At 69.5% G+C, this 54,276-nt stretch carries 54 protein-coding genes and 10 pseudogenes; 28 read left to right on the plus strand and 36 right to left on the minus strand.

Features of this window, described 5'->3' with window-relative positions:
* The 6 genes and pseudogenes from AC3EUJ_RS22620 to arfA form a co-directional block, all read right to left on the minus strand.
* Positions 1-393: pseudogene (locus tag AC3EUJ_RS22620) on the minus strand (TOMM precursor leader peptide-binding protein); the annotation flags it as partial.
* A 1,000-nt stretch (positions 394-1,393) separates the two neighbouring features.
* Entirely contained in the window at positions 1,394-2,359 is a 966-nt protein-coding gene (locus AC3EUJ_RS22625; protein WP_431964124.1) for a hypothetical protein, read from the minus strand.
* Between the two features lie 199 nt (positions 2,360-2,558).
* The gene (locus AC3EUJ_RS22630; protein WP_431964126.1) at positions 2,559-3,467 is read right to left on the minus strand and encodes a carbohydrate ABC transporter permease; all 909 of its coding nucleotides are present in this window, start codon (positions 3,465-3,467) and stop codon (positions 2,559-2,561) included.
* Positions 3,464-4,318, minus strand: a complete 855-nt coding sequence (locus tag AC3EUJ_RS22635; protein WP_431964128.1) for a carbohydrate ABC transporter permease — start codon at positions 4,316-4,318, stop codon at positions 3,464-3,466. The genes AC3EUJ_RS22630 and AC3EUJ_RS22635 overlap by 4 nt, the downstream gene beginning before the upstream one ends.
* 121 nt (positions 4,319-4,439) lie before the next feature.
* Positions 4,440-5,795: an ABC transporter substrate-binding protein gene (locus tag AC3EUJ_RS22640; protein ID WP_431964130.1), complete on the minus strand. Its 1,356-nt coding sequence runs from the start codon at positions 5,793-5,795 to the stop codon at positions 4,440-4,442.
* Between the two features lie 59 nt (positions 5,796-5,854).
* Positions 5,855-7,360, minus strand: coding sequence for an arabinosylfuranosidase ArfA (gene arfA / locus AC3EUJ_RS22645; RefSeq protein ID WP_431964132.1), 1,506 nt, complete (start codon positions 7,358-7,360; stop codon positions 5,855-5,857).
* A 288-nt stretch (positions 7,361-7,648) separates the two neighbouring features.
* Between arfA and AC3EUJ_RS22650 the strand changes: the two genes are divergently transcribed.
* Positions 7,649-8,704, plus strand: coding sequence for a LacI family DNA-binding transcriptional regulator (locus tag AC3EUJ_RS22650; protein ID WP_431964134.1), 1,056 nt, complete (start codon positions 7,649-7,651; stop codon positions 8,702-8,704).
* Positions 8,705-8,753: 49 nt separating this feature from the next.
* Here AC3EUJ_RS22650 and AC3EUJ_RS22655 read toward each other — a convergent pair whose 3' ends face one another.
* On the minus strand, positions 8,754-9,053 hold the full coding sequence (locus tag AC3EUJ_RS22655) for a replication-relaxation family protein (RefSeq protein ID WP_431964136.1): 300 nt from the start codon (positions 9,051-9,053) through the stop codon (positions 8,754-8,756).
* Positions 9,054-9,364: 311 nt separating this feature from the next.
* Between AC3EUJ_RS22655 and AC3EUJ_RS22660 the strand changes: the two genes are divergently transcribed.
* Positions 9,365-10,048, plus strand: coding sequence for a Fic family protein (locus AC3EUJ_RS22660; protein WP_431964138.1), 684 nt, complete (start codon positions 9,365-9,367; stop codon positions 10,046-10,048).
* An 83-nt stretch (positions 10,049-10,131) separates the two neighbouring features.
* Here the strand turns inward: AC3EUJ_RS22660 and AC3EUJ_RS22665 are convergent, their stop codons facing one another.
* Entirely contained in the window at positions 10,132-10,290 is a 159-nt protein-coding gene (locus AC3EUJ_RS22665) for a hypothetical protein (protein WP_431964140.1), read from the minus strand.
* 154 nt (positions 10,291-10,444) lie between these two features.
* Here AC3EUJ_RS22665 and AC3EUJ_RS22670 point away from each other — a divergent pair.
* The 7 genes and pseudogenes from AC3EUJ_RS22670 to AC3EUJ_RS22700 all read left to right on the plus strand — a co-directional run.
* A pseudogene (locus tag AC3EUJ_RS22670) lies at positions 10,445-10,768 on the plus strand (transposase); the annotation flags it as partial.
* A 168-nt stretch (positions 10,769-10,936) separates the two neighbouring features.
* Positions 10,937-11,734, plus strand: coding sequence for a maleylpyruvate isomerase family mycothiol-dependent enzyme (locus AC3EUJ_RS22675; protein ID WP_431964142.1), 798 nt, complete (start codon positions 10,937-10,939; stop codon positions 11,732-11,734).
* Positions 11,735-12,197: 463 nt separating this feature from the next.
* Positions 12,198-12,491 (plus strand): annotated as a pseudogene (locus AC3EUJ_RS22680) (hypothetical protein); the annotation flags it as partial.
* 195 nt (positions 12,492-12,686) lie between these two features.
* Positions 12,687-13,931 carry a DUF418 domain-containing protein gene (locus AC3EUJ_RS22685; protein ID WP_431964290.1) on the plus strand — a complete coding sequence of 415 codons (1,245 nt, stop codon included), beginning with the start codon at positions 12,687-12,689 and terminating at the stop codon, positions 13,929-13,931.
* Positions 13,932-14,364: 433 nt separating this feature from the next.
* Positions 14,365-14,532, plus strand: coding sequence for a PadR family transcriptional regulator (locus AC3EUJ_RS22690; protein WP_431964144.1), 168 nt, complete (start codon positions 14,365-14,367; stop codon positions 14,530-14,532).
* A 181-nt stretch (positions 14,533-14,713) separates the two neighbouring features.
* A complete protein-coding gene (locus AC3EUJ_RS22695; RefSeq protein WP_431964146.1) occupies positions 14,714-16,351 on the plus strand; it encodes a multicopper oxidase family protein in 1,638 nt (545 codons plus the stop codon).
* Between the two features lie 452 nt (positions 16,352-16,803).
* The gene (locus AC3EUJ_RS22700) at positions 16,804-17,157 is read left to right on the plus strand and encodes a multicopper oxidase domain-containing protein (RefSeq protein ID WP_431964148.1); all 354 of its coding nucleotides are present in this window, start codon (positions 16,804-16,806) and stop codon (positions 17,155-17,157) included.
* A 107-nt stretch (positions 17,158-17,264) separates the two neighbouring features.
* On the opposite strand, the gene AC3EUJ_RS22705 is transcribed toward AC3EUJ_RS22700, so the two are convergent.
* Positions 17,265-18,146 carry an AraC family transcriptional regulator gene (locus tag AC3EUJ_RS22705; protein ID WP_431964150.1) on the minus strand — a complete coding sequence of 294 codons (882 nt, stop codon included), beginning with the start codon at positions 18,144-18,146 and terminating at the stop codon, positions 17,265-17,267.
* A 289-nt stretch (positions 18,147-18,435) separates the two neighbouring features.
* Here AC3EUJ_RS22705 and AC3EUJ_RS22710 point away from each other — a divergent pair, with 289 nt between their 5' ends.
* A complete protein-coding gene (locus tag AC3EUJ_RS22710; RefSeq protein WP_431964152.1) occupies positions 18,436-19,551 on the plus strand; it encodes a serine hydrolase domain-containing protein in 1,116 nt (371 codons plus the stop codon).
* 340 nt (positions 19,552-19,891) lie between these two features.
* Here the strand turns inward: AC3EUJ_RS22710 and AC3EUJ_RS22715 are convergent, their stop codons facing one another.
* From AC3EUJ_RS22715 to AC3EUJ_RS22755, 9 genes are all read right to left on the minus strand, one after another.
* Positions 19,892-20,170, minus strand: coding sequence for a gas vesicle protein K (locus tag AC3EUJ_RS22715; RefSeq protein WP_431964154.1), 279 nt, complete (start codon positions 20,168-20,170; stop codon positions 19,892-19,894).
* Positions 20,167-20,397 (minus strand): gas vesicle protein, encoded by a 231-nt coding sequence (locus AC3EUJ_RS22720; protein ID WP_431964156.1) that lies wholly within the window; start codon positions 20,395-20,397, stop codon positions 20,167-20,169. The genes AC3EUJ_RS22715 and AC3EUJ_RS22720 overlap by 4 nt, the downstream gene beginning before the upstream one ends.
* Positions 20,384-21,205: a GvpL/GvpF family gas vesicle protein gene (locus tag AC3EUJ_RS22725; RefSeq protein WP_431964158.1), complete on the minus strand. Its 822-nt coding sequence runs from the start codon at positions 21,203-21,205 to the stop codon at positions 20,384-20,386. Before AC3EUJ_RS22725 ends, AC3EUJ_RS22720 begins: the two co-directional genes overlap by 14 nt.
* Positions 21,202-21,621: a gas vesicle protein gene (locus AC3EUJ_RS22730; protein ID WP_431964160.1), complete on the minus strand. Its 420-nt coding sequence runs from the start codon at positions 21,619-21,621 to the stop codon at positions 21,202-21,204. Before AC3EUJ_RS22730 ends, AC3EUJ_RS22725 begins: the two co-directional genes overlap by 4 nt.
* Positions 21,618-21,863 carry a gas vesicle protein GvpG gene (locus AC3EUJ_RS22735; protein ID WP_431964162.1) on the minus strand — a complete coding sequence of 82 codons (246 nt, stop codon included), beginning with the start codon at positions 21,861-21,863 and terminating at the stop codon, positions 21,618-21,620. Before AC3EUJ_RS22735 ends, AC3EUJ_RS22730 begins: the two co-directional genes overlap by 4 nt.
* A gap of 1 nt (position 21,864) precedes the next feature.
* Entirely contained in the window at positions 21,865-22,599 is a 735-nt protein-coding gene (locus tag AC3EUJ_RS22740) for a GvpL/GvpF family gas vesicle protein (protein ID WP_431964164.1), read from the minus strand.
* 17 nt (positions 22,600-22,616) lie between these two features.
* A complete protein-coding gene (locus tag AC3EUJ_RS22745) occupies positions 22,617-23,075 on the minus strand; it encodes a gas vesicle structural protein GvpA (RefSeq protein WP_431964166.1) in 459 nt (152 codons plus the stop codon).
* A gap of 49 nt (positions 23,076-23,124) precedes the next feature.
* Positions 23,125-23,472, minus strand: a complete 348-nt coding sequence (locus AC3EUJ_RS22750; RefSeq protein ID WP_431964168.1) for a gas vesicle protein GvpO — start codon at positions 23,470-23,472, stop codon at positions 23,125-23,127.
* 1,588 nt (positions 23,473-25,060) lie between these two features.
* Positions 25,061-25,327, minus strand: a complete 267-nt coding sequence (locus AC3EUJ_RS22755; protein ID WP_431964170.1) for a metal-sensitive transcriptional regulator — start codon at positions 25,325-25,327, stop codon at positions 25,061-25,063.
* Between the two features lie 188 nt (positions 25,328-25,515).
* On the opposite strand from AC3EUJ_RS22755, the gene AC3EUJ_RS22760 reads away from it, so the two are divergent.
* From AC3EUJ_RS22760 to AC3EUJ_RS22790, 7 genes and pseudogenes are all read left to right on the plus strand, one after another.
* Positions 25,516-26,889: an MBL fold metallo-hydrolase gene (locus AC3EUJ_RS22760; protein WP_431964172.1), complete on the plus strand. Its 1,374-nt coding sequence runs from the start codon at positions 25,516-25,518 to the stop codon at positions 26,887-26,889.
* Between the two features lie 46 nt (positions 26,890-26,935).
* Complete coding sequence (locus tag AC3EUJ_RS22765; protein WP_431964174.1) at positions 26,936-27,301, plus strand: rhodanese-like domain-containing protein; 366 nt, start codon at positions 26,936-26,938, stop codon at positions 27,299-27,301.
* Positions 27,298-28,044, plus strand: coding sequence for a sulfite exporter TauE/SafE family protein (locus AC3EUJ_RS22770; protein WP_431964176.1), 747 nt, complete (start codon positions 27,298-27,300; stop codon positions 28,042-28,044). The genes AC3EUJ_RS22765 and AC3EUJ_RS22770 overlap by 4 nt, the downstream gene beginning before the upstream one ends.
* Before the next feature lie 41 nt (positions 28,045-28,085).
* The gene (locus AC3EUJ_RS22775) at positions 28,086-28,655 is read left to right on the plus strand and encodes a rhodanese-like domain-containing protein (protein ID WP_431964178.1); all 570 of its coding nucleotides are present in this window, start codon (positions 28,086-28,088) and stop codon (positions 28,653-28,655) included.
* 604 nt (positions 28,656-29,259) lie between these two features.
* Positions 29,260-29,313: pseudogene (locus AC3EUJ_RS22780) on the plus strand (hypothetical protein); the annotation flags it as partial.
* Between the two features lie 71 nt (positions 29,314-29,384).
* Positions 29,385-29,567, plus strand: a complete 183-nt coding sequence (locus tag AC3EUJ_RS22785) for a hypothetical protein (protein ID WP_431964294.1) — start codon at positions 29,385-29,387, stop codon at positions 29,565-29,567.
* Between the two features lie 218 nt (positions 29,568-29,785).
* Positions 29,786-30,526, plus strand: coding sequence for an SDR family NAD(P)-dependent oxidoreductase (locus tag AC3EUJ_RS22790; protein WP_431964180.1), 741 nt, complete (start codon positions 29,786-29,788; stop codon positions 30,524-30,526).
* A gap of 136 nt (positions 30,527-30,662) precedes the next feature.
* Here AC3EUJ_RS22790 and AC3EUJ_RS22795 read toward each other — a convergent pair.
* Positions 30,663-30,886, minus strand: a pseudogene (locus AC3EUJ_RS22795) (helix-turn-helix domain-containing protein); the annotation flags it as partial.
* Between the two features lie 220 nt (positions 30,887-31,106).
* Between AC3EUJ_RS22795 and AC3EUJ_RS22800 the strand changes: the two are divergent.
* The 4 genes and pseudogenes from AC3EUJ_RS22800 (at position 31,107) to AC3EUJ_RS22815 (ending at position 34,418) form a co-directional block, all read left to right on the plus strand.
* Entirely contained in the window at positions 31,107-32,507 is a 1,401-nt protein-coding gene (locus tag AC3EUJ_RS22800; protein WP_431964182.1) for an NAD(P)-binding domain-containing protein, read from the plus strand.
* Between the two features lie 73 nt (positions 32,508-32,580).
* A complete protein-coding gene (locus AC3EUJ_RS22805; protein WP_431964184.1) occupies positions 32,581-33,039 on the plus strand; it encodes an ArsI/CadI family heavy metal resistance metalloenzyme in 459 nt (152 codons plus the stop codon).
* Between the two features lie 5 nt (positions 33,040-33,044).
* Positions 33,045-33,796, plus strand: a pseudogene (locus tag AC3EUJ_RS22810) (MFS transporter); the annotation flags it as partial.
* A gap of 256 nt (positions 33,797-34,052) precedes the next feature.
* Complete coding sequence (locus tag AC3EUJ_RS22815) at positions 34,053-34,418, plus strand: ArsR/SmtB family transcription factor (RefSeq protein WP_431964186.1); 366 nt, start codon at positions 34,053-34,055, stop codon at positions 34,416-34,418.
* 214 nt (positions 34,419-34,632) lie between these two features.
* Here the strand turns inward: AC3EUJ_RS22815 and AC3EUJ_RS22820 are convergent.
* The 3 genes and pseudogenes from AC3EUJ_RS22820 to AC3EUJ_RS22830 form a co-directional block, all read right to left on the minus strand.
* A pseudogene (locus AC3EUJ_RS22820) lies at positions 34,633-34,932 on the minus strand (FAD-dependent oxidoreductase); the annotation flags it as partial.
* Complete coding sequence (locus AC3EUJ_RS22825; RefSeq protein ID WP_431964188.1) at positions 34,929-35,678, minus strand: aquaporin; 750 nt, start codon at positions 35,676-35,678, stop codon at positions 34,929-34,931. The pseudogene AC3EUJ_RS22820 and the gene AC3EUJ_RS22825, both read right to left, overlap by 4 nt.
* 35 nt (positions 35,679-35,713) lie before the next feature.
* Positions 35,714-36,028 carry an ArsR/SmtB family transcription factor gene (locus tag AC3EUJ_RS22830; protein ID WP_431964190.1) on the minus strand — a complete coding sequence of 105 codons (315 nt, stop codon included), beginning with the start codon at positions 36,026-36,028 and terminating at the stop codon, positions 35,714-35,716.
* A gap of 71 nt (positions 36,029-36,099) precedes the next feature.
* Between AC3EUJ_RS22830 and AC3EUJ_RS22835 the strand changes: the two genes are divergently transcribed.
* The 3 genes and pseudogenes from AC3EUJ_RS22835 (at position 36,100) to AC3EUJ_RS22845 (ending at position 37,075) form a co-directional block, all read left to right on the plus strand.
* The gene (locus AC3EUJ_RS22835) at positions 36,100-36,513 is read left to right on the plus strand and encodes an arsenate reductase ArsC (RefSeq protein WP_431964192.1); all 414 of its coding nucleotides are present in this window, start codon (positions 36,100-36,102) and stop codon (positions 36,511-36,513) included.
* Between the two features lie 20 nt (positions 36,514-36,533).
* Positions 36,534-36,703 (plus strand): annotated as a pseudogene (locus AC3EUJ_RS22840) (thioredoxin-disulfide reductase); the annotation flags it as partial.
* 195 nt (positions 36,704-36,898) lie between these two features.
* A complete protein-coding gene (locus tag AC3EUJ_RS22845) occupies positions 36,899-37,075 on the plus strand; it encodes a hypothetical protein (protein ID WP_431964194.1) in 177 nt (58 codons plus the stop codon).
* A gap of 171 nt (positions 37,076-37,246) precedes the next feature.
* Here the strand turns inward: AC3EUJ_RS22845 and AC3EUJ_RS22850 are convergent, their stop codons facing one another.
* The 3 genes from AC3EUJ_RS22850 to AC3EUJ_RS22860 all read right to left on the minus strand — a co-directional run bounded on the left by AC3EUJ_RS22850 (position 37,247) and on the right by AC3EUJ_RS22860 (position 42,324).
* Entirely contained in the window at positions 37,247-37,567 is a 321-nt protein-coding gene (locus AC3EUJ_RS22850) for a hypothetical protein (protein ID WP_431964196.1), read from the minus strand.
* Positions 37,568-38,012: 445 nt separating this feature from the next.
* Complete coding sequence (locus AC3EUJ_RS22855) at positions 38,013-39,476, minus strand: multicopper oxidase family protein (RefSeq protein ID WP_431964198.1); 1,464 nt, start codon at positions 39,474-39,476, stop codon at positions 38,013-38,015.
* 298 nt (positions 39,477-39,774) lie between these two features.
* A complete protein-coding gene (locus AC3EUJ_RS22860) occupies positions 39,775-42,324 on the minus strand; it encodes a heavy metal translocating P-type ATPase (RefSeq protein WP_431964200.1) in 2,550 nt (849 codons plus the stop codon).
* 189 nt (positions 42,325-42,513) lie between these two features.
* Here AC3EUJ_RS22860 and AC3EUJ_RS22865 point away from each other — a divergent pair, with 189 nt between their 5' ends.
* Complete coding sequence (locus AC3EUJ_RS22865; RefSeq protein WP_431964202.1) at positions 42,514-42,783, plus strand: SHOCT domain-containing protein; 270 nt, start codon at positions 42,514-42,516, stop codon at positions 42,781-42,783.
* Positions 42,784-43,391: 608 nt separating this feature from the next.
* Here the strand turns inward: AC3EUJ_RS22865 and AC3EUJ_RS22870 are convergent.
* From AC3EUJ_RS22870 to AC3EUJ_RS22890, 5 genes and pseudogenes are all read right to left on the minus strand, one after another.
* On the minus strand, positions 43,392-44,030 hold the full coding sequence (locus AC3EUJ_RS22870) for a DUF305 domain-containing protein (RefSeq protein ID WP_431964204.1): 639 nt from the start codon (positions 44,028-44,030) through the stop codon (positions 43,392-43,394).
* An 89-nt stretch (positions 44,031-44,119) separates the two neighbouring features.
* On the minus strand, positions 44,120-44,521 hold the full coding sequence (locus AC3EUJ_RS22875; protein ID WP_431964206.1) for a DUF6153 family protein: 402 nt from the start codon (positions 44,519-44,521) through the stop codon (positions 44,120-44,122).
* Positions 44,518-44,823, minus strand: a pseudogene (locus tag AC3EUJ_RS22880) (MmyB family transcriptional regulator); the annotation flags it as partial. The pseudogene AC3EUJ_RS22880 and the gene AC3EUJ_RS22875, both read right to left, overlap by 4 nt.
* A 20-nt stretch (positions 44,824-44,843) precedes the next feature.
* A pseudogene (locus AC3EUJ_RS22885) lies at positions 44,844-45,071 on the minus strand (aldehyde dehydrogenase family protein); the annotation flags it as partial.
* A gap of 278 nt (positions 45,072-45,349) precedes the next feature.
* Positions 45,350-46,213 (minus strand): SDR family oxidoreductase, encoded by an 864-nt coding sequence (locus AC3EUJ_RS22890; RefSeq protein WP_431964208.1) that lies wholly within the window; start codon positions 46,211-46,213, stop codon positions 45,350-45,352.
* A 187-nt stretch (positions 46,214-46,400) separates the two neighbouring features.
* Here AC3EUJ_RS22890 and AC3EUJ_RS22895 point away from each other — a divergent pair, with 187 nt between their 5' ends.
* Positions 46,401-47,291, plus strand: a complete 891-nt coding sequence (locus tag AC3EUJ_RS22895) for a helix-turn-helix transcriptional regulator (RefSeq protein ID WP_431964210.1) — start codon at positions 46,401-46,403, stop codon at positions 47,289-47,291.
* A gap of 253 nt (positions 47,292-47,544) precedes the next feature.
* On the opposite strand, the gene AC3EUJ_RS22900 is transcribed toward AC3EUJ_RS22895, so the two are convergent.
* Positions 47,545-48,618, minus strand: coding sequence for an alkene reductase (locus AC3EUJ_RS22900; protein WP_431964212.1), 1,074 nt, complete (start codon positions 48,616-48,618; stop codon positions 47,545-47,547).
* Positions 48,619-48,735: 117 nt separating this feature from the next.
* Here AC3EUJ_RS22900 and AC3EUJ_RS22905 point away from each other — a divergent pair, with 117 nt between their 5' ends.
* Positions 48,736-49,113 (plus strand): MerR family transcriptional regulator, encoded by a 378-nt coding sequence (locus AC3EUJ_RS22905; RefSeq protein ID WP_431964214.1) that lies wholly within the window; start codon positions 48,736-48,738, stop codon positions 49,111-49,113.
* 410 nt (positions 49,114-49,523) lie between these two features.
* On the opposite strand, the gene AC3EUJ_RS22910 is transcribed toward AC3EUJ_RS22905, so the two are convergent.
* Both AC3EUJ_RS22910 and AC3EUJ_RS22915 read right to left on the minus strand, forming a co-directional pair.
* Entirely contained in the window at positions 49,524-50,192 is a 669-nt protein-coding gene (locus AC3EUJ_RS22910; protein WP_431964216.1) for a hemerythrin domain-containing protein, read from the minus strand.
* 208 nt (positions 50,193-50,400) lie between these two features.
* Positions 50,401-50,874 carry a nuclear transport factor 2 family protein gene (locus AC3EUJ_RS22915; RefSeq protein ID WP_431964218.1) on the minus strand — a complete coding sequence of 158 codons (474 nt, stop codon included), beginning with the start codon at positions 50,872-50,874 and terminating at the stop codon, positions 50,401-50,403.
* A gap of 217 nt (positions 50,875-51,091) precedes the next feature.
* Between AC3EUJ_RS22915 and AC3EUJ_RS22920 the strand changes: the two genes are divergently transcribed.
* Positions 51,092-51,568 carry an RrF2 family transcriptional regulator gene (locus tag AC3EUJ_RS22920; RefSeq protein WP_431964220.1) on the plus strand — a complete coding sequence of 159 codons (477 nt, stop codon included), beginning with the start codon at positions 51,092-51,094 and terminating at the stop codon, positions 51,566-51,568.
* A gap of 51 nt (positions 51,569-51,619) precedes the next feature.
* Here the strand turns inward: AC3EUJ_RS22920 and AC3EUJ_RS22925 are convergent, their stop codons facing one another.
* Genes AC3EUJ_RS22925 through AC3EUJ_RS22935 form a run of 3 tightly spaced genes read right to left on the minus strand, consistent with a single transcriptional unit; the run spans position 51,620 to position 54,059 of the window.
* Entirely contained in the window at positions 51,620-52,732 is a 1,113-nt protein-coding gene (locus AC3EUJ_RS22925; protein WP_431964222.1) for a DNA alkylation repair protein, read from the minus strand.
* Positions 52,733-52,764: 32 nt separating this feature from the next.
* Positions 52,765-53,193 carry a hypothetical protein gene (locus tag AC3EUJ_RS22930; RefSeq protein ID WP_431964224.1) on the minus strand — a complete coding sequence of 143 codons (429 nt, stop codon included), beginning with the start codon at positions 53,191-53,193 and terminating at the stop codon, positions 52,765-52,767.
* A gap of 38 nt (positions 53,194-53,231) precedes the next feature.
* Positions 53,232-54,059 (minus strand): helix-turn-helix transcriptional regulator, encoded by an 828-nt coding sequence (locus tag AC3EUJ_RS22935; protein ID WP_431964225.1) that lies wholly within the window; start codon positions 54,057-54,059, stop codon positions 53,232-53,234.
* Positions 54,060-54,276: the final 217 nt, after the last annotated feature.

Consider the following 54,276-nt stretch of genomic DNA (forward strand, 5'->3'; position numbering starts at 1 on the left):
CCCCCCCCCCACGACCACGTCGAACGCGGCCAGGTCCGCGGGTGGCAGGGGCAGGACGACGACCTTGGCCGGGGTGCCGGCATCGGCGAGACGGGCGATCTCGCCGTCGAACTCGCGCCCCCAGGAGGCGTCGTCCACGAAGACCTCGGCCAGGCCGTTGCGCAGCAGGCCGCGGACGGCCGCCGCAAGGACGTCCCCGGGCGGGCCGCTGACCAGGACGCGTGAGGAGCGGAACCGGGCGAACAGCTCCTGCGGTGTCCGCTGGTCCGCGTGCATGAAGTGCTCGATGAAATTGACCTGCGGCGCGAACATTTCCGCTGCCCCGGAATCCAGGACCTTGTCGTCGGGTTGCGGGACGTCGCGGGCGAATCCCTTGTCGAGAAGGGCCTTCATCAATGCGACAGCAGTTCTGCGCCGACTTTCGTCCAGGCCCTCACATAACTCGGCGACACTGGACGCGCCGTTCATCCGGGGGCCGAGGGCCGACATCCATTCATATGCGCCTGCGCCCTTGAGGACGCATGAAGTATCGGAACTGCGTAAGTAGATCCCGGTGTCGACGCGGAGGAAGACAACATCGTTCCGCAGCCGGGGTCTTATGTCGAGGAGACGCGTTTCGCCAACCGTTCGCATGCCGCCCCCGTAGGGTGTGCACCTTCGGACCATGGTGTGCGCCTTCGGGACACGGGGACAGTTCTACCCGCGTCCACGTGGGGAAGTGTGGAGCATTCCTGGATGGGACGTCAATGGCCTCGACCCGGGTCCTCGCACCATGGCAGCCGCCGGGCGCCCCGCCACCGGGGGTCGTCCCGACGTTGACCTGTGGAATCCCTGTGGCGTGTCCGTGCCCGGGCAGCCGAAACTTCTTCGCGTGGCGACCACTCGCCGATACTCCGGGAACGGCGGCACACGCCAGGAGACGAGGAGGCTCGCGAACTGCCCAGTGCGCATCTGGCTGAGTACACCAAGGCGCCGTCAACGACATTCCGCACTTTCTCCGCTCCGGCGGTCCGCTTTCCCGAACGGTGAGCGACAAGGCCCGGGAGCGGCACAAGAAACCCGCCGCTTCCCGGTATTTCGCCGCGATTTCAGTCGCCCGTCAGGGCAGAGGTACACGAGCCGGGACGAAGCGGTCTTGCGCAGCGGTCGCATCCCGGTGACGCACCCTTACCGGAACGAGGCATCGCGCCCTCGGACGGCTCCGTCAAGTCCCGCACGGGATGGTCATGGCTGGACCGGCCTCACGCGCTGGTTGAGTCGGTCACCATGGGCCGGGCCTACGTGCGTGCGGCGGATACCGACTACGTGCCGGTCGGCGGCCCCGCCGAGTGCGACCGGGTCACCAACGGCCGTGCCGGCCAGGCAACTTCTGACCGGCGGAACCGATTCCGCCTCAGGCCGCGCCCTGCAGGCACCACAGATGCAGGGACGTGCGGTCCTTGGCGACCGTGTACCAGACGCCCTGCCCGGCCGATCCGGGCGATCCGGGCGATCCGGAGACGGGGAACGGGTAGGCGACCGGGCCGCGCAAGGCCTTCGTGCGGGGGTCGACAAGCCAGTGGCGCGGCACGTCGGTGTGGTACTCGGTGCCGACCACGGCGGTGTCGTCGTACGGGAACGCCGCCTCGTAGTCCCAGCACACGCGGTCGTCGCCCTCGCCCGAGGGAAGTGGCACGGCTCCGTCGGCGTCAAGACGCCACAATTCGCCGCCGTCCTGCGCCCGGTGCAGGTAGAGGGACCACTGTCCCGCATCCGTGGTCAGGAAGTGGTCGCCGGACGGGCTCACGGCGAGGAGGACCTCCTCGTCGAACCGCTGGAAGGCGAGCTCCGCCCCGTTCCAGTGGCCCCACAGCACGCACGAGTCCTCCTCACCCCCAAGGACGGTGAGCCCCATGTACGCCGGATTCGTATGGGAGAAGTGGACAGAGCCCGATGCCACGGTCATCGTCTCCGACCGGGCCAGCACTCTGCCCTCGACAGGGTCGAGGACCAGCCACTCCTCCGTGCCGTCGTGGCCCTCGAGGGAGCGGACGTGGGCCCAGAGCAGTGTGCCGTCGCTGGAGAAGGCCGCCGAACCGCCGTCCGCATGGCGGTGGTGGTGGTCGTCGGCGTACTCCGGGAACGATGCATGGGCCCGAGTGCACACGGCTGCGGACCAGCAACCATGCCGGATCTCCCACAGCGTGGCGCCCGTCGCGTCGACGGCCCGCACCGTGTGCACTCCGGCGAACACGGCGACGTCGCCCGTGGGAGAGACCGCCACCGAGCCGAACCGACGAGGCCAGGGCGCGGGGAAGCGCACCTCCGACCCCTGCAGGTCCAGGTCGCGGACGGCAAGCTCGAAGTCCCCGCGCTGCACCAACAGCCTTCGTCCCGGCCAGTGCAAGATTTGCGGAGCGTCCGCCGACACGGGGCCGAAGGGAGCGGCGACGGTGGCGACAAGACGAGCGGTGACGGTCACGAACTCCGACCCTCCGACACACAAGGCACGCGATGCAGAAGCCTGACGCCCTGCACCATACGGTTCAGGGCCCAGCGCGCAGGGACCGGGGCCGTAGCTATCCCTTGAGGCCGGAGCGGGAGACGCCCTCGATGACCCAGCGTTGCGCAACGATGTAGAGCAGCAGGACGGGGACGCTCGCTATCACCCCTCCCGCCATCAGCACGTCGTAATGGATGCTGTTCGCGCTCTGGAAGTTGGCGAGCCCGGCGGGCAGTGTGAGCGACTCGGGGCTGAGCAGCACGTACAAGGGCCAGAGGAAGTCGTTCCAGTTGGCGAGGAAGGCGAGCATGCCCAGGGTGGTGAGGGCCGGCTTGGACAGGGGAAGAACCACCTTGACGAAGATCTGCCAGCGGTTGCAGCCGTCGAGTTCGGCCGCCTCTTCCAGCTCCAAAGGCACGGTGAGGAAGAACTGGCGGAGGAAGAACACGCCGAACGCGCTTGCTGCGCCTGGCACGATAACTGCGGGGAGGCTGTCCACCCAGGCGAGCTCGTTGACGATGAGGAAGTTCGGGATGAGCAGGACCATGGGCGGAACGAAGAGGGTGGCGACGATCGAGGTGAAGATCACCCCTCGGCCTTTGAACCGCAGCCGGGCGAGTGCGTAGGCGGCGGGGGTCGCCGTGACCAGGACCAGGGCGGCGTGTGCTGTGGCGGCGAGGACGCTGTTGAAAAGCCATCGAAGGACGGGGCTGTCGGTGGCGCCCAGGACTTCCTTGTACGCCTGGACGGTGAAGGGGGAGGGGATCCACTGGGGATCCGTGGACCCGGCGGCTTCGCCGGTCTTGAACGAGGTGACCAGCATGTACAGGAGTGGACTCAGGTACAGGGCCGCCACGATCGCCAGGACGAGGTGGAGCAGGGAGCGGCGCATGCGCCGGGCCGTGGGAGACATTGTCGCGGAGGGCCGCTCTGCGCGGTACTCGATGTCCGCCGCCCGCCGCGTTGCTGTCTGACTGGTGGTCATCGGTCCTCCTGGCGTTCCCGGAAGACGCGGAAGACGACGGCGCTGGCGGCCATCAGAGCCAGGGCCAGGATGAAGCTCATGGCGGAGGCCGACCCCATCTCGAAGCGGCGCAGTCCGGTCTCCGCGATGAGGAAGATGGCTGTCTTGGTCTCGTCCGCCGGTGCGCCGCCGGTGATGATGTATGACTGGCCGAACATGTTGGCCGAGGCCAGCAAGGTGGAGTTCACGACGAACAGGGCCACCGGTCGCAGGCCGGGCAGCGTGACGTGCCGGAAGCGTTGCCAGGCGTTGGCCCCGTCGACCCTCGCGGACTCGTACAACTCCGCGGGGATGTCCTGCAGACCGGCGAGGTAGATGACGGAGTTGAGTCCGAGGGTCCACCACACGGTCACGAGCACCAGCCCCCACCAGGCGGCCGGCGTGTCGGTAGTCCACTGGATGTCGTCCGGCAGCCCGAGCACGCCCAGGTAGTGGTTGACCAGGCCGATGTTGCCGTCCAGCAGGAACCGCCACAGCAGTCCGACGACGGCCACGCCGAGCACGTACGGCGCGAAGTAGACGGCCCGGTAGAGGTTGCGTCCGCGGAACCTGCCGTTCATGAGCATGGCGGTGAAGAGCGGCACGATGAGCAGCAAGGGAGTCGACAGCAGTGTGAAGATACCGGTGGCGCGCATGGCCTGCCAGAACCGGGGGGCGTCGACGCCCTCGGGGTCGAACAGCTCCCGGTAGTTGTCCAGCCCCACGAAGGGCTTGGCCGGCAGGTTGATGTCCCAGGCGTGAAGGCTGATCCACAGTCCGAAGCCGATGGGGGCCACCACGAAGGTGAGGAAGAGCACCAGGTACGGTGCCATGAACACATAGGGCGTCCACCACTGGTAGGACCGTGAGACGGCCCGGACCGCGGCGCGGTCCGGGACTCGCGGTTCACTCGTGCTGGACGGCAGGGATTTCAGCCGTCGCACCCGGATCGCCTCACTTCGCGTACTTCTGCTTGTTCTCGGCCAGGATCTTGTTGGCCGTCTTCACTCCGTCGGCGAGCGCGTCGGCAGGCGACTGATGCCCCAGGACGGCCTTCTGGACGGCCAGTTCGAGGGCCTTGCTCTGCACGTCACCGAGGCCGGGAAGCGCCGGGAGGAAGCGGAAGACGTCGACATTGCCGGCAAGCGGTGTCTGGGGGAGCCGGGCCACCTCCGCCTGGGCGCGCACGCTGTTGCGCGCGGGGATCATGCCGGCCTGCGCCCACTCCGTGGAGCGCTCGCTCATATAGTCGATGAAGAACTTGGCGGCCTGAACCTTGTTGTCGTCCCGGCCGGCCTGGGACGTCAGCACGAAGTTGTGGCTGGCCGTCCACACCGCGGGAGTCGAACCGATCGTGGGGATCGCCGACATGTCCCACTTGATCTTCGAAGCGGTGGACTTGAGGTCATTGATCTGCCAGATACCGTCCCACGTGAAGCTGACCTTGTTGTTCTTGAAGGCGTTGTACTGGGAGTCCTGCGCGACCTGGGCCGGGCTGTAGCCCTTTCGGATCTGTTCCACCATCCAGCCCAGCGCCTCCTCGCCCGCTTCCGAGCCCCACAAAGCGGAAGTGCCGTCCTGGTTGTACAGCTCGCCTCCGAACTGCCAGAGCAGGCTCATGAACATCAGGTGGGCCGGCCACTTGTTCGGCATCCAGAACGGATGGTCGACCCCTGCGGACTTCAGTTCCTTCAGCGCCCCCTCGTAGCCGGCCCGGTCACCGGGGGCCTTCTCGAGTCCCGCGCGGGTCAGGTGCGAACTGTTCCAGTAGTCGGCAAGGCAGTGCACGTCGAGCGGGACGCTGTAGCGCTTGCCGTCGAAGACACCGGCCTGCCAGACCGCCGGTATGAAGTCCGACTCGGTCAGTTCCAGGGCCGACACCACGTCGTCGAGCGGCATGAGGGTGCCGCGTACCGCGAAGGTCGCGATCTGGTCGTTGTGGATGACGGCTACGTCCGGGCCCTTGCCTGCGCTGATGGCCGTGGGCAGGGCGGGGTACAGGTCCTCCCAGCGCCGGGTGGTGTTCTTGACGGTGATGCGGCCCTCGTACTTCTTGTTGAACGCGGCCAGCATGGCCTGCATGTGCGGGCCGTCCCCGCCGGTGAAGCCGTTCCAGTACTCCAGCGTGACCTTGGGCCCCTTGTATTCGCCGCCGCTGAACGTCGGGGCGTTGCCGGCCTTGTTCTGGCCGGCGCCGACCTTCGTTCCGCCGCCGCACGCCGTAAGGAGGCCGGTGGCCGCCACCCCGGCGGCCGTGCCGAGGAAACCTCTGCGTGCGAACGCAGAAGTGGACGAGGTTGTACTGCGCATTGTCTGCTCCTTGGATTCGGGCCCGCCGTTGGACCCGTGGACGGCAGTGTCGGTTTCGCTCAGATGGCGGTCAGGCGGATCATGGTCCAGCTCACGGGGGGCAAGTCGGCGCTGAGCCTGCCGTCGTCGATCTTGGTGCCGTGCACGTCGCGCGGCCGCACACGGTCGGGAGCGGCCTCGGTGTTCTTCGCCGAAGGATCGGCGTCGTGCAGGAGCACGTGCTCAGCGACGCGGTGCCGCGGGAAGGCCCGCAGATCGACGGCGAGGGTCAGGTCCTCGTGCCGGCTGCGGTTCACGGCGAAGAGCACGACCTCGCCGCTCTCCTCGTCGTGGGTGGCGGTGGCCCACAGGGCGGGCACGGCCCCGTACTTCGCCGTGTCCACGATCGGGGACTGGGGCTCCACGCGCAGCACCGTGCCCCGGGCGTGCCGCGCGGTGCGGGCGAAGGGGTGGAAGATCGTCTGCCGCCAGGCCGGCCCCTGGGCGCGCGTCATGATCGGGGCAATGACGTTCGCGAGCTGCGCCTGGCAGGCGGCTCCCACGCGATCGGCGTGCCTGAGCAGAGTGATCAGCAGACTTCCCACCACGACCGCGTCGGTCACGTCGTAGACGTCCTCGATCAGTTCGGGCGCCTCTCGCCACGGAAGGGAGGACTCCCCGGCGAAACGGCTCTGATACCAGACGTTCCACTCGTCGAAGGAGAGCTTGATCTTCTTGTCGCTGCGGACCTTTGCCCCGACGTGGTCGGCGGTAGCCGTGATCGAGGAGATCATGCGGTCCATCTCCTCGCCGCTGGCCAGGAACGAGTCGAGGTCGCCGTCCTCGGGCTGGTAGTAGGCGTGCAGAGAGATGTAGTCGACGAACTCGTAGGTGTGCTCGAGCACCGTTGCCTCCCAGGAGGCGAACGTGTCGATGTAGGCGTTGGAGCTGCCGCAGGCGACGAGCTGGAGTGCGGGATCGAAGCGCTTCATCGCGCGGGCGGTCTCCGCCGCCACCCGCCCGTACTCGTGGGCCGTCTTGTGGCCCATCTGCCATGGCCCGTCGAGTTCATTGCCCAGGCACCACATGCGTACGTCGTGCGGCTCGGCCACACCGTGGGAGCGGCGCAGGTCGGACAGCGCGGTGCCCGCCGGGTAGTTGCTGTACTCCAGCAGGTCCAGCGCCTCTGCCACCCCGCGAGTGCCCAGGTTGAGTGCCATCATCGGTTCCACCCCGGCCTTCGCGGCCCACGCCATGAACTCGTTGAGGCCGAAGGCATTGCTCTCCAGGCTGCGCCAGGCGAGGTCCAGCCGCCGGGGCCGTTCGGACACGGGTCCCACCCCGTCCTCCCAGCGGTAGTTGGAGACGAAGTTGCCGCCCGGATAGCGCACGGCGGTTACGCCGAGCTCACGTACCAGCTCGAGGACGTCGCTGCGGAATCCCTGCTCGTCTGCGGCAGGGTGTCCGGGCTCGAAGATGCCGGTGTAGACGCATCTGCCCATGTGTTCCACGAAGGAGCCGAACAGCCGGCGATCGATGCCGCCGACCTTGAAGGCCGGGTCGAGGGTGAGACGGGCAGTGACCATGCGGGAAGCTCCTGGGATCTGACGACAGCCGAAGCCACCGGCGCCGGCCGCGCCTTGACGGCGCGGGCCGAGCGACGGGGGCGACGGCAACAGCGACACAGGGGCGACCGCTGTTGGCAGTAGGATTACATCGTTGAAACAGCGTCGTAAAGTGTTCGGTGGATACGTTTCCGCATCGTGGCGAACCACAAGCCAGGGTGGGTGGTTCTTGCTCCGAGGCGCCCATGTGGAAGTGTGGGCCTCGCCGCCCCAGCGAGAGCGCCTTCACGGCGCAGTGGAGGTGATCTGGTGGGAGCCAGTCTCAAGGACGTCGCGGCCCTGGCCGGAGTCTCGGTCAAAACCGTGTCGAACGTGGTGAGCGGCTCCACGTACGTCGCGCCGCCGACGCGGGAGAAGGTCGAGCAAGCGCTGGCTGAACTGGACTACCGCCCCAACCTCTCCGCCCGGAACCTGCGACAGGGCCGCACCGGCGTCATCGCTCTCGCCCTGCCGGAACTGGACGCACCGTACTTCGCGGAACTGACGCGTTTCGTCATCGACGCGGCGACCGAGCGGGGATGGACCACCATCATCGAACAGACCGACGGGCAACCGGAACGCGAACGCCAAGCTCTCCAAGGCATCCGCGAACAGCGCATCGACGGTCTCATCTTCAGCCCCATCACTGTGGGAGCCGACGAACTGGCCGAACGTACCGACACCACCGCACTTGTACTCCTCGGCGAACGCGTCATCGACGGCCCCACCCACCACGTCGCCATCGACAACCAGCGAGCCGCTCGAGAGGTGACCGAGCACCTGATCTCCTTGGGGCACACCCGCATCGCCGCGATCGGACGCCAGACCAACCCCAGCGCGAACACCGCTCACCTGCGGCTCGCCGGATACAAGGAAGCGCTGATGGCAGCCGGCCTGCCCTACGACGACACCCTCGCTCCGCCGACCGATTCCTACCACCGCTCCGACGGTGCTGAGATCATGGCGCAACTGCTCGCCATGGACACACCGCCGCAGGCGGTCTTCTGCTTCAACGACCTTCTGGCCCTGGGCGCCCAGCGAACCGCACACACGCACGGCCTGCGCATCCCCCAGGATGTGGCCATCGCCGGCTTCGACGACATCGAGGATGGCCGGTACAGCACCCCGACGCTCACCACCGTTGCACCCGACAAGGCACAGATCGCCCGAGTCTCCGTGCAGATGCTGGAGCAGCAGATCCACGGCCGACGCGGAATACGGCGCCCGGATGTGCGCGAAGTGACGGCCGGACACCGGCTTATCATCCGGGAGAGCACCAGCTCGAAACCCTCTGCACCGCGACCGCCGGCGCCGTCCTCGGCCTGATGTGTGCTGTCCGGCGTGTCTGCGAAGCGCATGGCTTGTCCCGGCGGGTTCAGCCGCGCAGCCAGCCGAACAGTCCATTGGCACGCCGCTCGCAGCCGCCGCGGCCGGAGTCGTCCCACCGTGTCGACCACAGCGGGACCTGGTCATCTACGCGGTGGCCGTTCCTGGTGCGCTGGAAGAAGCGGTGATAGTGGGCGATCTCGTCGGCCAGCACGGCGGCCGGTTCGGTGTGGTTGTCGACCTCCACGAACCGTACCGGCACCGGGCCCTGCGGCGCGCTCAGTACCAAGTCGGCCCGCAGGCTGCCCCTGCCGGGCGCGGTGAAGGTTCCGGTGACCGGGAGGATCACTTCCGCCGTCCAGCCGCGCAGCGTGCCCGGGCCGCGAGGCCGGGCAGGCAGCCGTCGTGGCCCCGGCCGGACCGTCGGGGCGGGCCCGGTGCCGGAGGCAGGCCCGGCGCGTTCGGCGGCGCCGCCGGCAGAGGCTGGTCCGGTGCCGGCTACGGGCCTGGATTCCTCAGCGAGGCGAGGGCTGCGGCGGGAGACGGGGTGGGTGGGCTGCGGAGGTGACTGGGAGAACGCGTCGATGGTGGCGGTCACTTTCAGCGCGTGCGCGGCCCCGGCTTTCGCCGCCTCCCGGGCGGTGCCCCCCATCCCCTTCGGTGGACCGCCGAGTTCGCTGGCGGCCGCTGCAGGAACTGGTCGACTGGCTCAACACCGACGACGCCACCCACTCCCTGGTCCGGGCCGCCATGGCGCACCTGCATCTGGTGTCCATCCACCCATGGGCCGACGGCAACGGCCGGATGTCCCGCTCGCTGCAAACCCTGGTGATCGCGCGGGAAGGCGTCCTGGCTCCGGAGTTCTCGTCCATCGAGGCATGGCTCGGGCGGCCGGGCAATACCTGGGAGTACCACCGGGAACTCGCCCGCCGCGGCACCCAGTACCTGCCCGACCAGGACGTCGCCGGCTGGATCCGCTTCAACCTGACCGCCTATCACCAGCAGGCCCAGACCGTGCAGGGCCGGCTGACCCGGGCCGGAAAAGTCTGGGAAGCACTCGTCGGCTTCGCCCGGCACGCCGGCCTCGACGAGCGCACCATCATCGCCCTCCACGACGTCGCCATGTCCGGACGAGTTCGCCGCTCCCGCTACGAAAGCGCCGAAGGCCTCAGCCTGCAACAGGCCCAGCGCGACCTTCGCGACCTGGTCACCGCCCAGGTCCTCACCCCCGTCGGCCGCACCCGAGCCCGCTACTACACCGCCGGCGACCGATTCCCACGACAGGCACTGGACATCTCCGCCACCCCCATGACCCTCACCGACCCCTACACCACCACCGGCTGAACCGCCGGGAACCCGCCCCACCGATCACTTCCCTACCTGTTGATGCGTGGAAGCTCCCGGCGAAGCCGCCGCGCAGTGGTGGGCTACTGCAGCCGTGGCGCACGGATCAGGCGCTGGGCAGGTTCATCCGCCGAGCGCGCGACTGGAGCGGGACCGGGAGGCAGGTGGTGCACGGCCAGCGCCACAGCCTCCTTGGCCGTGGTGAGGGCACCGAGGTCCTGGCTGATGACGCTCCTGCCCACTCCGTACGAGCCACCGCCGTTGGCGCCCAGGCACGGTCCGACAGCAGCTGCCCCGACGGATCACCGAAAAAACGATCACGCTGACACCGCGCGGCGGGGTTCACAACCGGAGACGAACGGTTCGCGAAAAGACCGCACCCGCCACCTCGCCACACTTCACCTGCTGAGGAACAGTTTCCGTTACGCGGCTGGCCAGGACTGGGACAAAATCGCCAAGGCGCTCAAGCCGGTCTACACCGCACCGAACGCGGACGCGAACGCGAACGCGAGCGAGAGCGTGACCGCGCGGATCGCCAAGGCCGTCCGCGCCCGCGGGCACTTCCCGAACGGGGCCGCCGCGATGAAGTGCGTCTGCATGGCCCTGATGTCGCTGGACCCGGCCGGCAAGGGCCGCAAGTGGTGAACCATACGCTGGAAGGCACCATGGAACGCCTTGCAGATCGAGTTCGAAAGCCGACTCACCCCGGGCGGTCGCTGACAACCTCAACAACCAAGATCAGCCGTTGATCTTGACACACCCCCTCATGCCACCCACGGCCTTGGCAAGGTGCGTAACGCCCCCGGAGAGCCGGGATAGACTGGACGTTTCGGCGGCGACTGTGTGAATCGCTCTACGATCACCGGAGCACGGTGATAGATATCAGGCGTGATAACGAATCTCGAGTTCCCTGACCTGCTGCGACTGATCGATGAACGGTCGACCGCCTTCCGCACCGCGGTCGCCGCCGCGCCCAGTCTGGACGCACAGGTGCCGACCTGCCCCGGGTGGACGCTGTTCGATTTGGTGAAGCACCTGGGTGGGGGAGACCGTTACTGGGCCGCCATCGTCGGCGCGGGGCCTGCCGGCGCTCCCCCGGCCGAGGCCACCGCCGCGCGCGCCGCTCTGGAAGTGCCGCGGGAGCGTGAGGCCCTGCTGGCCTGGCTGGCCGCGTCGACGCAGCTTTTGCTGAGCGCCCTGCGCGAGGCAGGACCGGACGCCGGCTGCTGGGCGTGGTGGAGTGCCCTGCAGACGCCGCGGTCCTCTGGCGGAGTTGCCCGGCACCGGGTCCAGGAGAGCGCGGTGCACACCTACGACGCCCAACTCGCCGCGGGCGCCCCGCAGCCGCTGTCGGCCGAGGTCGCACTCGACGGTGTCGAGGAGTTCCTGTTCACCTGCGTCGCGACGCCCAGCGCCTGGCCGCACAAGCCCACGGCCTTCGACTTCCACACCGCCGAGGGCCGCTCCTGGCGCCTCACGGTCGACGGCGACGGCGCACGCTCCACCCGCATCCCCGCGCCCACTGCCGCGACTGGCGAGGACTCGGACGCAGCCGGCGCTTCCATCCATGGCACGGCGAGTGAGTTGGTCCTCTACTTGTATGACCGTATCCCCGCCGATTCCTTGCACGTCGACGGAGACGCAGGGCTGCTCGACCTGCTCCGCGCTTGGGAGCCGGAGGAGTAGGACGTAGCGGGGACGGTTGGCCGCGCCTCGAGCCGGCAGGACACGACTCTTCGCCAGGATGCCGCTGATCGACGCGCTGCCGCCCACTCGCATCGTGCAGCGCGTTCTTCACCACCACGCCGAAGTCACGCGCATGGTCGCGGCCGGCCACCCGCGACATCGCCCGCCGCCTCGGCCTCGACCGAAAGACGGTTCGCCGATACCGCGGCACCAGTCTCGAACACCTCCTCGACAGCGCCCAAGAACCTCGCCCCGAGCAGCTGGACGCCTTCAAGCCGTACCTGCAGCAGCAGTACGCAGCAGGCATCACCAGCGGCCGGGCCCTCTTCCAGCAGATCCGCGAGCGCGGATTTCGCGGAGGCTACTCGACACTCACCGCCTGCCTTCGAACCCCCTGCAAGCCGGCACGGCCCCGGCCCCAACAGCGGAAATCCCGAGCCCGCGCCGGATCACCGCATGGATCATGCGCAACCACGACCGCCTCAGCACCAGAGAGATCGAGCAACTCGACCAAGCTCGCCTCGCTTGCCCGGACATCGCGCGGGCATGCGACCTCGCCCGGGCCTTCACGGACCTGGCCCGCAAGCGCCGAGGCCGGCTGCCGCCCGCCTGGATCCGCCCGGCTGAACAATCCGACGTTGCCCCGGTCGCCAAGTTCGCCGGGTTCCTCCGCCAGGACCTGGACGCGGTGACCGCGGGCCTCACCCTCGAATCGAGCTCCGGCAGTCTCGAGGGCCAGGTCGACACAGTCAAGACGGTCAAGCGAGCCATGCGTCGTCACGGCCTGTTCCTCACCATCGGACGGTTGTCCGACGTGTACCGCGCCGGGGTGCCCTGCCAGACACCTGGCGCCGAGTTGGGGCAGGTCATGGGGGTGCGGGCCAGTCGGCGGGCGCGGTCCGGACACTTGTCGGATGGATCGTCCCGGGCTGGTTCCGGGAGCCTTGAGTACATGGTCAACGTAACGCCGGCGCGAGCGTCGGTACCGGCACCGGCACCGGCACGCACAGTGGCGGGGCGCTTCCCCTTCGTGCGGCCCGTGCCGGTGGGCCGGCTGGTGGGTCTGGACCTGGCCCGCGGCCTGGCGATGCTGGGCATGTATGCGGTGCACGTCGGCCCCGACCCGACGGTGGGCGAGCCGCTGGGCGGAGTGCTGGAGTTGGCGCGGGGCCGCTCGGCCGCGTTGTTCGCGCTGCTGGCCGGGTTCACACTGATCATCCTCACCGGCCGGCCCGAGCCGCGGACCGGGCGCGCGGGACGGCAGGCGGTAGGGCGGGTGCTGGTCCGGGCCGCTGCCTTGATCGCCCTGGGGTACGCCCTGACCGCTGTGGACACCTCGGTCGATGTGATCTTGTCGTTCTATGGGCTGATGTTCGTTCTCGCCCTGCCGCTGTACCGGCTGCGGGCCCGCACGCTGGCGTTCATCGCTGCGGCGGCCGCGGTTGTGATGCCCGTGGTCTTGTATGTGCTCCGCGCCTCGGCTGAGTACGGAAGCTGGGCCGATGCTGTCATCGCACGCGATCCGCTGGCCCGGCTCACCGGCACGGACGGCCTGGTGGAGTTGTTCGTCACCGGCGAATACCCGGTGCTGACCTGGCTGCCGTTCATCATCGCCGGCATGGCCGTGGCCCGGCTCGACCTGAACCGACCCCGTGTGCGTTCCCGGCTCGCTCTGGCCGGTGGTGGCCTGGCCGTGGCCGGGTACGGTGGATCGTGGCTGGCCCTGCATCTGGTCCCGAGGGCACTTGCGATGGTGGGGGCGGCCGCCGATGGCGGGTCGTCCGCCTCCGCGTGGTGGTCCGACACGGTCGGCGAACCCGAGACGACAACCGGGTACTGGCTGCTGGTGGCCGCCCCGCACAGCCAGACGACGTTCTCCATCCTGGGCAACACCGGCGTCGCCCTCTTGGTCGTAGCCGCCTGCCTGGCCGCCACGGACCGCTCCAGGCGCCTGCGGTGGGTGGTCACGCCGCTCATCGCGGTCGGGTCGATCTCCCTGACCGCCTACGTCGGCCACATCCTCGCCATCAAGGCCCTCAGCCTCGACGAACTGCCCGATTCCGCTGCCCTTCCGGCGCTGCTCGGCCTCGCTGCGGCCGCCATGCTGCTGGCTTGGGCTTGGACACGGGTCTTCCGGCGCGGGCCATTGGAATATCTCCTGCATGCCGCGACCACCTTGGCGCGCTGCATCAGATAGCCGACTGCAGCGGTGCTCCTGACCGGCCGGTGGTTCGACGCGCCGCGACCGCTATCAGCACGCATCCTCCCATCGCCAGGACTCCACCAGCGAGGACTCCAGCCATAGCCACCACCGAAGTGGCCCCGGTCAGGCTCGGAATCGCGTTGAGGGGAGCAACGGCTCGATGGCCAGGACCGCCCAGCCTCGGGGCGGACGGGCGCCAATCGGCCGCGCAGCCGGGCCTGTGCTCGCTGTCCATGACAGGCTCGCGCTCAGATACCGGTATCCGACATCCCCTCACGACATCTGCGCATCGGACGAAAGTCCGGTGTGGGCGTAGGATCGCGGGTTCGTCACTATCGGAGGCGGGCTGCAGTGCGGGAGTTCCAGCGGGGCGCGGTGCGGCTGCACATCCTGCACCACGCGGCCGAGGGGGAGATCGTATCCGACGTTGCACCGGCTGGAGGCGGATGGACTGCTGGTCTCCGAGCGGCAAGTAGCCGACGGCCGCGCGCGGCGGGTGTACCGGGCGACCGAGGCCGGCTGGCAGGCCCTCGCGGAAGACCGGGCAGCGCTCAAGGAGCCGGCCCGTGAAGTCCTCGGCGATGACGCACTCTGAACGCTGGTGGCTTTGGGGGCGGTGGGTGTGACGCCGTCACGGCTACTCCCGCCTGTGGCGCTGCCTCCGGGTCATCACCGCCGCGGGTGGAGTGGTCCGGTCGGGTGCCGAACGAATTTCCTGAGCGGGCATGCCGTAGCGGTTACCGGCACATAGCGGCATAAAAGGGTGTTATTCGGCCATGGCTGAATATGCGCGTCGAACTGTGCTCGGTGCCTCGATCGCGGCTCTCGGCTCGGGTGTCTGGCCCGCCGGGCTCGGCGACCCGTTCGGGGTCACGGCAGGTTCGGGTTCCCGTGCGGACTCCCGTGGGCCGACTGCCGTCTCCTTCGCTCCGCGGGGGCCTGCCGGGTATGTCAACCCGTCCGATCCCGAGGTCATCGCTGCCGAGAGGAAACGCGGGGCGGGCCGGGTGCGGCAGGTGAGGCTGGTCGCCGGCGCGACGAGCCTGGATCTGGGTGGCCCGGCCGTCAGGTCCTGGGCATACGGCGATACCTTGCCCGGCAAGGCGGTCCGGGTCATCGCGGGCGAGATCCTGGACCTCACCCTGGCCAACCGCCTGCCCGAGGCGACGACGCTGCACTCGCACGGCATTCGGCTGCGCTGCGACATGGACGGCGTGCCGGGCCTGACCCAGCGCGCGATCGAGCCGGGGGCGGACTTCAGGTACCGGTTCACTGTCGCGGACCCGGGCACGTACTGGATTCATTCCCACTCGGGCATGCAGCTGGACCGGGGCCTGTATGCCCCGCTGATCGTGGAGGACCCAAGGGAGCCCCTCGCCTACGACAGGGAGTGGATCATCGTCCTGGACGACTGGGTCGACGGGGTCGAGGGCTCCACCCCGGACAGCGTGCTGAGGGAACTGGGCGGTGGCATGGATATGCCCTTGGGAGCGGGCCGGGGGGCAGGCTCCGACACCTTCGGCCACGGCATGTCGCCCGACGGGCTGCACGTTTCAGCCCTGGGGAGGTTCCAAGGTCCCTCCCGTGTCCTGAGGGAGGCGGACAGCCCCCTGCTGGGTGGTCACGGCGGCAATGTCGCCTACCCCTACTACCTGGTCAACGGGCGTATCCCGCAGGCGCCGTCGGTGTTCCGGGCGCGCCGCGGGGACCGTATCCGGCTGCGGATCATCAACGCCGGCAGCGACACCGCCTTCCGGGTGGCGCTCGGAGGCCACCAGATGACCGTGACCCACACTGACGGCTACCCGGTGAGGCACACGAAGACCGATGCGCTGCTGGTCGGGATGGCCGAGCGGTATGACGTACTGGTGACCGCCGGGGACGGGGTGTTCCCGCTCGTCGCGCTCGCCGAGGGCAAGAAGGCCACGGCGCTGGCCGTTTTGCGCACCGGCAGCGGGAAAGCGCCGAACGCCGCCGTGCGCCCGCCGGAGCTGGACGGGCGGGTGATCCTGGCCGGCCGTCTGCAGCCCGCTGATTCCGTGGCCCTGTCCCGGCGCGAACCGGACCGCGAGCTGCGGATCCTGGTGACCGGGAACATGCGCAGGTTCAACTGGGCCTTCGACAACCAGCCCTACTCCGTCGAACAACGCCATCCGGTCCACTGGCGCGAACGGGTCCGGCTGACCCTGGTCAACAGGACGAACATGTGGCATCCCCTGCACCTGCACGGGCACACCTTCGCCCTCGCCGGCACCGCCGGCGTCGGGGCTCGCAAGGACACGGCGCCCCTGCTGCCCCACCGCGAGCTGGTGGTCGACTTCGACGCCGACAACCCCGGCCTGTGGATGCTCCACTGCCACAACCAGTACCACTCGGAATCCGGCATGATGACGATCCTCGGCTACCGGAAGTAGGGGCAGCAGAAGCCACGTCACCGACGGCGACTGACGCGTCGTGCGGAACTCGACGACACCCCACCCCTTCATGGCGACCATCCGGCTGATCGTGCCGGGCAGTTCCTGATCGAGTCCTCGCCATGCCCTTCGTGTTGCCTCGCGTTGGCGAGGGCGAGCGCCGAGTGCCTTTCTCGACGGGGACGGTTCGCCGCCGTCCTCCCTCGTCTACGGCTGCCTGTCGATGTGGGGCGCCGCCTGCCGACGATGCAGATCGGCAACTCCGTCACCCTCGCCCACGATCTTCGCGCAGGCCTCGATCAGGCGCACGCACCCCATGGCTGATCACGGAGATCCGCCGGATTCGCAGCAATCTCCAGTGCTGATGACGTCGGCGTGCCGTCCATCTGCGCCGATGCGGGCTGTCAGTCCGGGCCCGGTTCGGTCCCGCCGGTGGAGAGGATGGCGCGGCGGTGCAGGTGGGCATCGAGGGAGTAGGCGCCCGCGCCGACGATCAGCAGGAAGAGACTGCCGCACAGCTGTGCGAGGTGCAGTTTCCCGGCCCGTTGCTGCGGTTCACCAAGGGCCACCCGGTCACGATCGACGTCCACAACGACACGGGCACGCCCGAGCAGTTGCACTGGCACGGCCAGCGGGTGCCGGCGACGATCGACGGGTCCCCCGAGGAGGGCACCGCGTTCATCCCGGCCCACGGGATGCGGCGGTTGTCGTTCGTCGCCGGGCCTGCCGACTTTCGCTTCTATCACACCCACCTGGCGGCGGGCAGCGATCTGACCAGGGGGGGCAGGTGGGGCCGTCTGCATTGAGCCGAAGTCCCACCCCGCGCGTACGACCTGCTGTGAGTTGCATCTGTTCTTCGTCCGTAGGCCGTCGGCGGGCTTCCGCATGGAGGGCCACGTCCAGGTACCGGTGTTCACGCCCCGGCGCTGCCGCTGCCCCGCTCGACCGGGATCCACAGCTGGGAGTCGGTCTCCGCACCGATCTCCACCGGCTGCGTCCGCAGGAGCTCTGGACCTGTCCGGCTCGTGTACGGGTTCGAGGGAAACCACTGCGTGAACACGTCTCGCCACAGCTCCTGGAGGCCGCTCGGATAGGGCCCGTGGTTGTCGAAAACCGCCCAGGTCCCGGCCGACACGTCGAGGGCGTCGAGCTCCTCGGCGGCCACCTCGGGACCGGTCACGACGCCGATCCAGTAGTCCGCCTCGGCACCCTCCTCCCGGCTGTCGGTCAGATACACCACCGCCGACAGGATCCCGTCCGGCTCCTGGCCGACCAGCTCCTTCATCCGTACGATCGCTCGCTTATCCAGGCTTTCCATATGCGCCACGGCGGCCGCGTTGACCCCCTCGCGTACGAGCGGGAGCCGGGCCTTCTTGCCGACGACCCGAAACGACTCCTTCTCCACGATCCGGTAGCGCATGGTCGTACTCCCTTCGACGACGACACGGAAGGACATGCGCGGCTGTGCCGTGAGCACCGCACCCGTACGCCGGGCCTCGCCCGGCCCGATGCCGTGCACCGATCGGAATGCCCGGGCGAACGCCTCGCCCGAGCTGTACCCGTACCGCACCGCGACATCGAGCAGCTTCAGGTCCCCAGCCAGCACCTCGGCCCCGGCGAGCGTCATTCGCCGCCGCCGCACGTAGACCGGGAGCGACATCCCGGCGAGCGCGGAGAACAGCCGCCGGAAGTGGTACTCCGACACCGCGGCGATCCCGGCTACCTCGGCCATGTCGACCTCCCGGTCGAGGCAGGCCTCCAGGTGGTCCAGCGCCTGATTCAGCCGCTCCAGCACGCCTGTCCGTCCTTCCTTCTCGCGTCTCCACTGTAGGAACGCCCACCCTGCCAAACAGCCGCAGGAGCCACAGCGGCCAACACCTGAGCCCAAGCCGGAGTCGCTCGCCGCGCGCGGCGCCTTGACGGTCATCGGCTCTGCGGTCTGAGGCGCCGACCGGGCCGTCGCCCGACCGCGCGGCCATCAGGCCGCCCTGCTGGAGCAAAGAAGATTTGATCGCGCCCCACCCGACAAAACCAGTGCGGGAATTGTCGGGCAGGAAGCCATGGCGTTACCTGAGGCTTACGCCATGACTGATGTTAAGGGGTTTTGCGCGCCGCGGTTTGACGCAGTCCGGGCGGCCCTTGCAGCTTTGCTTCGCAAGGACGACGTGGGTGCCTCAGCGGCCGTCTACATTGACGGCGAGCCGGTGGTCGATATCTGGGGCGGGTACGCCGATGCGGACCGTTCCGTCAGCTGGGAGCGCGACACCATCGTCGGCGTGAACTCGACGAGCAAGAACATGACCGCCCTGTGCGCGCTGATTCTGGCCGACCGGGGCGAGCTCGACCTGTCTGCGCCGGTCGCCGCCTACTGGCCCGAGTTCGCCGCGGCCGGTAAGGAGAGCGTGCTGGTGCGGCACGTGCTGTCGCACACGGCGGGGCTGCCGGACCTGTCCGGGCCGAGGACGGTCGAGGAGCTCTACGACTGGGAGCGCGTGACGGCAGGGCTGGCCGCGCAAGCGCCCGAATGGGAGCCGGGAACGGCCGTCGGCTATCACGCGCTCACCTTCGGCTTCCTTGTGGGTGAGATCGTCCGCCGCATCACCGGCCGCAGTCTTGGCGAGCTCTTCGCCGAAGAGGTGGCCAAACCGCTGGGCGCGGACTTCCATATCGGGCTCTCCACCGAACATGACTACCGCCTCGCACCGCTCATCCCCCCGCCGTCACTGACCGACGAGTACGCTGCCAGCGCACCACTCGGACCGGATGGCACGCGTCGGGAAAGTACCGGTGTGGCGATCCGGGTCAAGGACGCTAACTCCGTGGCCTGGCGCCGTGCGCAGATCCCGGCGGTAAACGGCTTCGGTAACGCTCGCTCTGTCGCCCTGGCTCAGTCGGTATTGGCGAACCAGGGTTCGGCCGACGGCGTGCGGCTGCTGTCCCCCCAGGGTTGCGAGCCCGCGTGGCAGGAGGTGTTCCGCGGCGAGGACCGCGTGCTGGGGACACCGATGTGCTGGACGGTGGGTTTCGGTAAGTTCGGCAACGCCTTCGGCTGGGGCGGCTGGGGTGGCTCGCTGGTCGCGAGCGATCCCGACTCACGCATGACGGTGGCCTATGTCATGAACCAGATGATCGACCGGGACCAGCAGGAGGACAACCGCGGCATGGAGATCATCATGGCCGCCTACAGCGGACTGCACTGACAGGCAACGGGGGCCGGCACCGTCGTGGCCGCCGATGCGCAGCTTTGCACCGAAGCCGGCGACTGCCCCGGCGAGGTCCTGGTCCTCCCGCAAGGCGGCTACCTGTCGTGGCTGGAGGTCTGTCCTGGAGCGATGGCATCGAGGTGAATCCGACCGCGGCGCGTCGGTGGCTCCAGCGGCCAAGTTCATTAGCACAGGCCCGGAGTGCACGAGGGGCGAGGACGCGGCTTCTTCTCCCCCAGGCCCTGCTCTCCACCACGATGTGTCCGTCGAAGCGAATCAAGTCCGATGTGTCCGTCGAAGCGAATCAAGTCCCCCCTTGGCTGTGTCCCGTAGAGAGTCAGTTGCGCGGCAGCAGGGTTCCCAGCGGCCCGAGATCCAGATTGAGGTCCTCCGGCCGCAGTCCGTGCTGGTCGCATAGCTCGGTCATCCGCCGCTCCAGCATCATGAGCGTCAGCCCGATGCGCTCGACCTGTTCATCGTCCAGGTCGCCCTGCTCCACCCTGCGGATCGCCTGGCGTTCCATCAGTTGTCGGAGCAGCTCGACGACGGTCAGCACCAAGGCCAGCAGGTCGCGTCCGACGGTGTCGGGGTCCACATCGACTCGGGAGCCCGTCATAGTGACCCCAAGTCCGCCCAGGGAGCGGGAACCCTCTCGTTCACGGATGACAGGAGGGCGTGCAGCGACAGTCGTACCAGCGGCACGTCAGCAATGGCGATCACCACGTCCCCGCTGATCACCACTCCCGTGGCCAGGAGCCGGTCCAGCAGATCCACCAGTGGTACACCGATCGGCCCTTCAAGGGGCTCGGGTTCCTGCCACGGGACGGGTTCAGCGATCGCCATGAGCACCGTCCTCTCCTGCGAAGGAATAGGGCACCCATGGGCCAGACAGTTCGATCAGTGCTTCGGTGCGCTGCCGCAGCGTGATCACCGCTTCCGTGAAACGTGCCGTCTGGCCCTCGTCCACCAGATAGGCGCCGTTGAGGACCTGGGCGCTGTGGCGTTCGGTTGATTGTTGGTCCTGGAGCCTGAGCCGGCGTGCCGCCGCGGCCACGCCTCGGAGCACGGCGTCCGCTTCCTCGGCGGCTTGCAGCGCGGCGCGCCGGCCTTCTTCTCGTGCCCGGTGTGTACCTCGCACCCGCTCAAGGTAGGCGCGTCCGGCACCGGACGTCGGCGACCCGGTCGGCACTCGAGTAGGGACGGCGGTGCGGTCCGCGTCTGTCGCTGCTGATGCATACACCTTGACGCCCCACTCGGCCCGGCCTTCGACGCGGTCCAGCACAGCGTGGAAGCGTGCCACGTCGGCGCTGAGTGCCTGCCGGGCGCGTTCCTCGCTGCTGTAGAGAGTCGCCAGTGCCATCGGCGCAGCAGGCCCGTGGGCGGCGACGGCCGTCACCACCTCGTGGTGGGCGCGGGCGCATCGCTCCAGCTCATGGGGGTCGGATAGTCGCTCGGTCCAGGAGCGGCCGTCGGCTTCGGCCACCGGCACCTCTTGTACGACGGCGTGCAACTGCTCGAATGGCAGCGCCCGCACGGGGGCGGTGGTGATCCCCGGCAACCTGGAGAGGACATCCTCGTCCACGTGGCGGCAGACGGCGAAGACGTAGGCCGCCGCCGTGGCGGGCGGCACTGCGGGGACGGGCTGCGTCATGGCACCGGTCGCTCCTCGGCTCGTCGGGCTCGTTCGCTCGGCCGGCCCTGCTCGATGTCTTCGTTCGCTTCCGGGGCGGCCGTACCGTCCCCAGGCCCCCCGGCGTCCCGCGAGGACTGGGGTGCAGCGAGTTGCTCGCGCAGTCGCCGGTTCTCCTCTGTCAACTCTTGGCGCGCGGCGCGGGAGGAGAGCGCTGGATCGGTCTCCCACCAGTCGATGCCTGCCTTCTTCGCGGTGTCGACGGAAGCGACGAACAAGCGAAGCCGGATGGTGAGCAGCTCGATGTCCAAAAGGTCGATTTTGATGTCGCCGGCGATGACGATGCCCTTGTCCAGCACGCGCTCCAGGATGTCGGCGAGATTGCTGGTGGAGGGGCCGGGGAGCGGGCCGGCTCGCCGGTAGTCGACCTCGGTCACTGGGTCACCCCCGGGCCCGTGCTCGCTTCCAGCCGGTCGAGCAGCCGGTCCTCTTCCCGCTCGAAACGAGCCAGGTCGATCTCGCCGTCCTCCAGCGCCTGGTTCAGCGCGGCCAGTTGGGCGCGGATCACTGCCGGGTCGTTGACCTCGCGGTCGGCGGCTTCGGCAAGCTGGTCGGCGACCCAGACCACCCCTTTGACGGGGGCCAGCGGCGCGCTGAGCAGTGCGGTGAGCAACCCCATGTCAGGCCCCTGTCCCTGCTGCGGCGGCAGTGGCGCCCTCGGGCTCGGTGAAGCTGTAGCAGGGCAGCGGCCCGGCCACGCGCAGCTCGACCCGGCCCTGGTACCTGACGGACAGGTGGTCGGCAGTCGCCCGGAAGGCCGGGATGTCCTGCCGGGCGACAAGGAACGATGTGTTCATGACGGTGCCGGCGACCTGCGGCCCGTGAGAGCGGGCGACTGCCAGCGCCGCTAGTTCCGGCACGATCTCCTTTGCGGCGTCAACCGCTCGGTGCGCCAGGGTGCGGACCACCGCCTCGCCCAGGCGCACGCTCGCCTCATACCCCGGGCAGCGGTGTGCGTCCTCACGCAACTGCCGAATCCGGGGTTCCTCGGCGACCAGCGCTGCGAGCGCGCCGGTGGCGGGCAGTGCCTTGACGTTCATTTCCACGCGGTCCCTCAGCCGTTCGAGCGCGCGGAGATTCTGCTCCTGGCCGGCTTCCAGTTGCTCGTGGAGCGACTCGGCGTTCGGAGCCAGCATTCCGAAGCGCATCGGCAGCACCGGTCCGTCGATGGCCAGCGTGAGCAGCACTTCCTGGTGGGCCAACAAGTCCCGCCGCCGCGCACGCAGAGGGACGGGTGCGGCACTGATCACGGCCGCGGTCTCGCCCACGGGCAGCAATTCCGGGGCTGCAGGCGGTGTGCCCACCCCACGCAATTCCGCCGGCAGAGGGTGGTCGAAGGCGATGATGCCGTACACGTATGGCCCAGGCGCGGTCACTGCTCACTCTCCCGCCTGCGGCGTCCCTTCTCGGTCTTCGCCGGGGCGGTGCGGCGCCGCGGCCGCGCCTCCGGCTCGCCTTCCTCGTCGCTCTCATCGGAGCCGCCGACGACGTCGCGCAGTTTCTCGCCCACCGACTCAATGGTCTTTTTCACCTTGCGTTTCCCCATGGCCTTGGCTGCCGACCCGCCCAGCAACTCGGGGATTGTGGTGCTACGCGAGGTAGCCTCCAGGTCCAGTCGGTTGCACGCCTCGGCGAACTTCAAATACGTGTCCACGCTGGCGACCACGATGCGCGCGTCTATCTTCAGGATCTCGATGCCGACCAAGGAGACCCGGACGAAGACGTCGATGACCATGCCGCGGTCCAGGATGAGTTCGAGCGTGTCGTACAGCGTCCCGGCACGCGGTACGTACACGACCTCACTGCTGGAGTAAGTGGTGGTCGTGGCCATGGTCCAGGTGGTCCTCTCGGCAGGCTTCCGGTGGGCGCCGGCAGGCTGTTCAGTGGTTGGCGGTGCCTCTGTGGTAGCGGCAGACCCTGCGGTACTCGGCAGGCCGCCCGGCTCCGTCGAGTTCCACCTCGTATGTGGCCAGCAGGCTGGTCGTATCGGGGATGCGAGGCACTTCCAGCACATCGACGGCGACGCACCAACCGTCTTCGGTGCGCCGCACGGCGCACACGCTTTCGATGCGATGGACGATGAAGCTCTGCAGCCAGTCGCAGGCGGTGCGGGCGGCCTTCTCAGGCCCGACCTCTGGGACCGCTTCCCGATCGGCGTCCCCTGAGCTACCGCCGGCGCGCGCGCCCTTGATGGCTGTACTGGTACGAGTGCGGCGTTCCTCCGGCATGACACCAGCGTCACCGGGCCACCCCCTGCACGCATCCTCAAAGCGGCCGATCCGGCGATCACTGTGGGAACGCGCCCGCGGTTCACGGCGTTCTCACCGTTCAAGTGCAGCACCAGCAGCACATCGCCAACCGTCTCCCGCTCGACACCGGGCTGCAGAAACCTGGCGGGCGAGCTCCTCAAGTGGCCTTGCGCCCGCCTTCAGCCGGCATCTTCCGGACAGCTGCGCCACCACGTCAGTTCGCCCGGCCAGATGACCTGGCGACTGGGAAGCCGTTGCCTTTCCGTAGCTGATTGCTGCGCTTCCACTGGTCAGACATGGTGTCGTCTGGTCGCGCGGAGCTGGCTGACCGACACGAGGCCGGGGATGCTCATCGACCAGTAGATCACCGCCTCCGCACTGTCGGTGCGCGCCTCCAAGTCAGGCGGCGGGCGCCCATCAGCCACGCGAACCTGCGCTCCCCCAGCCACCTTTTGGGCAGCACGATGAATCCGCTGGTGTCGTCGCTGCTTCTGACCACGGTCGGGGCGATCCGCAGCACGCTGCGGGCAAGGTCAACCTGCCGGCGGCGGTAACCCTTTGGCCGGCCGCCCCGACCCTCCAGCCAACCCGGCACCGGCAGCACGTCCTGCACCACTGCCCGATCAGTGTCCGTCAGGTCCCACCGATAACGCCGCACCGTTGCCGTAGACACGCGCGAGACAATCACACGACCAAGGAGCCGAGTCGGACCCGGCCGACGCGGGGGCGTACTACTGCGACAACAGGGCCTCCTGGCGCTCGTTGGTCTCGACAACCACGAGTTCCACAGGAGACCCTGCTGTCACGCATACCCGACCGGGAGATCACCCGACCGGGAAGCCACACTCGAACCGACGCTCAGCAGGCCACCGCTCCGGGACCGGCCGAGCCTGCTGAGGTCGTGCCGCTCGAATGGGCAGGCGGGCACGTCGAGGTCGCGAACGTCGAAGCCGCTGGCGCGGAGCCGGGCGACGTCAGTGTCGACGTGGCGGCTATGGCAAAGCGCCAGCGCGTCCAGGACGTAAGGCGAGGGCGCCGATCTGGATTTCTGCGAACCAGCCCAGCCCAGCCCAGCAACAGGGCCGCCGTGAAGCAGACGTGAAGTAGGTGGTTGACCGTCCCGCCGGGCGTGTCGACCGCGTCGTCCCCGGGCGAGAAACATCACCAAGACCCACGGCACCATTGCAGTGGCCGGCGTCATGCGCAGCATTGACGGCGAGATCAGGCACATCCTCGCGCCGTCACCCGGCATCCCCTGACACAGACCGCGTGTGACAGCGCGACCTCTCCGACGGAGCCTTGTCGCCTTTGTGACCACCGCGGCGGCTTCTCCGCAGGCCGACACCTCGAACGTCTTGCCTGGACCGCAGGGGCAGTCCCTCCGCAGCGACTGCTCCATGTCCACCAGCCGCCCGGCCCGCATCGCGAGCATCCGGGTCACGATCACCCGGAGTTCCTGCACAACGGCGGGCCGCGCTTGTGGCCGTGGCTTCACAGAGCCATCCACGACACGCTGTGCGCGCCACCCGATTTGGACATCGAGCCGGAGCCGTGAGCGGCCCCCGGGTCACGCCAGGGCGAGGAAGAGCTTCTCCAGTTCCTGCTCGCTCATGGGGGGCGCCTGATCGTCCGCGGCGGCCATGCACTGGCGCATGCCGCTGGCCACGATCTTGAAGCCGGCCCGGTCCAGGGCACGGGAGACCGCGGCGAGCTGCGTGACGACATCCTTGCAGTCCCGGCCGGCCTCGATCATGGCGATCACCCCGGCCAGCTGTCCTTGAGCCCGGCGCAAGCGGTTGAGCACCGCGGCTGTCGCTTCCTGGTCCACCTGCATCGGATGCCTCCTTCACGAGCAACGGCTCATCATACCCCGATGGGTATGCCCACCAGAGGCTTCGACCGTCAAGCCGCCTGGCTCAGGCAGGACGTCCGGGGGCCGGCCAATGCTCGACAGATACGGGCGGGGGTATATGCTTCTCTTGAAAGAGATACCCCTGGGGGTATTACAGAGAGGAGTCGGACATGTACTTCGTGGAGACGCTCGCGGTCGAGGGGCTGGGAAACCGCAGCTATCTCGCGGGAGGAACGACACGCGCCGTGGCGGTCGATCCTCCGCGTGACATCGAGCGGGTCGTCGCAGCCGCGGCGCGAAGGGGAGTGTGGATCACGCACGTCGTGGAGAGCCACATCCACAACGACTACGTCACCGGGGGCCTGGAGCTGGCCCGGATCACCGGTGCGGCCTACCTGGTACCGGCCGGGGCGCACGTCTCCTTCAACCGGGTGCCGGTGGCCGACGGGGACACCGCTGTCATCGACGAGGGTCTGGCGCTGCGGGCGGTCGCGACACCCGGTCACACCCCGCACCACACCTCCTACGTCCTGGAGGACGGCGGGACTCCGGTGGCCGCGTTCACCGGCGGGTCGCTGCTGATCGGCACGGTGGGGCGGCCGGACCTGGTCGAGCCCCGGCTCACCGAGCAGCTCGCCCGGGCCCAGCACGCATCGGCGCACCGGCTGGCACAACTGCCCGACGAGGTGCGGGTGCTGCCCACCCACGGGTTCGGTTCCTTCTGTTCGTCCGCCCAGGCCGAGGGCGAGGCCAGCACCATCGGCGCCGAGAGGGTCCGTAACGACGCCCTGGTCAAGGATGTGGACTCCTTCGTCGCTGATCTGCTGGCCGGGCTGGACGCGATCCCCGCCTACTACACCCATATGGGTCCGACCAATGCCGCCGGTCCCGCCCCGGTCGACCTGACCGCGCCGAAGCGGGCGGACGCGTCGGAGATCGCCGCGCGGCTGGCCGCCGGCGAGTGGGTGGTGGACCTGCGCAACCGTGTGGCCTTCGCCGAAGGGCACGTCGCCGGTTCCCTGAACTTCGAGCTCCAGGGGCAGCTGGCCACCTACCTGGCCTGGCTGATCCCGTGGGGCAAGCCGGTCACCCTGCTCGCCGAGAGCCCCGAGCAGATCGCCGCGGCCCAGCGTGAGCTGGTCCAGGTCGGCATCGACCGCCCCGCTGCGGCGGCCACCGGTAACCCCGGCCAGTGGGTGGCGGACTCCACCGACCTGCGTTCCTTCCGCCGCGCCGACTTCCCCGCCCTGGCCAAGGCACGCGAGGCGGCCGAGACCGGGGACGAGACCGAGCGGGTCGTGGTCCTGGATGTCCGCCGCGACTCCGAGCGGGCCGGCGCCCGCATCGACGGCTCGGTGCACATCCCCCTCCACGAACTGCACCAGCGCCTGCACGGGGTTCCGGCCGGCACGGTGTGGGTGCACTGCGCGGGCGGCATGCGCGCCGCGATCGCCGCCTCCCTGCTCGACGCGGCCGGCCGCGACGTCGTGGCCGTCGACGACTCCTTCGACACCGCCCGCGAGATCGGCCTGGCCACCGGCTGACCGCCGGGTCCCGGCCGCTCCCATCAACACCGAACGCAGGACGACCATGCCGCTCTTCTCCCGCAACCCCGCTCCCGCGGAACTCACCGTCACCGAAGCGCACCAGCGCGTGCGCACCGGACAGGCGGTGCTGCTCGACGTCCGCGAGGCCGACGAATACGCCGCCGGACACGCTCCCGGCGCCGTGTGGCAGACCCTGGCCGCCGTCGCCGCCGGAGCCCCCCTCCCCGACAGCGTCGGGGACCTTCCCGTGCTGGCCGTGTGCCGCTCCGGGAACCGGTCACGCAAGGCCGCCGAACTGCTGGCAGCCCGGGGCGTCCACGCCCTCGACGTCACCGGCGGCATGCGGGCCTGGTCCGCCGCCGGCCTGCCGGTCCGCACCGGCACTGGTCACGACGGGCAGGTCATATGACCCTGCTCGTCCTCGCCCTGGTCGCCGGAGCCGTGGTCGGCCTGGCACTGGGCGGGCTCGGTGGCGGCGGCAGCATGCTCGCCGTCCCGGCCCTGATCTACCTGCTCGGCTTCACCCCCGCGCAGGCCACCACCGCAAGCCTGGTCATCGTCACCGTCACCTCACTCACCGGACTGATCGCCCACGCCCGGGCCGGACGGGTCCGCTGGCGCACCGGAGCCCTGTTCGCGGCGGCCGGACTGCCCGCCGCCGCAGCCACCGGCGCCCTGTCCTCGGCCATTCCCGGCGCCGTGCTCACCGCCGCGTTCGCCCTGCTGGCCGCCGTCGCCGCCTGGCGCATGCTCACCCCACGGCGCAGCAGCGGCCCCGTGCGGCCAGCAGGTCCCGGCCGGTCGGCGGCCACCGGTGCCGGCCTCGGCGCCGTGACCGGGCTACTGGGCGTCGGCGGCGGATTCCTCGCCGTCCCCGCCCTGGTCTCCGTGCTCGCGCTGCCGATGGCCGAGGCCGTCGGCACCAGCCTGTTGGTCATCTCCGCCAACGGCGCCGCCGCCCTCGCCCCCCGCCTGGGCAGCACCGGAAGCCTGGACTGGGCCGTCGTCGGCCCGTTCACGGCCGCCGCGATCCTGGGCGCATGGGACGGCAAACGCCTCGCCGACAAACTCTCCGGCGCCACCCTCCGGAAGATCTTCGCCATCGCCCTGCTCGCGGTGGCTGCCCTGATGCTCCTCGACGCCCTCACCTGAACCCCCACACCGAACAGCACCACGCGAAAGGAACCCCTCCCATGACCCCCACCCCCCTGACCACCGCACAGCTCCAGCCCCGCCTCGGCCAGCTCACCGTCATCGACGTCCGCTCCCCCGGCGAGTACGCCTCCGGTCACATCCCCGGCGCCCACAACATCCCCCTCGACCAGCTCCAGCGCGCCCTGCCCGCACTGCGCGCCGCCGCCGACCGCGGCGAACTCGCCCTGGTGTGCGCCTCCGGCGCCCGCTCGGCCACCGCCTGCGACCAGCTCGCCACCGCCGGCATCCCCGCCGCCACCCTCATCGGCGGCACCACCGCCTGGGCCCAGGACGGCAATCCCCTCGAACGACCCGCCGGCGGCCGCGCCACCTGGGCCATGGACCGCCAGGTCCGCATGGCCGCCGGCTCCCTCGTCCTCATCGGCCTGCTCGCCGACCTCGCCCTGCCCGGCGCCCGCTGGTTCTCCGCCGCCGTCGGCGCCGGGCTGGTCTTCTCCGCCGCCACCAACACCTGCGCCATGGGCAACCTGCTCGGCAGGCTCCCCTACAACCGCCCACGCACCGCCGCAGCCGATCTCGACAACACCCTCGCCGCCCTCCACCGATGACTCCGCTCCCCCACGGTTGAGTCGGCGGAGCCCTGCGCACGTCGAACAGGTCAACTTGGCCCTGGTCACGCCCTGGTCACCAAGAACGGACGCCGCCGGGAACCCGCGGGCGAGGTCATCGCGCCGACCGGGTTCCGTCCCGACCTGTCGTACCTGTCGGAGATCCGGCTCGGCCCGGACGAGCGGTGGCGGGCCCCGACCGCCCTCGCCGTGACCGCTATGAACAGACCCCCTCCATCGCCGCTGCCTTGTCCGGCGACATCGGGGCCGCCGCACACGCCGAGCCCCCCTCCCCGCCACCGGCATGTGGGGCGGAGCCGACCTGTTCGTCCAGCTCCGGGCAGGCGTGCGGATGCCTCCAGCGGGCTGGGGGACGAACTGGCCACGGCGGGCTGGCTGCGCAGTGTCCGCATCGCCGAGGCGGAGAAGTTCGAGCACGTCACCTATTACGTCAACGGGAGGGACAGCACCGTCCGGAATGCCGAGGAGCACGTGCGGGTCACCGGGGATCAGGCGCCCGCCTACCTGAGCAGAGCGCAGATGAAACTTCAGCCGGGTCACCGAAGCGGTGCCGAAGGCCCTGGCCCGCACCGATGCCGATCTGGTGTTCGCCAACCTCGCCACCATCGGCGTCGTCGGTCACGTCGGCGACCACGCGGCCACCGTGAAGGCGCGCGAGCCCACCGACGCCGCCATGGCCCGTGTCCTTGACGCGACCGGTCCCGCGCGGTGCTGTACCCGCACAACCCGTCCGCCGACCCGGTCCGCGTCTGTCTCGGCGCGGTCCTGCCCGGCCTTGCCGCCGAGAAGCTCCACTTCGCCGACGGCGCCATGCACACCACCCAGGAGGGCAAGGAGCACTACGCCCACCTGGACGCGTTCGGCCACGTCTGGCCCACCTACACCCCGTAAGGAGGAACAGCTCGGCCAACGCCCGTACCGTCAGGCCCGGGTACCACCAAATTGCCAACCCCGAAGGATCTGGCATGCACATACTCGTGCCCGTCCTGGTTCTGGCCTTGGTACTCCAGTGCGACTTCGTGATGAGGACGAGGTAGCTCCCCCGGTCCTGAAAAGCGAGGTCGGATTCCCGCCAGCGTGCAAGGCCGGATCCCGCGATGCTCAACGTCATGAACCGACTCGAAGGAAACGTGACCTTGGTGACCGGCGGAAGCCGGGGCATCGGCGCTGCTGTGGCACTCCGTCTGGCTGAAGAAGGTGCCGACGTCGCCCTGACCTACGAAAGCAACGCGACGTGCGCCACCGACGTCGTGGAGCAGATCAAGGCCATCGGCCGCCGGGCGCTGGCCGTCCAGGCCGACAGCGCGGCCCCTGAGGCCCTGACCGCTGCAGTCAACGAAACCGTCGCGACATTTGGCGCGCTGGACATCCTGGTCAACAACGCCGGAGTCTTCCTCGTCGGCCCACTTGAGGACGTAGGGCCAGCAGAGATCGACCGCACCCTGACGGTGAACGTCCGGGCGCCGTTCGTGACATCCCAGGCGGCGGTACGTCACATGGGCGAAGGGGGCCGCATCATCAGCATCGGCAGCAATATGGCCGAACGCGCGGTCTTCCCCGGGATGGCGCTGTACTCGATGAGCAAGACCGCCCTCGTCGGCATGACCAAGGGCCTGGCCCGGGAACTCGGCCCCCGTGGGATCACCGTCAATCTGGTGCACCCGGGTCCCACCGACACCGACGCCAACCCAGCTCACGGTCCCAACGCCGGCACCATCGCCGGCTTCACGGCCCTGGGCCGTTATGCGGAAGCGGCCGAGATCGCCGCCACCGTCGCCCATCTGGCAAGTTCCGACGGTCAGTACATAACCGGAGCAACGATCAACGTCGATGGAGGATTCACCGCCTGATGCGGGAGCCTACATCGCACAGACACTCCGAGCTGGTCCGTGTTGCCGGTATCCGCTGGAGCACCGAGGAGTGCTTCCAGGCCGCTCCCGCTGGCTTCTGGCCGTGTTGTGTGCGCCGCGTGCTCCTGTTAAGGGTTCAGGCTGCCGGTGACAGCAGGCCCGCGAGTCTGGGGAGAACGCCGGGCGCCACCCGGTAGTACACCCCAGCCGGCCCGCCGCTCGGACACCAGGAATCCGGCCTCGCGCAGTTTGCGCAGGTGGGTGGCTGACGGTGGGCTGCGAGACGCCGACGTCCTGGATGTCGCAGACGCAGGCCTCCCCGCCGGATTGGGCGGCGACCCTGGAGCGGAGTGTTCTTCTCGCCCCAGCGGCTGGCAGCACTCCAGCGACGCGGTGATGTCCAGAACGCCGGAGTCAAATGAGACGCACTTCTTCATCTCCCCTCATCTCATCACTTTCCGACCCCACGAGGGAGGAGGGATTCCCTTCTCACTGATTCGACGTATCTCTATGTTGACGAATATCTATTCAGGGTCCATGCTGAGGGGCATAGACACACATCGAAACCGAGGAGCGCTCCGTGACCCCGCCCGCTACTGCCGAGCTGCCCATCGCCGTCATCGGGGCCGGACCCATCGGTCTGGCCGCCGCCGCCCACCTGGTGGAGCGCGGTCTCCTTCCCCTCGTCCTGGAGGCCGGACCGGGGGCGGGCACCGCGCTGCGCCAGTGGTCGCACGTGCGGCTGTTCTCCACCTGGTCCGAGCTCACCGACGAGGCCGCCGAGAAGCTGCTCGCGCCCACCGGATGGACCGCGCCCGACGCCGCCTCCTACCCCACCGGCGGTGACTGGGCCGCTCAGTACCTGGAGCCCCTGGCCGGCGTCCTCGGCGAGAGGATCCGCTACGGCGCCACCGTCACCGGTGTCTCCCGCGCCGGGCGTGACCGCATCGTCGACGCCGACCGCGACACCCAGCCGTTCGTGCTGCACGTGAGGTACGCCGACGGCCGCGAGGAGCGCGTGGTGGCGCGCGCCGTGATCGACGCCTCCGGCACCTGGACCACGCCCAGCCCGGCCGGCGGCAACGGTCTGCCCGCGCTGGGTGAGAAGGCCGCGGCCGACCGCATCACCTACCGCGTCCCGGACCTGAAGGACCCCGCCGTGCGGGCCCGTTACGCGGGCAGGCGCACCGCTGTGATCGGCTCCGGGGCCTCCGCCTTCACCGCGCTCGCCCTGCTCGCCGACCTGGCCAAGGCCGAGGACAGCAGCGGCACGCACGCGGTGTGGATCCTGCGCCGCGGGATCTCCGGCTCCACCTTCGGCGGGGGCACCGCCGACCAGCTGCCCGCCCGCGGCGCGCTCGGCCTGGCCGCCAAGGCCGCCGTCGACGCCGGCCACGCCGACGCCGTCACGGGCTTCCGCACCGAGGCGATCGAACGCGACAGCGACGGGCGCCTGGTGCTGGTCGCCGACGACGGGCGGCGGCTGGAGCCGGTCGACGAGGTGATCGTGCTGACCGGGTTCCGGCCCGACCTGTCGTTCCTGTCGGAGATCCGTCTCGGCCTGGACGAGCGTTTGCAGGCCCCCGTGGAGCTGGCGCCGCTGATCGACCCCAACGTGCACTCCTGCGGCACCGTCTACCCGCACGGCCGCAAGGAGCTCTCCCACCCCGAACAGGGCATCTACCTGGTCGGCATGAAGTCCTACGGCCGAGCCCCCACGTTCCTGGCCATGACCGGCTACGAGCAGGCCCGCTCCGTGGTCGCCGCCATCGCCGGTGACCTGGAGGCCGCCGACCGGGTCGAGCTGGTGCTGCCGGAGTCCGGCGTGTGCGGCGGGGCCGGCCTGTTCGACACCCCCGACACGCAGCAGGACACCGCAGGCGGCTGCTGCTCGGCCCCTGCTCCGCAGCTGATCCAGATCGCGCCCGGCGCCCTGACCCTCCCGGTCGCCGGCACCACGGGTTCCGGCAACTGCTGCTGACCTTGTGCCGGTTCCGGGGCCGGTGAGCCGGCCCCGGAACCGGCCCCCTTTCCCACCCTCTGGAGGAACGACGATGTCCCGGCTCCAGCTCGCTCTGCGCGTCCCCGACCTCGACGCGGCCGTCGCCTTCTACAGCAAGCTGTTCGCCGCCGAGCCCGCCAAGCTCCGCGACGGCTACGCCAACTTCGCCATCGCCGAGCCCCCGCTCAAGCTCGTCCTGTTCCAGGGCGAGCCCGGCGAGGACACCCGCATGGACCACCTCGGCGTGGAGGTCGCCTCCACCGACGAGGTCACCGCCGCCACCACCCGCCTGTTCCAGGCGGGCCTGGCCACCTTCGAGGAGAACGACACCACCTGCTGCTATGCCCTGCAGGACAAGGTCTGGGTCCACGGCCCGGGCAAAGAGCCCTGGGAGGTCTACGTCGTCAAGGCCGATACCGGCGACCTGACCCAGCAGCCGGCCGGCACCTGTTGCACCACCGACACCGCACCGGCCGAACCCGCCTCGGCGGCGGCCGGCGGGTGCTGCTGACCACCGTGACGGAAGTGAACTCCCGCGCGGCCGGGACCGGAGCAAAGGACCGGTCCCGGCCGCGCGCCGCGCTGCCCGCCCTCTGCCTGACGCAAGTCACCAGCAGGGGCGTGGCCTACTAGGCCTTCCCGGTCCTCAACCCTGCGATCACCAAAGACACCGGCTGGTCCCAAGCCGCGACCACCGCGGCGTTCTCCGCCGCGCTGCTCGTCTCCGCCCTGGCCGGGATCCCCATCGGCCGCATCCTCGACACCCGCGGCCCCGCACCGTCATGACCGCCGGTTCCGCCCTGGCCACGCTCGCCCTGCTCCCCATCGCCGCCGCCCCCACCCTCGCCGTGTTCGGCCTGGGGTGGCTGCTCGCCGGAATCGCCATGGCAGCGACGTTCTACCAACCCGGCTTCGCCGCCCTCACCCGCTGGTGGGGCGAGCACCGCGTCCGCGCTCTGACCACCGTCACCCTCGCCGGCGGCCTCGCCTCCACCGTCTTCGCACCCCTCACCGCGGCCCAGGCCGGACACCTTTCCTGGCGCGCCACCTACACCGCCCTCACCGTGGTCCTGGCCGCCGTCACCATCCCCGCCCACGCCCTCGCCCTGCGCGGACCCTGGCCACCCGCCCCACCCCCGGGCGCTTCGAAGACCGGCCACGACTCGAGCGGCGTCGCCCGCAGCAGGCCCTTCCTGCTGCTCGCCGCCGCCTTCACCCTCTCCGGGTTCGCGATGTACGCGGTCGCCGCTCCCACCGGCCTTTTGCTGTCGGCACCGAGGGTTGAGGGCCTCCTGCACTTCGCGGCCACCGTCAGCGTCTGCCGCCTCGTCCTCACCCTGCGCGCGATCACCCAGTTGCGTACGCCGGCGTGAGCAACCCGGCAAAGATCTGGGACGCAGGGGACGGCACGGCTCTCCCGCCACCAGCACCTCCCGCATCGCATGCCCCTTGACCAGGCGCCCGGATCGCTGCCGCTGAAGGACATCCGAACCTGAATGGTTCGACGTGTGTGAACATAGACGCATGTCGAAAGTCAAAGGTCTGCCGGTACCAGACCTCGAGTCCGTGGCACCGTGCTGCCCGCCGCTGACCGAGCGCGCGCTGAACGTGGAGGAGGCGGAGGTGGCCGCCCGGATGTTCAAGGCGCTGGGTGACCCGGTCCGGCTCCGCCTGTTCTCCGCGGTCGCCTCCCACGAGGGCGGCGAGGCCTGTGTCTGCGACATCTCCGACGTCGGCGTCACGCAGCCGACCGTCTCCCACCACCTGAAGAAGCTCAAGGAAGCCGGCCTGCTCACCTCCGAGCGGCGCGGCACCTGGGTCTACTACCGCGTCGAGCCGTCCGTGCTGGCCGCGATGGGCAAGTTGCTGTCCAGTGCCGCAACAGCGTGACCCAAGCCCTCCCGGGCCGGCCGACACACGTCACGCGGCCTTGGGGGTCGGGTCTGCGAGGGCCGCAGCCTCCATGCGGGACCTGCGCGCGTCCATGGCCGTCTTCAGGCGCTTGTGGAGCGCACCAGGGCGGCGATCTCGCGTGCCGCCTCACGGGCGGGACGTCCGACACCGATGAGGGTGGCGGAGGCGGGGCCGGTCCAGCGCCCCGTCCTCGTACGGGGCGCTGGACCGGCAGGTCGTAGCGCTTCTCGTACTCGCTCAGGTACGCCACGACATGGGCGGCGTCCGGGTGGATGGCGCCGGGCTGGTGCGGCATCGGCCGACCGGGAAGGGAGGAGTACGGGGCGGGAGAGAACAGGTGGAGGGAGTCCCAGGCGTGCCGCCCGGCCCCTCCGGGGCTGTTTTGCGCGTCGAGGATGACGAAGTCCAGGCCGATGTGGCGTAGGTGATAGCCGACGGCGAGGCCCGATTGGCCCGCGCCGATGACCACCACCTGCGTCGGTCGGTTCACTTCTCTATGCGGGCGAAGATCAGCGCGACCAGGGCCAGGCCGATGATGCCGCCGACGATCTGCATGCCGATGAAGCCGGGCACCGAGCCGGGAGCGATACCGGCGAAGGTGTCGGAGAAGGCCCGGCCGATGGTGACCGCGGGGTTCGCGAAGGAGGTTGAGGAGGTGAACCAGTACGCGGCGCCGATGTAGGAGGCGACCGCGACCGCCGCGAAGTGCAGTCGCCGGGTGCGGGCCAGTCCGAAGATCAGCAGCACCAGGCCCGCGGTGGCGACGACCTCGCCGAGCAGCAGGTGCCCGGCCGAGCGGTCGTGCGTGGACCACTTCACCAGCGGCTCGGCGAACATGGCATCGGCCAGGACCGCGCCGGCGATCGCCCCGGCGACCTGAGCCGGAATGTAGGCGGCGGCTTCGCGGGCGGTGACGCCGTCGCCGCCCTCGCGGCGGGAGGTCCACCACTCGGCGAGGGTGACGACCGGGTTGAAGTGCGCGCCGGAGACCGGGCCCAGCAGGGCGATGAGCACACCCAGACCGAAGACGGTGGCGATGGCGTTGGCCAGCAGCTGGACGCCGACGTCCTTGCTGAGCTCGGTGGCCTGGATGCCGGAGCCGATCACCACGGCGACCAGCGCGGCGGTGCCGACCAGTTCGGCGGCGGCCTTGCGGGTAAGCGGGACGCGCGGCGCGGGGACGACGGCGGGGGCGGATTCCGCCGTGATCTCGGGGGCGGTCTCGGTGGCGCTCAACGGGACTCCTGTCGGCGAAGCGCGAGGGGCGGGGATCAGGGGCAGGCGCGTTTGGTGTTGTTCTCGGCGGTGGCCCGGGCGGTGGCGGCCAGATCGGTGAACGACCCGGCCAGGCTCTCGAGGACTTCCGGCCGCAGCCGGTAGTAGGTGAACCGGCCGCAGGGCTCGGTCTCGACGACACCGGCCTCTCTGAGCACCTTCAGGTGGTTGGAGAGGTTGGTCTGACGGGCGCCCGTCTCCTCCACGAGATGCGTGGTGCACAGCGTCTCGCGGGCGAGCAGGCTCACGATCCGGAGCCTGAGCGGGTCCGCCAGAACCCGGATCAGATCAGTGTCGACTGACGTCAGCATGGGCTGATACTGTCACATCAGCCGGGGCTGATGCCAGCCCGGGCATCCCGCCGTAGACAAGAGAGACCACCATGTCCGACAAGCCCTCCGTGCTCTTCGTCTGTGTCCACAACGCCGGCCGCTCCCAGATGGCCGCCGCGTGGCTCACCCACCTCGCCGGGGACCGCGTGGAGGTCCGCTCGGCCGGCTCCGCCCCCGCCGACCAGGTCAACCCGGCCGTCGTCGAGGCGATGAAGGAAGTCGGCATCGACATCTCCGCCGAGATCCCGAAGGTGCTGACCGTCGAGGCCGTCCAGGCCTCGGACGTGTGCGTCACCATGGGCTGCGGCGACACCTGCCCGGTCTTCCCCGGCAAGCGCTACCTGGACTGGGACCTGGAGGACCCGGCCGGCCAGGGCGTCGAGGCCGTCCGCCCGATCCGTGACGAGATCAAGGCCCGGATCGAGGGCCTGATCGCCGAGATCGCGCGGGAGCCGAAGGCATGAGCTGACAGGTCCGCGAGGTCATCGCCATCGGCTCCGGCCCCGCCGGCTACACCGCCGCTCTCTACGCCGCCCGCGCCTCGCCGAAGCCGCTGGTCTTCGAGGGCTCGGTCACCGCCGTGGCGCGCTGATGCAGACCACCGAGGTCGAGAACTTCCCCGGCCTCCGCGACGGCATCATGGGCCCGGACCTGACGCCGGCCAACGCGCCGTAGCAACGATCCGTGACGCGATCCCTGGCGCCAAGGCCGAAGTGTGCAAGCTGGACCTGGCGTCCCTACCGTCAGTCGGCGCATGTGCCAAGACCCTGACCGATCGATTCCCCGTGATCGACCTGTTGATCGATAACGCCGGCGTGGTACGGCTCGGACCACCACAGACCACGGCTGATGGCTTCGAACTCCACCCTCGGCACCAACATGCTCGGCTATTTCTACGACTACCGCCAGCACTTCGTGGAGCGCACCGCTCCCCTCGGCAGCAACTCGAAATGGCCCAACCCGCCCGGCGCCAAGGGATTCACCCCCATGTCGAAGCGCTGGACGGTCAAGCGGACGTCCGGCTGACTGATGCTCGACCGTCGCCTGGCCCGCGACGAGGAGACTCCCCCGGTAGGTCCGAAGGACATGATCGACCTCGTCGTGATGGCCGGCGGCTCACCGGCGAGAACACCTTCTCCTGGCGCGACCCGACATCACCAGACCAAGCGTGCAATAGATAACGGGATCTTAAACCGGTCACAGATCGGCGATTTCCCCGACACGCTTAAGTGTGGAGTCGAGCGCGTCCATCACGGCGTTGTGCCGCCTCGCGCGCGCCGCCCGATCCGTCGGCACCAGCCGCGCAGCGACCTGCACGGCGTAGGCGTCCGGGTCTCCGAAGGCAGTCCGCGGATGCTCTCCAGCGTCCACGCAGTGCACCGTGACATCCTCGACCGCCTGGATTACGACTGCCCGGTCCACGCCCGGCTGCATCGCCAGTCGTACCTGGAAACGCGCCATCCACTTTTCGCGGTCCTTCTCCCTGGCCGCGTCCGTCGTCTGGTTCCTCGTCGCCACGTGCTCTCCAGGTGATCGGCAGCCTTCAGTTATGGAGTTGGACGTCGGGGTAATCGAAGTGGGTTGCGGCGAGAAGCTGATGAGTTTCAGGTGAGCCGCGGGAGCTGAACTACCTCTACCGACCCGGTCGCCGTGAGAACGTAGCAGATCACGACTTCCGGCACAGATTCTCAGCCCGACGTCAACCTCACAGGTCACTCGACCTGCTGATCTGCGGTTTTTCCCGGGGCAGTGAGGGCGGCCGTTCTCCACCCTTCGAGAGGTCGAGTCACGAAGCACGAGAGAACGGCCGCTGCCCATGAGTCTCCACCGTCCGCGGCCGAAGGGTGATCACCACGGTGGCGCCCGACCGCCGAGGTATACGGGGCAGCCGGCTGACCCACGCGCCTCCTGGGGCGCACGCTACAGACAACACAATTCGAAGTCAGCGGGGGGTGCATGGGGTCTACCGGCCGCGCACGTTCACGGTGGCCATCATGCCCAGATCCTCATGGTCGAGGATGTGGCAGTGAAATACGCTGCGCCCGGCGAAGTCGTTGAACGGGATCCGCAGGCGCACCCACCCCCGTGCGGGGACGAGGACGACGTCCTGTAGCACGCCGGCCGGCGGTATCCCGGCGCTGCCGGCAAGTACGTGGAAGGGCCAAACGTGCAGGTGGAACGGGTGAGCCATGGGGCTGGTGTTGACAACGGTCCACTCCTCGGCGGCGCCGAGGGCAACGCTCTGGTCGTTTCGGTCCGGGTCGTAAGTACGTCCGTCGATGGTGAAACGCATGCCACCCATACCTGTCCGACCCGTGCCCATGGCGAAGGTGAGTCGGCGTTTCCCGGTCACCGGGCCTCGCGGGACGGACGGTGCCGGCAGGGTCGCGGGCACCGGGGGCGTCGTTGTGGCCGGGCCGGCGGTGGCGAGAGTGGCCAGGATGACGGGACCGCTGGTGGACGGTTGACTGCCCATCATGCCGAGACTGCCGCGGTCGTAGGGGTCGCTGACCAACGCATGCCGGCCGCTGCCGGTAGGGCGCACGAGCAGGTCGGTGCGGTTGCCGGGGGCCAGAACCACGCAGTCCCGGTCGACCGGTGAGGGCAGGAACACGCCGTCCAGGGCGACCTGGGTGAGCCGGTGGCCGTCCAGCCGTAGCGCCAGCACCCGGGAAACGCAGCCGTTGATGACCCGCCACCGCTGCAGCGACCCGGGTGCGGCGGTGATGACGGGCTGCTGCTGGCCGTTGACCAGCACCAGGTTGCCCTCGCGGCCCGTCATCCTGGCCATCATGGTCGGCGAGGCGACCCGGCCGGCCCCATCCAAGGTGGTGTCGGTAACCATGAGCAGCCGGTCACCGTTGACCGGCAGGTCCGCCTCGCCCTCGGCACCGTCGACGAACAGCGCCCCGACCAGGCCGGCGAAGATCTGATCGGCGACGGTGCCGTGGTGGTGCGGGTGGTACCAGAACGTGCCCGCCGGATGCCCGACCGGAACCCTGATGGTGTAGTCGTGACTGCCACCGGGCTCGATGGTGATGAACGGGTTGTCGCTGTTGCCCGACGGGGATACGTGCAGGCCGTGGGTGTGCAGGTTGGTGGGCTGGTCGATGTGGTTGACCAGCCGCACGCGGAGCATGTCCCCGGGCCGCACCCGCAAGGTCGGCCCCGGTGAGGTGCCATTGAACCCCCACCCCGTGGTGTCCCGCCCTGCCAGCCGTACCCCTGGGGCGGCGACGAGCCGCACGTCCAGCAGCCCGGCGCGGCTGGCCAGCACCTGCGGCTCGGCCAGCCCCTGGCCGCGGGCGGCCGGCTTGAGTCGGTCGCTGGACGGGGCCCCCAGGCCAATGGCCCAGCCTGCCGCACCGGCTGCGCCCGACCCGAGCAGACCCAGCGCCCGGCGGCGGCTGATCGGCTCTCCGCTCACGGCAACATACTCCTGCGCTGCCGGTGAGCCTGCTCGTCGATCTCCGCGCGTGCGTAGGGCTCATCGAAGGATCCGGCGGGCCGACGGCCCGGCCCCCATCCGTGAGGACCCCCGGCCAAGCAGCCGACGTGGCCGCCTGGGAAGCAGTGTCGGACCGGGCGGCGTTGGTGACGCAGTTCCTCATGTGGTCATCGAGGAGAGCGAGGGCGACCTCCTGCAGGGTGGGTGGCGGCGCTGCTCTGGGTGAGGACATCGATGCGTAGCGGTCGTCCCCAACCATGCGGGTGATACCGCGGACTTACCCTTCGACCTTGTCAGCCGGGTCCGCTGCGGCTTCGATCCGGGGCTGCACGGCCACTGTGGGCGCGGCTGGCAGTGGGGTGGTGTGCCAGCGGCGCAGGCGGGAGGAGTTGGTGACGACCGACAGCGAGCTGAGGGCCATGGCGGCGGCGGCGATGATCGGGTTGAGGCGGATACCCCACAGCGGGTAGAGCGCGCCCGCGGCGACGGGGATGCCGAAGGCGTTGTAGATCAGGGCGAAGAAGAGGTTCTGCCGGATGTTGCGCATGGTGGCGCGCGAGAGCCGGATCGCGGTGACGACGCCGGTCAGGGAGCCGGAGATGAGGGTGATGTCGGCGGCTTCGATGGCGACGTCGGTGCCGGTGCCGATGGCCAGGCCGACGTCGGCGGCGGCCAGTGCCGGGGCGTCGTTGATGCCGTCGCCGACCATGCCCACGGTGCGGCCTTCGCCCTGCAGACGGCGGATCTCGTCGGCCTTGTGCTCGGGCAGGACCTCGGCCAGCACCCGGGCCACGCCGACCTGGCCGGCGATCGCGGCGGCGGTCCGGGCGTTGTCGCCGGTGATCACGACCACCTCGATGCCGAGGCGGCGGAGCGCGGCGATCGCGGCGGCGGAGTCGTCCTTGACGGTGTCGGCGACCGCCAGCACGCCCGCGGGACGGCCGTCGACAGCGGCCAGCACCGGGGTCTTGCCCTCTGCCGAGAAGCCGGCCGCAACGGCGGACAGATCGCCGGTGTCGATACCGACGTCGCCGAGCAGTCGGGCGGTGCCGACCAGCACGGCGCGGCCGTTCACGGTGGCCTGCACGCCCTTGCCGGTGACCGAGTCGAACCCGGCTGCGGCGGGCGGGGTGAGGCCGTGTTCGCGGGCCCTGGTGACGATCGCGCCTGCGAGCGGGTGCTCGCTGTCGGCCTCGGCGGCGGCCACCAGTTCCAGCAGCGAGTGCTCGTCGAAGCCGTCCATCGGACGGATGTCGGTCAGTACCGGGGTGCCGGCGGTGATGGTGCCGGTCTTGTCCAGCACGATGGTGTCCAGCTTGTGAGCGGTCTCCAGGGCTTCGGCGGAGCGGATGAGGATGCCTGCCTGGGCGCCCTTGCCGGTGCCGACCATGATCGACAGGGGGGTGGCCAGGCCGAGGGCACAGGGGCAGGCGATGATCAGCACCGCGACCGCCGAGACGAGGGCCAGGGTCAATGCCGGTGCGGGGCCGAGGGTGAACCACACCGCGAAGGTGGCGATGGCGATGGCGATGACGACGGGCACGAAGTACGCGGACACCGCGTCGGCGAGGCGCTGGATGGGTGCCTTGGACGCCTGTGCTTGCTGGACGAGCCGGATGATCTGGGCCAGCATCGTGTCGGCCCCCACCTTGTCCGCCCGCACACGCAGGGAGCCGGTGCCGTTGACGGTCGCGCCGATCACGGTGTCCCCGGCCCGCTTGGTCACGGGCATCGGCTCGCCGGTGACCATCGACTCGTCGACGGCCGAGGCTCCGGACAGCACGACGGAGTCGACGGGCACCTTCTCCCCGGGCCGGACGATCACCTCGTCACCGACCGCCACGTCATCGACCGGGATCTCGGTCTCGGTGCCGTCGCGGATCACCCGCGCGGTGCGGGCCCGCAGGCCCAGCAAGGCGTGGATGGCCTCGCCGGTGCCGGCCTTGGCCCGGGCTTCCAGGAGCCTGCCGAGCATGATCAGGGTGAGGATGACGCCGACTGCCTCGTAGTACACCTCGCGCAGCTCACTGGGCAGCAGGCCGGGGGCCACGGTGACCAGAAGGCTGTAGCCGTAGGCGGCGGTGGTGCCCAAGGTGATGAGGCTGTTCATGTCCGCGCTGCGGTGTCGCAGGGTCAGCCAGCCGGTCACGTGGATCGGCCGGCCGGTGTAGACCATCACCGGGGTGATCAGCGCCAGTTGCAGCCAGTGGTTCAGCAGCCACCCGGGAACCCAGTCGGCGCCGAACACCTCGTGCGCCATCACGGCGAACAGCACCGGCACGGTGAGCACCGCGCCGACGGCGACCCGGCGGGTCAGGTCGGTGATCTCCGCCTGCCGCTCGGCGGCGTCCGCGGCCTCCGCCTCGGCCGCCCTGCCCGGCACGACAGTGCCCGGCGGCCCCGCGGCAGCGTGCCCGCCGTCGGGGCCGGTCCGCGCCGGTGCGGCGCTGTCGCCCGGTTCGACCAGGAGCGTGCCGTGGATCATGTTCATTACGCAGGTGAAGTCGTACGAACCGGCTCGCTCGGGGCTGAGCCGCACGGTGGTGCGGGTGTGGGCGGGCAGCCCGGCTCCCACCTTCAGTTCGGGAAAGACCACCCGGGACGTGCATTCGCCCGACTCCTGGCGATCGAAGACCACCTCTACGGGGGTTCCCTGGCGGACCCGGATGACGTCGGGACGGTAGCCGCCCCGCACGGTCACCTCCACCCGCTGTACCCCGTCCTCGATCCGCGCGGAGTGGGCGCGACGCGGCCTGAAGAAGTACCAGCCCAGGGCAGCGATGAGCACGGCCGCGGACAACACGACGGCGAAATCGAGGGCACCCATGACACGCATCCCTCCTGCTCCCCTCCAGCCTGCCTCCGGCTACCCCTACCGGGTAGGGGCTGCCCGGCCGGCCACCGGGGACCGACCGGCCCCAGCGCGCCGCACGGCACGGAGAGAGGGTGGGAAGCGAGGCAACAGGTCGCCCGGCACAGCCGGGCACCCTGCCCGTCCGCCCCGGAGGTGAGGGTGATGATGTTCTGGTACGGCAACGGTGTCGGCGGCTGGGGCTGGTTCGCGATGTCGGTCGGCATGGTCGTGTTCTGGGCGGTGATCATCGGTGTCGGCGTGTTGCTCTACCGCGCCCTCTCCCGCCCTTACGAGCACACCCACACGCCCCCCGCTTCCTCGCCCGAGCAGGTGCTGGCCGACCGGTTCGCCCGCGGCGAGATCGACGAGGAGGAGTACCGGCGGCGCCTGGCGGCGCTGAGCGTCTTCCCGCACTCCACGAAACAGGCATGAGTTCCCCACCTGATCATGTTCCCGGTCCTGGTGTACGTGTACGTCCGGCCGACCCGCAGCGAGGAGGGCGAGGTCGCCAAGAGGTTCGGCAGCCGATCCCCCCACCAGCCGACCACGCGCAGGTGACTGGACGGGGAAGCAGGTCGCAGAAGCGTGGGGCCGGGATTGCGACCTACGGATGGTATGCCGGTAGCCGCACCTGGCCAGGCGGGACCCACCGTCATTCACGTGGGCGGTCTACGGCCTCACCAAAGCTCCGGCACTGCGGCTGATCACGTGCGGAGGTCGGTGCACCAGGGCCGGCGGATACCGCGGCAACGTCATCGCCTCCGCGCGTCCGGACTTCCCTCTCAGGCCGGCGAGACGCGCCGACCACCGCACAGCCCGGCTCAGGCTGCCGGACGACCCGCCATGAGGTTCCGGACCGTCGGCGGGCCGGACTGCGCGGGCGCCGTGCCTTGAGACGGCAGGGGATCATGGCGCCCCTGCTGGGCTATGTGCCGCAAGTGCGGTGGTGAGGCCCGGTGCCGGGCCCGCCCGGTGCTGGTCGGGCAGGGCCCGGTGGGGGGCGGGCGGTCAGGATGCCCGCCCCCTGTCTTTTGACGGGGTCAGCTCTTGCCGAGCAGATCGTTCATCTGCTTGATCTCGGCGGTCTGGGCGGTGATGACGGACGCGGCCAGTTCCGTGGCGGGGCCGTACTGGCCCTTGGACTTCTCGGTGCCGGCCATCTCGATCGCACCCTGGTGGTGGTCGACCATCATGTCCAGGAACATCGCGTCGAACTCGGTGCCCTTGGCCCTGTCGAGCTCGGCCATGTCGTCGGCGCTCATCATGCCGGGCATGCCGGCGGACATGTCGTGGCCCATGCCCGTCATGTCCTCCGGGACGTCCTCGCCCCACGAGGTGAGCCAGCCGGACATGGTGTTGATCTCGGGGTCCTGGGCGGACTTGATCTTCTCCGCGAGGGTCTTCACGTCGGTGGACGAGGCGCGGGTGGCGGCCAGGTCGGCCATCTCGATGGCCTGCCGGTGGTGGGTGATCATTTCCTTGGCGAAGTCGACGTCCGCCGCATTGTGGGCTCCGGCCGATGCGGGGGCGGACGCTGGCGCGGGGGCCGACGGGTCCGAGCCCGCGCCGTGGCCCATGCCGCTCATGCTGTCGCTGCCGCAGGCGGCGAGGACGACGGCTGCGGTGGCGGTGGCGGCGACCAGGGCGGCGCGGCGCAGCGCGGAACGATTGGTGGTCATGCTTTTGGGACTCCCGGGATGTGTGTGTAGGTGCACGCGAAGGTGACGTCGCGGGGCGCTGTGGCTCCGGCGACGCAGCAGCGTGCGGCCTATATCCGTAGGAGTTGGAGTTGGGCGAGGGAGGGCGGTGCCCGGCCGCCGGCGGGCGTACTCGGGGCGGTCAGGGTCGCGTGGTGGAGTTCGGCTGCCAGGCATGCGGGCGCGGCGGCGGGGGCGGTCAGCGTCGGCGACCCGGAAACCGCCGCGGACGCACAGGTGGGATCGGCGTGCTGGGGGTGGCCGTCGCAGCCGTGGTGGGTGTCCGGGCAGTCGCTGTCCTGCGCGGAGGCGGCGGTGCCATGGGCGGCAGCCTGCATCCGGTGGGTGCTCGCCGAAGCAAGCGACGGGCCCAGCGCGTGCATGCCCATCAGTCCGGCCAGCAGCCCGAAAACGAGCAGCACGCGCAGCCGCAGGGGCTGATGCGGCTGCGCGAGCCGGCTGGCACGGGTCATGGGCCCCATCGTAGACATGGGGCGACGGGGTTTCCGCAAAGCGCCCAGGGACATGAGTCACTTGGCCGGACGGCTTGAACCAATGGTCCGGGCTGTGGATGGTGTGTGTGTGTCGGGGTCTGGGCGGCGGTCCAGATGGCGAGCAGGCGCAGGGCATCGGCGGTGGGTGACGCGGGTTCGACGTTGTAGACGCACAGGACCTGGTCGTGGTCGTCGGGTAGGTGGAGGCATTCGTAGCCGAAGTGGAGCTCTCCGACAACGGGGTGGTGGTAGCGCTTGGTGCCATGGGTGCGGAGCATGACGCTGTGGTGGCGTCGCGGAGTACTTCGTCCTCGGTGGTGAAGGTCTGGATCGCAGCGACCGGGCCGAAGATCTCCCCGCGCGTGATCCGCGAGCCGGCGGGGATGTCGGTGAGAACGGTCGGCGGGTAGAAGTAGCCCGGGCCGTCCGGTACCAGGGCCCCGGCCCGTACGCGGGCGCCGACGGCGGCTGCTTCATCGACCAGGTCGGCGACGCGGCGGCGCTGGCGTGCGTCGATCAGCGGACCGAGGTCTGTGGAACGTGGCGCCCCCTGTCACCGGCCGCCACCGGCCGTTGATGAGCACACCCTCTTCTACGTGGCCGATGATGTCGTACGGGGCGCAAGGTCGTGTCCACGGAACTCTTCCTTGTGGATTGATCATGGCAGGGAAGGCGGGCAAGGACCTGTTGCCGGTGTCGCTCCTGTTGCCTGTCAGGGAGGGAGGAAGCGACACCGGCAGCCGGCCTGCCGAGGGGGCAGCAGGCACGCGTCAGCGAGATGACGCGTGCCTGCCTTGGGAAGGGGGGTTAGGCGGTGGCGGGGAAGTCGGTGGCGGGTGCGGTGGCCGCGGTCGCGTCGAGGTTCGCCTGCAGGGCCTGGACCTTGGAGGTGGCGTAGGCGTGGGAGTCGGAGCCGAGGATCTGGCGCAGGGGGCCTTCACCGGCCACGACCCGGTCGATGATCGCGGCAGCGCCCTTGACCGGGTCGCCGAGCTGGCTGCCCTGGAGCTGGAGGTGGTTGTCCACCATCTCGCGGATGCCCGGGTAGTGGTCCGTGGTGGCGGCCGGCAGCGCGAGGGAGTCCGGGGTGAGGAAGTCGGTGCGGAAGTAGCCGGGCTCGACGATGGTCACGTTGATCCCGAAGTCCGCGACCTCGGCGGCCAGGGCCTCGCTCAGACCCTCCAGCGCGTACTTGCCCGCGCAGTACAGCGCCCAGCCCGGAACGGAGACCAGACCCAGGACCGACGACACGTTGACCACGTGGCCCGCGCGCTGCTCACGCAGGATCGGCAGCGTGGCACGCAGCACGTTCCACACGCCGGTGACCTGTACATCGAGCATGTCCCGCACGTCGCGGCCGGTGGTCTCCTCCACCGCGGCCAGGAACCCGTAGCCCGCGTTGTTCACCACCACGTCCAGACCACCGAAGCGCTCAGTGGTCCTCGCCACGGCCTGCTTCACCTGCGCCTCGTCACGCAGATCGACCGTGAGCGGGAGGAGGCGCGAGGTGTCCACACCGTGACCGAGCGCCGCGAGCAGCCGCTCGGACGAACGCGTCGTCGCCGCGACACTGTCGCCGCGCTCCAGCAACTGCCGGACCAGGTGCAGCCCGAGGCCACGAGAAGTACCGGTCACGAACCAGTTCGCGGGTCGGCCAGTCGGAAAAGCCATGATCGTTCCTTACCTCATATCAGGCGCTGGGGACCGTCCCGAGCGGTCCTCGGTCCGGCATGCATCCAGCGTGGTTCACCGCACCACGCCATGGAGGCGCATATCGCGCCCTGTGAGGCCACGGACAAAGCAACCTAGGACTCACAGGGCCAGCCAGAAACGCCCGCTATCGGGGACACTGATGTGTGTGGCTGAGATGAACCGTGAACTGGCTGATTTCCTGAGACGAGCCCGCAGCCAGGGTGATCCGTCACGGGCAGGGCTTCCCCCGGACGGTCGTGTCCGCCGGGTGCCGGGCCTGCGCCGGGAGGAAGTTGCCCTCTTGGCTGGAGTGTCGACCGACTACTACGCCCGTCTCGAACAGGGGCGCCCCATCACCCCCTCGCCTGCCGTCGTCGATGCGATCGGCCGTGCCCTGGGACTGGACGCTGCGGGGCGTGCACACCTGCGAGACCTCACGGGGGTGATCGCAGCGCCGACGCGGCGCCGCGCCCGCGGCGTCCAGCGGGTCCGCCCCGGCCTGTTCCAGCTCATCGATGCCCTCGACAGCGAACCGGCTCTCGTCCTGGGCCGCCGCACCGACATCCTCGCCGCCAACCGCATGGCCAAGGCACTGTTCGCGGATTTCGAGCAACTACCGCCCAGGGAGCGCAACTACGCACGGTGGATGTTCCTCGACGCCGACGCCCGCTCCTTGTTCGTCGACTGGGAGGACCAAGCACGGGCAGCAGTCGAGAGCCTGCGACTCGATGTGGGCCGCGACCCGGACGACCGGGAAACGGCCGCGCTCGTCACGGACTTGCGTGAAAGCAGTCCCGACTTCGACCGGTGGTGGGAACAGCACCGTGTCCACCAGCGCACCCACGGCTCGAAGCGCCTCTGCCACCCTGTGGTCGGCGAGCTGACCGTCGAATACGAAACGCTGGCTCTGCCTGGCGACCCCGACACGACTCTGTTCGTCTATACCGCCGAGGCGGGATCACCATCGAAACGCGCATTGGACCTCCTTGCGAGCTGGACCCTCACTGGCTCCGTCGCCGAAACGGAGCGCCGAAGCCGGTCCAACCCCGCCCTTTGAGGACGCGAAGGCCTTGCCGACGCCATCACGCGTCGGCAAGGCCTCGGGCCCAAACCAGAGTCGCAGCAGGTCAGCGAAACCCTTGACACGGGTCATGTCTCAACGGCGACACGGTTGGACGCCCCAACAGGTCCTGGACTCAGCACCGGTCCCCCGGCTTGTCGCCGTCCGAGGGGCCATCTCACCATCGAAGGCAGCGGGGGCCGCCGGCCGACGGCTGATTCTGGCTCCTGGACGTCGCAAGCGGATCGGGTCAAGCAGTGTGCTGATAAGCCGGGTAGGTCAGGTAACCCTCGTCACCGCCCTGGTAGTAGGTGGCCTCGTCGACGGGAGCGATCGGAAGCCCGGTGCGCAGTCGCTCGACCAGGTCGGGGTTGGCAATGAACGCGCGGCCGAAGCTGACGAGGTCGGCTCCCAGCCCGAGCCAGTGGTCAGCCTCGGCGCGACCAGTCTGCTTGGGGCCCATCGGAAGCACCGGGTTCATGATGAGGGTGCCCGGCCACGCTCGGCGCAGACCGACCAGCACTTCTTCCTCGGTGGTGGCCTCGAGATGGACGTAAGCCACCCCAAGGTGGGCCAGCTCGGCCAGCAGTGCGGTGTAGAGCTCGGGAACATCAGCCTCCTTCACTCCCCAGAACGTCCCGCCCGGGGAGAGGCGGATGCCGGTCCTGGCCTTGCCAACGGCCTCGACAGTCGCCGACACCGCCTCGACGGCGAACCGGATCCGGTTGGCGATCGAACCTCCGTAGCGGTCCGTGCGCAGATTGGCGTTCGACGAGAGGAATTGCGAGATCAGGTAGCCATTGGCGCCGTGCAACTCGACCCCGTCGAAGCCGGCGTCGATGGCCCGGCGGGCAGCCTGGGCGTACGCATGGGCGTGGTCGGGCACTTCGGTGGTGTCAAGGGCGCGCGGTGTCGGCGCGGGCTGCGGGCCGGTCGGGGTGAACACCTCGCCGACGGCAGGAACAGCCGAGGGCCCGATGGGCTGCGTACCGGTGGTGTCGGGATGCGAGACCCGTCCGCCGTGCATGAGCTGGGCAAAGATCCGGCCGCCATTGGTGTGCACGGCGTCAGTCACCAAACGCCAAGCAGCGACCTGCTCATCGGTGTGCAGCCCCGGTGTGCCCGGGTTGGACTGCCCGATCAGGCTCGGCTGCACTCCCTCGGTCACGATCAACCCTGCCGTTGCCCGCTGCGCGTAGTAAGTCGCCATCGACGGCGTGGCCAGACCGCCGGCGGCGGCCCGGACCCGTGTCATCGGGGCCATCACCACCCTGTTGGGCAGGGTCAGTTCACCGAGGCGGTGATTGCTGAAAAGCATCGTCATGTCAGGACTCCAACGCGATCCGTACACTGCCCGGTTCTCGGGCACGGCAGCTACGCTAAAACCTCACATGGATGTCAGATGCAAGCCCTGTGCCACAGGTCACAGCTAGGAGGAAACGTGCGTATCGGAGACCTCGCGTCACGGACCGGAGTCAGCGTCCGGTCCCTGCGCTACTACGAGGAGCAGGGGCTGATCACCAGCACCCGCAGCGCGGGCGGGCAGCGGCATTACACGGACGGGGAGGTCGAGCGGGTCGCGTTCATCCAGCGGTTGTACGCGGCAGGGCTGTCCAGTCGCACCATTACGGAACTGCTGCCCTGCGTCGATTCCCCCAGTGAGGAGCACTCCGAAGCCGCGATGCATCGGATGGCGCACGAGCGCGAACGGCTCTCCGACCACATCGCCGACCTCATACAAACCCGGGACGCACTCGATGCGTTGATGGACGCGGCCCGCGCGGATCGGGAGACTCTGCGCACCTCACAGGCCAGCTGATCCAGGGCCTTGACCAAGTTCCTCAGCTTGTTGTTCAACCTCGCTGGGTCACCCGACCTGCTGATCTTGGTTCCTTCCTGAGACGGCAGGACGGCCGTTCTTCACGCTTCGAAGTGTCGGGCAAGGTCGCGTGCAGGCACGGCCGCTGGTGAAGAGTCTCGCTCCTGCAGCTCTCGTAGACGCCGCGCTGAGCGCATTGTCCCGCTTTCCTGTCCACCAGGATCACAAAACCGCAGGCCAGCCCCACGCGACGAGCCCAGGAAGACCGTGAAACGAGTCGAAGACCTCACCGAACAAGGCGCTCACGCTTCCGTTGCAGCAACGGCCTCACCGGGGCGCCAAGTTCTGCGTGACATGGGGGCGAACCCTGCTTGGCCGCCGGCCACTTGTCCGGTCCCGTGCCGATGGCTTCAGAAGCCGTCCGGCCCGTAGACCTTCCGTGCGTGCGAGGCGAAGGCGCGCGGTCCCAGCACGGGCATGATGATGCGTGGCACCAGAGGGGCGGTGGACAGCATCAAGGTGACGACGGCAGGCTCTGCGAGGGAGGCCAGCATGCCGAAAATGATGGGCAGCTTCTTCTTGGGAAGTCCGTTGATCGCGTGATCGCCCAGTTCGTGCCACTCGGCCGCGGTCACGTACTGGTCGACGATGGGCAGCACCTCTGCCTCTTCCACGGCCAGGTGCTCCGTCAGCGCCTCGGCGAGCGCCCGAAGGGCCCTGGCGAGTTCGTCACGGTCGGATGCGCCGGCGTTCCTCCGCCACCGCGCCAGCGAGGATGAGCACTCGGCGAGCAAGCCGTCGATCTGCTCGTGGTGCTTGTCCATGAGCTCCAGGGCAGGGAACAGATCATGCGGAGCCCGTGCTGCGAGCTTCGGCCACAGCAGGACGTCCTCGCCCTTGTGGTGCAGGTGCAGGAACTCCTCGATCATCTGGATGTGGTCCGCCACAACGGCGGCGCGGGCTGTGTCGCCGGGCGTGACGGTGAGGACGAGGCCGGGCATCCTGCCGTAGGCCCTGCGGAACGCCTCATGGACGACGAGCATGTCGCGGATGTCAGCGCGGTCGTGCTGATTGGTCACAGTTCTCCTTCGGTCGGTGAGCGGTGTCCGTCCGGTCCCGCCGTGGGTCGACGAGCGGGCAGGTGGCGGTGGTGTCCCCATCGCAGGGCGCGGGTGGACCCGTGGCCGGCTGGTGAATGGCGAACCGGCAGCGGACCGGCTCGGGCCCTGGTTCGGCGCTGCCCCTTCGCGGCCGCTGTGCGGGTACCGGGGGCGGGCCGGGGGGTGATCAGAAGACGTAGGGGATGTCGTGGATGACGTCCTGGTGGCGGATGCGCCACGCCCCGTCGGTCCGGCGGAAGGTGAAGCGGTAGTACCCGGACTCGATCGGCTTGATGGTGCCCTGGGCGCCGAAGGTGCCGGCGGGCCACCCGCCCTCGGGCTTCTTGGTTCCGACCACGTCGAAGGTGATGAACTGGGTTTCGATGCCGGCGTCGTCGCCGTCGATGGAGACCAGGTGGTCGTAGGTGGTGTGGTGGCTCCAGCCCAGGGGCGGGTGCGGCGCCATGGCCGTGGACATGGCCTCGGCGATCTGCGCTCCTCCGGAGAGGGTTCCCAGCAGTTCCATCCCGTCGGGGCCGCGGTAGTGGATCTCGACGACTGCTTCGGCCTCGTAGAGCTTTGCCAGCGCCTCGCCATCGCGCGAGTCCGCGGCCCGGGTGTAGCGGGAAACGATCTCCCTGAGCTCGCTCTCGGTGTTCATGGTGTTCTCCGGTTCCCTGCGTGTGGGGGGTCTGGGGTTTCCGCGGCGGATGGCCGCCGGGCTGCTCGCGTGCCGGGCCCTGACGCAGGTGGCTGCCAGGGCAACGCAATATGCATGCATGAAAAGTACATATTCTCAGGCGGAAGTGCAACTTTGACAGTTGCTAATATGGGTGGGCCGGGAACCGCCCGGCCCAAGCGGTGGAAGGAAGGTGGCCATGCTGGACGTGAGGTTCTCCAGTGCGCTGAAGGCCATGCTCCTACTGGGTCATGCCGAGGAGGAGGGCAGTCCCGTCCTCAGCTCGACCCAGCTCGCCAGGAGCCTGGACACCAACCCGAGCCTGGTGCGCAAGCTGATGGTCCCGCTGGTCCGGGACGGTCTCGTCGCGTCCATCAAGGGACGCAGCGGGGGTGTTCGCCTCGGCCGGCCCGCGGACCGGATCACGCTGGAAGAGATCTACCGCTCGTCCATGGGTGACAAGCCGCTGTGGGCCCCCCGGCCGGAGGGGCCGCGGGAGTGCCTGGTCACCAACCACTCCGCCGAGTACTTCGTCAGGCTCACCGACGAGACCGAGGCGGCCGTCCTGGGCGCGCTGGCAGGCCGTACCCTGGCCGACAGCCTCGACGAACTGCGCGCCATCGACCGGGCTGAGGGGGCCCTCGCATCACGCACCCGTGACGGGCGACCCGTCTGACGGCGACCCCCGGCCGGGGACGGGGCGCAGCGGTCCCTCACCAGCGGCACATCACTGAGGGGCCGGGGATTCGAGCTCGAAGACGGCAGGCGCCGACGCCACGCCGTTGACCTGCAGCGCGACGGCGTGCGGGCCTGGATGGTAGCGGCGGGTGGTGATCGGCCGGAAGGAGTGTTCGCGACTGACCCCCATCGTCTCGCCGGGGGCAAGGGTGCGGGTGGTGAGCTTGAACGTCTTTGCGGTCTGCGAGCCGTTGGCCCTGTGGTGGTGGACCACGTAGTCGATCGCCAGCCGGGCCTTGGCGGCGCCGACGTTGCGGATGGTGGCGGTGAAGCGGACGTTTCCGTCGAACGGCACCGTGGTGCGGTCGAGTACGGGGCCGTCGATCTCCAGTGTCGCCGGAGCGAAGCCGAGCAGGTCCAGGGCGCCGGGGTGACCGCGTTTGACGAGGGTACGCATTCCGTGGCGCACGAGCCGTCCAGTGGCGGGGGCCGGGGCGGTGAGCCAGCGTCGAGCGGTCGTGACGGCAAGGTCGGCGTGGTCACGGCTGACGTCGTTGAGGTGGTTGGCGACTGACCTGCGGACGTACTCGCTCTCGTCACCATAGAGGGCGTCGAGGACAGCCACGGTCGCGCCGGGGCGGGTGATGAGCTCCGGAACCCGGATTGACCAGGGAAGGTAGGGCCGGGTGCCCTCCGAGGCGAGGCGGCGCACATCGGGGTCCGGCGATCTCGTCCACTGGGCGATGATCCCAAGGGCGCGGTCGAGGTCGTGTCGCAGCAGGGTACGCAGGGCGAATTCAGAAGTCAGCCGCCCGGTGAGGTCGGTCAGGAGCTCCATCGCGTCATCGAAGGCATCGTCGCCGTGTTCGGCGACGGCCTTGGTGGCGATGGCGCTGGTGACCGGCCAGATCAGCCACCCCCTGAACACGGGGGCGCCGTCCTGTGCGGCGCGCACGACTCGCGCCAGCTCGGCATAGCCCCCAGGCACATCCGCGAGCAGGGCGTTTGTGAGCAGATCGGCCCGTTCGCGCAGCCTGAGGGGCCCGAGCTGCTGAGCGGCCGCCCGCAGCGAGGCGAGTTCCGCGCCCGGGAGCACGGCGTGGATGGCACGGGTCAGGGACTGTGCGGTGTAGCCGTTGATGAGTTCGTCGGCGAAGGGCATGGTCGTCTCCTCCAGCGTGTCGGCAGGGCAGGTCACTCGACGTGCTGCAGCACGGTGGTGAACTGCCAGTCGACACTGCTGTGGTCGATCGCTTCGTGAACCGGCGAGCCGCCCATCTCTCCGGTGATTCCCGCAGCTCCTGAGCGGGCGTGCTTGATGCTGTCATAGGAGACGATGTCCAAGATCGTGCCGTCGCCGCGCAGGACAATGCGGCGCCACCGGAACCCCGGCTGGCGCTTCAGGTACTCGTTGATGTCCGCGTTGGCCGCGACGAAGTCCTCCGGCGTGAGGCCGGGCGCGGGCCTGAGCGCGGTCACTTCCAGGATCTCGGTCATGATGGGGATCGCCCTTCTCCGATGGTGGCTGATCATGGCCGGCCGGGTATCCCCCGCCGGCGTCCCCATCAGCGTGAAGGACGGATCGCCGGGCAGGAAGGCAGCGTCTTTCTGGGTGTGGGGCACCTAGGAAGCGGCCGAGGATCCGGCAAGGCCACTGAGGATCAGGCCGGGCCGGCCCCGCAGGCCAGGTACACCACAGCCTCCTCGCTTCGGCTCCCGGGCTCGGGCGTGCCGACGAGCAGCAGTTGCCCCGGGGCGTCGACCACGTCGAAGGTCTGGTAGGTCAGCTCGATGCGCCCCACCTCGGGGTGAACGAACACCTTGAAGGCCCGGGGCAGGCTTCCCACGCTGTGCTCCTCCCACAGCGTGCGGAACTCCGGCGAGGTCTTCGCAAGCTCGTCGACAAGGTCGCTGATGCCCGCGTCGCCGGGGAACCGTCCGGCGTTCAGGCGCAGCGCGTGAACGGTGCTGCGCTGCAGCAGTTGCCAGTCGGTGAACACCGTCTTGGCCTGGGGGTGGGTGAACAGGACACGCGGCATGTTCCGCTCCACCCCGAAGGGCGACAGCAGCGCATCGGCGACGAGGTTGGTGGCCAGCACGTCGAAGGCGGGACCGAGCACGTAGGCGGCCGCTTGCGGGAACGCTTCCAGCAGCCGCAGGAGGGACGGGTGGACAAGATCGCGTGGGCTGTCCGGCGCGAGCCGGGGATTCAGTCCCGCCAGCCGGTGCAGATGCTCGCGTGCATCGGGCGCGAGACGAAGCGCACGCCCGATGGCAGCGATCACCTGCGCGGACGGATTGCGCTCACGCCCCTGCTCCAGGCGTGCGTAGTAGTCCGCGCTGACGCCCGCGAGTACGGCGACCTCTTCACGTCGAAGGCCGCGGACGCGTCGCCCCGACACGCCGCCGACCAGTCCGGCATCCGCCGGCCCCACTCGTGCGCGACTCGCGCGGAGAAAGGCGCCGAGTTCGTTGTCGCGCATCTGCATGACCTCGATGCTAGCGGGGTGCTCGTCGGGTTCACGTTTCGGTGAACGGGTCCGTCAATCGGGTGACCATGCGCACTGTCCTGTCCCTCCTCGCAGCACGTGCCTGAAGCCACACGATGGCGGCGGCCGTCAGCGCGGGCGTCACGGCCCGCCGACACGGCCGGCGGCGAACAATACTGCGGGAGGGACAGGAGCCAGTGACCTGTGGTCTCGCCTA

This window comes from Actinacidiphila sp. bgisy160 (genome assembly GCF_057707815.1).

Coding starts and splice junctions, on each gene's coding strand:
- AC3EUJ_RS22630 (WP_431964126.1), bottom strand. CDS start 3,467: ATGACCACCAGTCAGACAGCAACGCGGCGGGCGGCGGACATCGAGTAC.
- AC3EUJ_RS22830 (WP_431964190.1), bottom strand. CDS start 36,028: ATGCTGACGTCAGTCGACACTGATCTGATCCGGGTTCTGGCGGACCCG.
- AC3EUJ_RS22635 (WP_431964128.1), bottom strand. CDS start 4,318: ATGGCACCGTACCTGGTGCTCTTCCTCACCTTCGTGGTGGCCCCCATC.
- AC3EUJ_RS22805 (WP_431964184.1), top strand. CDS start 32,581: ATGTCCCGGCTCCAGCTCGCTCTGCGCGTCCCCGACCTCGACGCGGCC.
- AC3EUJ_RS22835 (WP_431964192.1), top strand. CDS start 36,100: ATGTCCGACAAGCCCTCCGTGCTCTTCGTCTGTGTCCACAACGCCGGC.
- AC3EUJ_RS22755 (WP_431964170.1), bottom strand. CDS start 25,327: ATGCAGGTGGACCAGGAAGCGACAGCCGCGGTGCTCAACCGCTTGCGC.
- AC3EUJ_RS22935 (WP_431964225.1), bottom strand. CDS start 54,059: ATGCAGATGCGCGACAACGAACTCGGCGCCTTTCTCCGCGCGAGTCGC.
- AC3EUJ_RS22770 (WP_431964176.1), top strand. CDS start 27,298: ATGACCCTGCTCGTCCTCGCCCTGGTCGCCGGAGCCGTGGTCGGCCTG.
- AC3EUJ_RS22640 (WP_431964130.1), bottom strand. CDS start 5,795: ATGCGCAGTACAACCTCGTCCACTTCTGCGTTCGCACGCAGAGGTTTC.
- AC3EUJ_RS22915 (WP_431964218.1), bottom strand. CDS start 50,874: ATGAACACCGAGAGCGAGCTCAGGGAGATCGTTTCCCGCTACACCCGG.
- AC3EUJ_RS22710 (WP_431964152.1), top strand. CDS start 18,436: ATGACTGATGTTAAGGGGTTTTGCGCGCCGCGGTTTGACGCAGTCCGG.
- AC3EUJ_RS22760 (WP_431964172.1), top strand. CDS start 25,516: ATGTACTTCGTGGAGACGCTCGCGGTCGAGGGGCTGGGAAACCGCAGC.
- AC3EUJ_RS22900 (WP_431964212.1), bottom strand. CDS start 48,618: ATGACGATGCTTTTCAGCAATCACCGCCTCGGTGAACTGACCCTGCCC.
- AC3EUJ_RS22725 (WP_431964158.1), bottom strand. CDS start 21,205: ATGACGCAGCCCGTCCCCGCAGTGCCGCCCGCCACGGCGGCGGCCTAC.
- AC3EUJ_RS22815 (WP_431964186.1), top strand. CDS start 34,053: ATGTCGAAAGTCAAAGGTCTGCCGGTACCAGACCTCGAGTCCGTGGCA.
- AC3EUJ_RS22870 (WP_431964204.1), bottom strand. CDS start 44,030: ATGACCACCAATCGTTCCGCGCTGCGCCGCGCCGCCCTGGTCGCCGCC.
- AC3EUJ_RS22860 (WP_431964200.1), bottom strand. CDS start 42,324: ATGGGTGCCCTCGATTTCGCCGTCGTGTTGTCCGCGGCCGTGCTCATC.
- AC3EUJ_RS22865 (WP_431964202.1), top strand. CDS start 42,514: ATGATGTTCTGGTACGGCAACGGTGTCGGCGGCTGGGGCTGGTTCGCG.
- AC3EUJ_RS22845 (WP_431964194.1), top strand. CDS start 36,899: ATGGCTTCGAACTCCACCCTCGGCACCAACATGCTCGGCTATTTCTAC.
- AC3EUJ_RS22735 (WP_431964162.1), bottom strand. CDS start 21,863: ATGGGGTTGCTCACCGCACTGCTCAGCGCGCCGCTGGCCCCCGTCAAA.
- AC3EUJ_RS22925 (WP_431964222.1), bottom strand. CDS start 52,732: ATGCCCTTCGCCGACGAACTCATCAACGGCTACACCGCACAGTCCCTG.
- AC3EUJ_RS22695 (WP_431964146.1), top strand. CDS start 14,714: ATGGCTGAATATGCGCGTCGAACTGTGCTCGGTGCCTCGATCGCGGCT.
- arfA (WP_431964132.1), bottom strand. CDS start 7,360: ATGGTCACTGCCCGTCTCACCCTCGACCCGGCCTTCAAGGTCGGCGGC.
- AC3EUJ_RS22685 (WP_431964290.1), top strand. CDS start 12,687: ATGGTCAACGTAACGCCGGCGCGAGCGTCGGTACCGGCACCGGCACCG.
- AC3EUJ_RS22765 (WP_431964174.1), top strand. CDS start 26,936: ATGCCGCTCTTCTCCCGCAACCCCGCTCCCGCGGAACTCACCGTCACC.
- AC3EUJ_RS22715 (WP_431964154.1), bottom strand. CDS start 20,170: ATGACGGGCTCCCGAGTCGATGTGGACCCCGACACCGTCGGACGCGAC.
- AC3EUJ_RS22750 (WP_431964168.1), bottom strand. CDS start 23,472: ATGCCGGAGGAACGCCGCACTCGTACCAGTACAGCCATCAAGGGCGCG.
- AC3EUJ_RS22875 (WP_431964206.1), bottom strand. CDS start 44,521: ATGACCCGTGCCAGCCGGCTCGCGCAGCCGCATCAGCCCCTGCGGCTG.
- AC3EUJ_RS22790 (WP_431964180.1), top strand. CDS start 29,786: ATGAACCGACTCGAAGGAAACGTGACCTTGGTGACCGGCGGAAGCCGG.
- AC3EUJ_RS22920 (WP_431964220.1), top strand. CDS start 51,092: ATGCTGGACGTGAGGTTCTCCAGTGCGCTGAAGGCCATGCTCCTACTG.
- AC3EUJ_RS22890 (WP_431964208.1), bottom strand. CDS start 46,213: ATGGCTTTTCCGACTGGCCGACCCGCGAACTGGTTCGTGACCGGTACT.
- AC3EUJ_RS22775 (WP_431964178.1), top strand. CDS start 28,086: ATGACCCCCACCCCCCTGACCACCGCACAGCTCCAGCCCCGCCTCGGC.
- AC3EUJ_RS22720 (WP_431964156.1), bottom strand. CDS start 20,397: ATGGCGATCGCTGAACCCGTCCCGTGGCAGGAACCCGAGCCCCTTGAA.
- AC3EUJ_RS22745 (WP_431964166.1), bottom strand. CDS start 23,075: ATGGCCACGACCACCACTTACTCCAGCAGTGAGGTCGTGTACGTACCG.